This window comes from Tropicibacter naphthalenivorans (genome assembly GCF_900176475.1).
Classification (GTDB): domain Bacteria; phylum Pseudomonadota; class Alphaproteobacteria; order Rhodobacterales; family Rhodobacteraceae; genus Tropicibacter; species Tropicibacter naphthalenivorans.
This window is the reverse complement of record NZ_FWXX01000012.1, coordinates 1-57,671: the sequence shown is the minus strand read 5'-3', so window position 1 is coordinate 57,671 and position 57,671 is coordinate 1. Positions and strand designations below refer to the sequence as shown.

The 57,671-nt window shown below is 64.3% G+C and carries 52 protein-coding genes and 3 pseudogenes (1 of these 55 running past the window's edge); 34 read left to right on the top strand and 21 right to left on the bottom strand.

All coding sequences use genetic code 11. The features are described 5' to 3' along the window. Positions 1-319, bottom strand: partial view of a cyclase family protein gene (locus tag B9A11_RS18635; RefSeq protein ID WP_058249209.1) — the 5' portion only. Its footprint begins 455 nt before the window's first position; the window shows 319 of its 774 coding nt (coding positions 1-319); the start codon lies at positions 317-319; its stop codon lies off the left edge, out of view. Positions 320-577: 258 nt separating this feature from the next. Between B9A11_RS18635 and B9A11_RS18630 the strand changes: the two genes are divergently transcribed. Both B9A11_RS18630 and B9A11_RS18625 read left to right on the top strand, forming a co-directional pair. Next, a complete protein-coding gene (locus B9A11_RS18630; protein WP_058249210.1) occupies positions 578-1,159 on the top strand; it encodes a hypothetical protein in 582 nt (193 codons plus the stop codon). 51 nt (positions 1,160-1,210) lie between these two features. Next, positions 1,211-1,666 carry a hypothetical protein gene (locus B9A11_RS18625; RefSeq protein ID WP_058249211.1) on the top strand — a complete coding sequence of 152 codons (456 nt, stop codon included), beginning with the start codon at positions 1,211-1,213 and terminating at the stop codon, positions 1,664-1,666. Between the two features lie 91 nt (positions 1,667-1,757). Here the strand turns inward: B9A11_RS18625 and B9A11_RS18620 are convergent, their stop codons facing one another. From B9A11_RS18620 to B9A11_RS18595, 6 genes are all read right to left on the bottom strand, one after another. Further along, a complete protein-coding gene (locus B9A11_RS18620) occupies positions 1,758-2,720 on the bottom strand; it encodes a fumarylacetoacetate hydrolase family protein (RefSeq protein ID WP_058249212.1) in 963 nt (320 codons plus the stop codon). Further along, positions 2,717-3,661: an NAD-dependent epimerase/dehydratase family protein gene (locus B9A11_RS18615; protein WP_058249213.1), complete on the bottom strand. Its 945-nt coding sequence runs from the start codon at positions 3,659-3,661 to the stop codon at positions 2,717-2,719. The genes B9A11_RS18620 and B9A11_RS18615 overlap by 4 nt, the downstream gene beginning before the upstream one ends. Before the next feature lie 6 nt (positions 3,662-3,667). Continuing rightward, positions 3,668-4,303 (bottom strand): cupin domain-containing protein, encoded by a 636-nt coding sequence (locus tag B9A11_RS18610; protein ID WP_058249214.1) that lies wholly within the window; start codon positions 4,301-4,303, stop codon positions 3,668-3,670. After that, positions 4,300-5,460, bottom strand: coding sequence for an alpha/beta hydrolase family protein (locus B9A11_RS18605; RefSeq protein WP_058249215.1), 1,161 nt, complete (start codon positions 5,458-5,460; stop codon positions 4,300-4,302). Before B9A11_RS18605 ends, B9A11_RS18610 begins: the two co-directional genes overlap by 4 nt. A 149-nt stretch (positions 5,461-5,609) precedes the next feature. Further along, positions 5,610-6,617: an FAD-dependent oxidoreductase gene (locus B9A11_RS18600; protein ID WP_200807316.1), complete on the bottom strand. Its 1,008-nt coding sequence runs from the start codon at positions 6,615-6,617 to the stop codon at positions 5,610-5,612. Positions 6,618-6,683: 66 nt separating this feature from the next. Beyond that, positions 6,684-7,649: a LysR family transcriptional regulator gene (locus tag B9A11_RS18595; RefSeq protein WP_058249216.1), complete on the bottom strand. Its 966-nt coding sequence runs from the start codon at positions 7,647-7,649 to the stop codon at positions 6,684-6,686. Between the two features lie 236 nt (positions 7,650-7,885). On the opposite strand from B9A11_RS18595, the gene B9A11_RS18590 reads away from it, so the two are divergent. Beyond that, positions 7,886-8,827: a VOC family protein gene (locus B9A11_RS18590; RefSeq protein WP_058249217.1), complete on the top strand. Its 942-nt coding sequence runs from the start codon at positions 7,886-7,888 to the stop codon at positions 8,825-8,827. A gap of 8 nt (positions 8,828-8,835) precedes the next feature. Continuing rightward, positions 8,836-9,213, top strand: coding sequence for a Rieske (2Fe-2S) protein (locus B9A11_RS18585; protein ID WP_058249218.1), 378 nt, complete (start codon positions 8,836-8,838; stop codon positions 9,211-9,213). A gap of 50 nt (positions 9,214-9,263) precedes the next feature. On the opposite strand, the gene B9A11_RS18580 is transcribed toward B9A11_RS18585, so the two are convergent. After that, complete coding sequence (locus B9A11_RS18580; protein ID WP_058249219.1) at positions 9,264-10,133, bottom strand: VOC family protein; 870 nt, start codon at positions 10,131-10,133, stop codon at positions 9,264-9,266. A 672-nt stretch (positions 10,134-10,805) separates the two neighbouring features. Between B9A11_RS18580 and B9A11_RS18575 the strand changes: the two genes are divergently transcribed. From B9A11_RS18575 to B9A11_RS18540, 9 genes and pseudogenes are all read left to right on the top strand, one after another. Beyond that, positions 10,806-11,573, top strand: coding sequence for an MBL fold metallo-hydrolase (locus B9A11_RS18575; RefSeq protein ID WP_143595932.1), 768 nt, complete (start codon positions 10,806-10,808; stop codon positions 11,571-11,573). Positions 11,574-11,712: 139 nt separating this feature from the next. After that, positions 11,713-13,191, top strand: a pseudogene (locus tag B9A11_RS18565) (ABC transporter substrate-binding protein). A 97-nt stretch (positions 13,192-13,288) separates the two neighbouring features. After that, on the top strand, positions 13,289-14,242 hold the full coding sequence (locus B9A11_RS18560; RefSeq protein ID WP_058249223.1) for an ABC transporter permease: 954 nt from the start codon (positions 13,289-13,291) through the stop codon (positions 14,240-14,242). A gap of 9 nt (positions 14,243-14,251) precedes the next feature. Further along, positions 14,252-14,407, top strand: a pseudogene (locus B9A11_RS22630) (hypothetical protein); the annotation flags it as partial. A 427-nt stretch (positions 14,408-14,834) separates the two neighbouring features. Next, positions 14,835-15,152, top strand: a complete 318-nt coding sequence (locus tag B9A11_RS21940; RefSeq protein ID WP_200807318.1) for an ABC transporter permease — start codon at positions 14,835-14,837, stop codon at positions 15,150-15,152. After that, positions 15,149-15,663 (top strand): annotated as a pseudogene (locus B9A11_RS22325) (ATP-binding cassette domain-containing protein); the annotation flags it as partial. The gene B9A11_RS21940 and the pseudogene B9A11_RS22325, both read left to right, overlap by 4 nt. After that, positions 15,664-16,164: an ABC transporter ATP-binding protein gene (locus B9A11_RS22320; RefSeq protein WP_412556304.1), complete on the top strand. Its 501-nt coding sequence runs from the start codon at positions 15,664-15,666 to the stop codon at positions 16,162-16,164. Then, the gene (locus tag B9A11_RS18545; protein ID WP_058249224.1) at positions 16,157-17,137 is read left to right on the top strand and encodes an ABC transporter ATP-binding protein; all 981 of its coding nucleotides are present in this window, start codon (positions 16,157-16,159) and stop codon (positions 17,135-17,137) included. The genes B9A11_RS22320 and B9A11_RS18545 overlap by 8 nt, the downstream gene beginning before the upstream one ends. A gap of 3 nt (positions 17,138-17,140) precedes the next feature. Further along, entirely contained in the window at positions 17,141-18,274 is a 1,134-nt protein-coding gene (locus B9A11_RS18540) for an alpha-hydroxy acid oxidase (protein WP_058249225.1), read from the top strand. On the opposite strand, the gene B9A11_RS18535 is transcribed toward B9A11_RS18540, so the two are convergent. The 9 genes from B9A11_RS18535 to B9A11_RS18495 form a co-directional block, all read right to left on the bottom strand. After that, on the bottom strand, positions 18,271-19,221 hold the full coding sequence (locus B9A11_RS18535; RefSeq protein WP_058249226.1) for an SMP-30/gluconolactonase/LRE family protein: 951 nt from the start codon (positions 19,219-19,221) through the stop codon (positions 18,271-18,273). The genes B9A11_RS18540 and B9A11_RS18535 overlap by 4 nt on opposite strands. Beyond that, positions 19,221-20,510 carry a TRAP transporter large permease gene (locus tag B9A11_RS18530; protein ID WP_058249227.1) on the bottom strand — a complete coding sequence of 430 codons (1,290 nt, stop codon included), beginning with the start codon at positions 20,508-20,510 and terminating at the stop codon, positions 19,221-19,223. The genes B9A11_RS18535 and B9A11_RS18530 overlap by 1 nt, the downstream gene beginning before the upstream one ends. Positions 20,511-20,514: 4 nt before the next feature. Next, entirely contained in the window at positions 20,515-21,027 is a 513-nt protein-coding gene (locus B9A11_RS18525) for a TRAP transporter small permease (protein ID WP_058249228.1), read from the bottom strand. Position 21,028: 1 nt separating this feature from the next. After that, entirely contained in the window at positions 21,029-21,997 is a 969-nt protein-coding gene (dctP, locus tag B9A11_RS18520; protein WP_058249229.1) for a TRAP transporter substrate-binding protein DctP, read from the bottom strand. 66 nt (positions 21,998-22,063) lie between these two features. Further along, positions 22,064-23,560 carry a tripartite tricarboxylate transporter permease gene (locus B9A11_RS18515; RefSeq protein ID WP_058249230.1) on the bottom strand — a complete coding sequence of 499 codons (1,497 nt, stop codon included), beginning with the start codon at positions 23,558-23,560 and terminating at the stop codon, positions 22,064-22,066. Positions 23,561-23,563: 3 nt separating this feature from the next. After that, positions 23,564-24,025 (bottom strand): tripartite tricarboxylate transporter TctB family protein, encoded by a 462-nt coding sequence (locus B9A11_RS18510; RefSeq protein WP_058249231.1) that lies wholly within the window; start codon positions 24,023-24,025, stop codon positions 23,564-23,566. 79 nt (positions 24,026-24,104) lie between these two features. Continuing rightward, positions 24,105-25,061 (bottom strand): Bug family tripartite tricarboxylate transporter substrate binding protein, encoded by a 957-nt coding sequence (locus B9A11_RS18505; RefSeq protein ID WP_058249232.1) that lies wholly within the window; start codon positions 25,059-25,061, stop codon positions 24,105-24,107. A 29-nt stretch (positions 25,062-25,090) separates the two neighbouring features. Then, positions 25,091-25,768 (bottom strand): RraA family protein, encoded by a 678-nt coding sequence (locus tag B9A11_RS18500; RefSeq protein ID WP_058249233.1) that lies wholly within the window; start codon positions 25,766-25,768, stop codon positions 25,091-25,093. A 1-nt stretch (position 25,769) separates the two neighbouring features. Next, a complete protein-coding gene (locus B9A11_RS18495) occupies positions 25,770-26,780 on the bottom strand; it encodes a hydroxyacid dehydrogenase (protein ID WP_058249234.1) in 1,011 nt (336 codons plus the stop codon). Between the two features lie 188 nt (positions 26,781-26,968). Here B9A11_RS18495 and B9A11_RS18490 point away from each other — a divergent pair, with 188 nt between their 5' ends. The 7 genes from B9A11_RS18490 to B9A11_RS18460 all read left to right on the top strand — a co-directional run bounded on the left by B9A11_RS18490 (position 26,969) and on the right by B9A11_RS18460 (position 34,367). Beyond that, the gene (locus B9A11_RS18490) at positions 26,969-27,874 is read left to right on the top strand and encodes a LysR family transcriptional regulator (RefSeq protein ID WP_058249256.1); all 906 of its coding nucleotides are present in this window, start codon (positions 26,969-26,971) and stop codon (positions 27,872-27,874) included. Positions 27,875-28,006: 132 nt separating this feature from the next. Further along, positions 28,007-29,515, top strand: coding sequence for a 5-carboxymethyl-2-hydroxymuconate semialdehyde dehydrogenase (gene hpaE, locus B9A11_RS18485; protein WP_084662828.1), 1,509 nt, complete (start codon positions 28,007-28,009; stop codon positions 29,513-29,515). 26 nt (positions 29,516-29,541) lie between these two features. Then, positions 29,542-30,393, top strand: coding sequence for a 3,4-dihydroxyphenylacetate 2,3-dioxygenase (gene hpaD, locus B9A11_RS18480; protein WP_058249236.1), 852 nt, complete (start codon positions 29,542-29,544; stop codon positions 30,391-30,393). A 30-nt stretch (positions 30,394-30,423) separates the two neighbouring features. Beyond that, positions 30,424-31,908: an NAD-dependent succinate-semialdehyde dehydrogenase gene (locus B9A11_RS18475; protein WP_058249237.1), complete on the top strand. Its 1,485-nt coding sequence runs from the start codon at positions 30,424-30,426 to the stop codon at positions 31,906-31,908. Positions 31,909-31,919: 11 nt separating this feature from the next. Continuing rightward, positions 31,920-32,798, top strand: coding sequence for a fumarylacetoacetate hydrolase family protein (locus B9A11_RS18470; RefSeq protein WP_058249238.1), 879 nt, complete (start codon positions 31,920-31,922; stop codon positions 32,796-32,798). Continuing rightward, a complete protein-coding gene (hpaH, locus tag B9A11_RS18465; protein ID WP_186009229.1) occupies positions 32,795-33,598 on the top strand; it encodes a 2-oxo-hept-4-ene-1,7-dioate hydratase in 804 nt (267 codons plus the stop codon). The genes B9A11_RS18470 and hpaH overlap by 4 nt, the downstream gene beginning before the upstream one ends. A 10-nt stretch (positions 33,599-33,608) precedes the next feature. Next, the gene (locus tag B9A11_RS18460; protein ID WP_058249239.1) at positions 33,609-34,367 is read left to right on the top strand and encodes an aldolase/citrate lyase family protein; all 759 of its coding nucleotides are present in this window, start codon (positions 33,609-33,611) and stop codon (positions 34,365-34,367) included. Positions 34,368-34,386: 19 nt separating this feature from the next. Here the strand turns inward: B9A11_RS18460 and B9A11_RS18455 are convergent, their stop codons facing one another. Further along, positions 34,387-35,286 (bottom strand): helix-turn-helix domain-containing protein, encoded by a 900-nt coding sequence (locus B9A11_RS18455; RefSeq protein ID WP_234988899.1) that lies wholly within the window; start codon positions 35,284-35,286, stop codon positions 34,387-34,389. On the opposite strand from B9A11_RS18455, the gene B9A11_RS18450 reads away from it, so the two are divergent. The 7 genes from B9A11_RS18450 (at position 35,260) to B9A11_RS18420 (ending at position 42,703) form a co-directional block, all read left to right on the top strand. Next, positions 35,260-36,405 carry an aldehyde dehydrogenase family protein gene (locus tag B9A11_RS18450; RefSeq protein WP_234988898.1) on the top strand — a complete coding sequence of 382 codons (1,146 nt, stop codon included), beginning with the start codon at positions 35,260-35,262 and terminating at the stop codon, positions 36,403-36,405. The two genes, B9A11_RS18455 and B9A11_RS18450, sit on opposite strands and share 27 nt — an antisense overlap. A 12-nt stretch (positions 36,406-36,417) precedes the next feature. Further along, a complete protein-coding gene (locus tag B9A11_RS18445) occupies positions 36,418-38,016 on the top strand; it encodes a GMC family oxidoreductase (protein ID WP_083499956.1) in 1,599 nt (532 codons plus the stop codon). A gap of 27 nt (positions 38,017-38,043) precedes the next feature. Then, positions 38,044-39,297 carry an ABC transporter substrate-binding protein gene (locus B9A11_RS18440; RefSeq protein ID WP_058249242.1) on the top strand — a complete coding sequence of 418 codons (1,254 nt, stop codon included), beginning with the start codon at positions 38,044-38,046 and terminating at the stop codon, positions 39,295-39,297. Positions 39,298-39,372: 75 nt separating this feature from the next. Beyond that, complete coding sequence (locus tag B9A11_RS18435; RefSeq protein ID WP_143595928.1) at positions 39,373-40,320, top strand: branched-chain amino acid ABC transporter permease; 948 nt, start codon at positions 39,373-39,375, stop codon at positions 40,318-40,320. A 2-nt stretch (positions 40,321-40,322) separates the two neighbouring features. After that, positions 40,323-41,291 (top strand): branched-chain amino acid ABC transporter permease, encoded by a 969-nt coding sequence (locus B9A11_RS18430; protein ID WP_058249243.1) that lies wholly within the window; start codon positions 40,323-40,325, stop codon positions 41,289-41,291. Beyond that, on the top strand, positions 41,288-42,001 hold the full coding sequence (locus B9A11_RS18425; RefSeq protein WP_058249244.1) for an ABC transporter ATP-binding protein: 714 nt from the start codon (positions 41,288-41,290) through the stop codon (positions 41,999-42,001). Before B9A11_RS18430 ends, B9A11_RS18425 begins: the two co-directional genes overlap by 4 nt. Beyond that, entirely contained in the window at positions 42,002-42,703 is a 702-nt protein-coding gene (locus B9A11_RS18420; protein ID WP_058249245.1) for an ABC transporter ATP-binding protein, read from the top strand. A gap of 39 nt (positions 42,704-42,742) precedes the next feature. Here B9A11_RS18420 and B9A11_RS18415 read toward each other — a convergent pair whose 3' ends face one another. The 3 genes from B9A11_RS18415 to B9A11_RS18405 are packed head-to-tail and all read right to left on the bottom strand — an operon-like array spanning position 42,743 to position 45,914. Continuing rightward, positions 42,743-43,147 carry an acyl-CoA thioesterase gene (locus tag B9A11_RS18415; protein WP_058249246.1) on the bottom strand — a complete coding sequence of 135 codons (405 nt, stop codon included), beginning with the start codon at positions 43,145-43,147 and terminating at the stop codon, positions 42,743-42,745. Positions 43,148-43,207: 60 nt separating this feature from the next. Further along, positions 43,208-44,692 (bottom strand): CRTAC1 family protein, encoded by a 1,485-nt coding sequence (locus B9A11_RS18410; protein WP_058249247.1) that lies wholly within the window; start codon positions 44,690-44,692, stop codon positions 43,208-43,210. Continuing rightward, positions 44,682-45,914: an ROK family transcriptional regulator gene (locus B9A11_RS18405; protein WP_058249248.1), complete on the bottom strand. Its 1,233-nt coding sequence runs from the start codon at positions 45,912-45,914 to the stop codon at positions 44,682-44,684. Before B9A11_RS18405 ends, B9A11_RS18410 begins: the two co-directional genes overlap by 11 nt. A gap of 153 nt (positions 45,915-46,067) precedes the next feature. Between B9A11_RS18405 and xylF the strand changes: the two genes are divergently transcribed. The 7 genes from xylF to B9A11_RS18370 all read left to right on the top strand — a co-directional run. Beyond that, a complete protein-coding gene (gene xylF / locus B9A11_RS18400) occupies positions 46,068-47,081 on the top strand; it encodes a D-xylose ABC transporter substrate-binding protein (protein WP_058249249.1) in 1,014 nt (337 codons plus the stop codon). A gap of 64 nt (positions 47,082-47,145) precedes the next feature. Next, positions 47,146-48,444 (top strand): sugar ABC transporter permease, encoded by a 1,299-nt coding sequence (locus tag B9A11_RS18395; RefSeq protein WP_058249250.1) that lies wholly within the window; start codon positions 47,146-47,148, stop codon positions 48,442-48,444. A gap of 4 nt (positions 48,445-48,448) precedes the next feature. After that, on the top strand, positions 48,449-49,210 hold the full coding sequence (locus B9A11_RS18390; RefSeq protein ID WP_058249251.1) for an ATP-binding cassette domain-containing protein: 762 nt from the start codon (positions 48,449-48,451) through the stop codon (positions 49,208-49,210). Between the two features lie 52 nt (positions 49,211-49,262). After that, a complete protein-coding gene (xylA, locus tag B9A11_RS18385; RefSeq protein WP_058249252.1) occupies positions 49,263-50,570 on the top strand; it encodes a xylose isomerase in 1,308 nt (435 codons plus the stop codon). A gap of 59 nt (positions 50,571-50,629) precedes the next feature. Further along, the gene (locus B9A11_RS18380; RefSeq protein ID WP_058249253.1) at positions 50,630-51,916 is read left to right on the top strand and encodes a cytochrome-c peroxidase; all 1,287 of its coding nucleotides are present in this window, start codon (positions 50,630-50,632) and stop codon (positions 51,914-51,916) included. 92 nt (positions 51,917-52,008) lie between these two features. Then, positions 52,009-52,956 (top strand): aminoglycoside phosphotransferase family protein, encoded by a 948-nt coding sequence (locus B9A11_RS18375; RefSeq protein WP_058249254.1) that lies wholly within the window; start codon positions 52,009-52,011, stop codon positions 52,954-52,956. Positions 52,957-53,316: 360 nt separating this feature from the next. Continuing rightward, positions 53,317-57,671, top strand: a 4,355-nt coding sequence (locus B9A11_RS18370; RefSeq protein WP_084662825.1) for a beta strand repeat-containing protein, incomplete at its 3' end; no start/stop codon positions are given.

Genomic DNA, 57,671 nt, shown 5'->3' with positions numbered 1-57,671 from the left:
AATCCAGCTTGACCCCCGGCCCCATGCACCAGTCCAAGGGCACCTCGTCGATGGTCATCGCCGGTTTGCCGTTCTGCATGGTCGGGTGATAGTGCCACGGCGCATCCATATGCGTGCCGTTGTGGGTGGTGATGTCCAGCTTTTCGATGGCTGCGCCCTTTTGCTCCAGCTGCTTGTCCACGGGCATCCCGAAAATGCGCTCAAAGTCCTGCGCGCCCGCGTCGTGATCGGCATAGGTCAGCTTGGGCCCAAGCCCCGGCGGGTCGCTGGCGATACGGTCGGTCAGGACCACGGACAGGTCGATCAGTTTACGGCTCACGCGAAATCTCCTCCCAGACAAAGGCGTTGGCGGCAGGCTACTGGGGCCACAGGCTTCGGTCTAATGAATGCCAGCAATGGGTGGCCTTCACCGCGTCAATGCTTCTTGCGGGCAAAGGTATTCACCGGATGAATGTTTGGCATGAGGCGAAAGGCTTTCTGTCCACCGGCGGCGCGCCTGTAGGTTTGCCCGACACCTGCGTGACCAACGGGCTGAGGAGACCCGGCGCGCCGGAGAAGGATCAAGAGGAGGACAGTGATGAAACGCATGACTTGGGCGGCTGCAATTGCAGCAACCGCCGCCAGCCCCGCGCTGGCACAAGACGGCCCGCCCCCCGGCACCATGGGCCCGCCGCCGGGCATCTTGGGGATGATGACCGTCGGCAAGGCCGGGCTGCTCACCAGCTTTTACAGCGACGACGCCTTCGGCACCGCGCAGTTCCGCATCGGGCAGGGCCGCACGACCATTGGCGCGGCCGGATCGCCCTTTGCGCCGCAGACCGGCTACAAGGACGACGCCAGCAATGTCATCCCGCCGCTGAACGGCCTCAAGATGCTGGGCGATGGCAAGTCGTTCCTGCGCTTTGGCCTGCAACTGAACCGCGCCAATGGCGCCGAAGAGCAGGTCGAGCTGAACGGCTCGATTGCCCGTCTGGATGCGCAGTACATCACCTTTACCAACCCCGGCACCATGCTGAGCTTTGGCGTCACCTACAACAAAAGCGCCTTTGATATCGTGGGTGCGGGCACCGTCGAGAGCGCCGGTTGGGGCGTGCGCGGCGACCTGCTGCACAAGTTGTCGAACACCTGGGGCATCGCCACCCGCGCGGAATACACCTAGGGGGAAACCGATCTGCAAGTCGCCGCCGGGCCGGGCACCACGCTGCGCCACGTGCAGGGCGACGACCGGTTCTATTTCCAGACAGAGCTGGTGGGCACCTACACCGCCGAGCAGATGCCGGGCCTTGGAGCGTGGGTCTTTCACCCGGTGCTGGGCATGAACTTTCAGCGCAACTTCATCGAGGCGACGGCGGACAGCTTTGGCGTGGTCTCGTCTGGTGTGGTGGGCGACACCGAGGACTACGGCACCATCTGGGCGGTCGCCAACTTTGAAAAAGAGGTGCCGCCGGGCGCGTGGTCGCCGAGCTTCAAGATCGGTCTGGAACATGAGTATGCCAACGATCTGGACGCCTATGTCCAAGAGCAGAACTACGCGATCGTGGGGCTGGGCCTGTCGCGGATGGACCAGCGCGGCAACCGGATTGACCTGTCCTACACCCGTCACCACGGGTTGACCGGCAAGCGCCATAACCAAGCGCTTGTGGCGGCTGTGACCGTCAACTTCTGACGACCCTCAACCGGGCCGGCATCACTCCCAAAAGGCACAAACTCAAGCCGCTGGCGATCCCCTCACCAGCGGCTTTTTCTGTGTCGCGGTGTCAAGCCTTGACGACGATCTGGTCGATGGCCCCGAACAGCGGCGTGTCGTCGGGCAGGCGGGCCTCCATGCGGATGCGGTCGCCAAAGCGCATGAACTCTGTCGTGGGCGCGCCTTCGTCGAGGATTTCAATCCCGCGCCGTTCCGCGATACAGGACGAGCCGACCTCTCGGTAGCTCTCATTCGAGACGGTCCCCGAGCCGATCACCGTCCCCGCCACCAGATCGCGCGAATAGGCGGCATGGGCGATGAGCTGGTCAAAGCCCGCGGACATCTCGACCCCCTGCGCCGCGCCAAAGCGGGCGCCGTTCCAGTCGACCACCAGCGGCAGGTCGATGCGCGCCTCGCGCCACTGCGCGCCCAGCTCATCGGGCGTGACCGCCACGGGGGCCATGGTGCAGGCGGGTTTGCAGTGCAGCCAGCCAAAGCCGGTCTTCATCTCGCGCGGGGCCAGCTTGCGCAGGGACCAGTCGTTGATCTGTACGAGCAGCCGGATATGGCCGCGCGCCGCTGCCGCATCGGTGCCCATGGGCACGCGGTCGGTGATGATCCCGAACTCGCCCTCAAAGTCGATGCCGTCGTCTTCGGACGGCAGGGGCACATCGGCGCGGGCTGCGTGAAAGCGGTCGGAAATGCCCTGATACATCAAGGGCGGCCAAGTCGGCAGCGGCTCTATCCCGAACACCTTTTCCATCAGCGCGCCGTGGCTGTCATAGGCGGACCCGTCCAGCCACTGCCACGCGCGCGGCAACGGGGCCAGCGCCTTGGCCGCGTCAAAGGGCACGCCCGCGCCTGCGTTCACGGCGGCGTATTGTGCCTTGAGCGCGGGGGCGTGCGTGTCCCAATCCTCCAGCAGGGCTTGCAGGGTGGTCACGGCCTCTGCGGGGGCGGCGCGGCTGTGATCGCGCGAGACGAGGTGCAGCCGCCCGTCGGCGCTGCCGTCATCCAGTGATGTCAGTTTCATGGGGTCTCCTCCGGTTGTCGGGTGTCGGCAGTCGCTGGCAAGGCCGCGCGCACCAAGGCAGCCAGATCCGCGTCGCGGGCGAACCCCGCAGCCGTGGCGGCGGTGGTTTCAAGCGCGGGGAATTGGCCAAACAGCTGGGTTGTCTCGAGGTCGGGCGCAAAGCTGACACGCGCCGCCGTGCCGGGGAACGCCGCGTCCAAGGCTGCGACCAGCGCGTCAAAGCGCACCGCCAACGCGGGCAGCGTCAGGCTGCGCAGGGGGCCAAGGTCAGGCATCAGCGCGGCCCGCAGGAAATTCTCTGCGGTGATTGTGGCCGAGGCCATCCACGTGCGTGCCTCTGGCGGCACGGGCAGGGTGATCGGCTTGGCCCGCTGCGCGGCAAAGAACAGGCGCGACATAAAGGCCGATTTCAGCCCCGCATCCAGCCCATCGCGTGCCACGATCCCCGAGGGCCGCAAGGACACTCCGTCGATCCAGCCGCGACGGGTGGCCTGTGCCAAGGCGGTCTCGATCATCGCCTTATGCGCGCCATACAGCATCACCGGATCGCAGGGCGCGGTGTCGGTCACCGGGTCGGGCATCTCGGGGCCAAGCACGGCGATCGAAGAGGCAAAGACAAACCGCTTGGGCCTTGCCGCGCCGCGCATCGCCTCGATCATCCGCAGAGGCACGTCGATGTTGATCTCCCGCGCCAAGGCGGGGTCTTGTTCCGCCGCGCCGCCCAGAACGGCGGCCAGATGGATCACCGCGTCGGCCTCGGTCGCGGCGCTTTGCACCGCCGCATCGCGCAGATCGCCCGTCACGACCCGCAGCTTTGGCCCGCTTAGCGCAGGCGCGGCCCGGTCGATCGCGATCAGCTCTGTGACCTGGGGCGCCGCCAAGGCGCGGCGGGCGACGTCGTGCCCGAGGAACCCTGCCGCGCCAGTTACTGCGAGACGCATCCCGGATCAGTCCGTCTTGGGCGGGATGGCAGACGCCTGCACCGCCGCGTCATGCGCGCTCTGCGCCTGTGCCAATTCCGGCGCAAAGGCCCCGTCGGTCAGGATAAACGCCATCCGGCAGACCTCGTCCGAGCGGTTGGCCCAGGCGTGGATCGTGCCGCGCTGCACCACCACGTCGCCGGGCGACAGCTCGACCGCGTCTTCGTCCAAGAGCAGCGTGATGCGGCCCGACAGGACAATGCCGTAGTCGATGCTTTCGGTGCGGTGCATCAGCGGGTGCCGACCGGGGATCGTGTAGCGGGCGTTCTCGCCCAGCCCGACCGCCCTGAACACCTCTTTGGCGGTGGCGCGGTCAAACTCCGGGCCGTCGCGGCCCTCTGGCGGAATGTCGACAAAGCGGATCACCGTGCCCCCCTTCGGCGGCGCGGTGTCGCGGTGGCGGTCGGTCGGCTCGCTTTCGGTGAAATCCACCGGGGCGGGGGTGGCGGCGGTGTTCCACAGCTCGTGAAAGGCCAGCCCCGGCTGATGGGGCGGGCGCGTCACATGCGGCGGCGCGCCGTCCGACAGGACCACCGCCTTGCCCGAGGCATCATGCCCGGTGACAACGCGGTGCACCTCGGGCAGGGCCTTCTGCGCGCTCATGCCAGCCGCCCGCCAAGGGTTTCGGCAAACCAATCGGCGATGTAGCTGCGCCCGAACGACATATTGTCCGCGCCCACATGTTCCACGCCGCCTTCGCGCTCGGTAAAGATTTTCAGCGCGCGTTTCGGGCTGTTCACCAGCTGGTCATAGGACTGATGGGCATAATCGACGCTGATCTGCCGGTCGTTCGCGCCATGGGTCACAAGGAACGGCACCTTGATCTTGTCCATCACGCCGTTGAGGTGCATCCCTGACGCCTTGTCGAAAAACTCGTCCATGTCCGACGCGCCAAAGACCCACTGAACGTGTTTCCAGTAGTGCGGCACGGGGTTTTCGCCCTCGCGCTTGAGGCGCTTTTGCTGGACCTCGGCCCAGTTGTGGTTCGCGCCCCAGACCGCCCCCGCGGCAAAGCGCGGCTCGAACGCGCAGACGCGCGGGGCGTAAAAGCCCCCGAGCGAGATGCCGGTGATGCCGATGCGGGTCTCGTCCACGTCCGCGCGCGCGGCGAGCCAGTCGAACAACGGCGTGCCCCAGTCCTCGGATTTCCACGTGGCGGGCATCCCCTGCTTGCGCAGGCTCTCGCCGGTGCCGGGTTGGTCGACGGACAGGGTGGAAATGCCGCGCTTGGCCAGTTCCTGCGGCAGGCGCGACCAATACAGCAGCTCTTTGCAGCTATCGAGACCATTGAGGTAAACCACCGCCGGGGCGGGGCCGGTGACGCCTTCGGCGCGGGTATACAGCACCGGGATCGTCTTGTCGCCGTAGGGGATTTCGAACCGCTCGACGTTGTCGCGCGACGCCTGCGTACCCTTGGCAAAGGCATCGAGCCCCTTTTGATAGGTCTCGGCTCGGCCCGGATGGCCGTGGCCCTGCATCCGCTCGGCGGTCAGATAGTACAGCGCGGCACGTTGCAGTTTCGGACCGGCGGACAGCATCCGCCCGGCGGCTTCGTCCTCTGCGGCGAGACCCACCAGCTTGTCCGCCACCTTGAGCCAAGCGGCCATGAAATCCTGCGTGCCTGCGTCTTCGCCGGATTCGGCCTTGGCCAGCAGCGGCTGGCACATATCCATGATCTCGCCCAGCTCTGCGCCGCTTGCCATGGCAATCGAGACGGACAGGTTCCAGACGTAGTTAGGGAAATAATCGAACATCGCCATGGGGTTGGCGTCTCCTTCGGTTGGGAATTGCGCTTAGATCGGCTCGGCCATCAGGCCGATGGTGCGCCGGTTCAGATCGGCCATGTCGACGGGCGGGGTCTGGCCCATTTGGCCCATCCCGACCTTGACCGAGTTTTCGGCGATGAATTTCACCCGCGCAAAACGGCGGGTGCGATAGGCGGTAAAGGCAGCGTCGGGGGTGCCGCACGCGCCAGCTCTTCGGCCAGCACCAGCCCGTCCTCGATCGCCATGCCCGCGCCTTGCGCCAGATGCGGGGTGGAGGCGTGCAAGGCATCGCCCAGCAGCACCACGCGGCCCTTGTGCCACGCGCCCTCGACAAAGACGACCTCGAGCGGGCGGGCGACCACGCCGGCGTCGTCGGTGATCTGATCGGTGACGGCCCTGACCTGCGGCGGGGCCATGGGGCCAATGCGGGCGCGCATGGCCTCGGCGGCGCCCTCTTGCGGCAGCGCCAGACCGGGCGCTTCCTGGCTGAGCAGGAACATGTACATCTGCCCCTGACCCAGCGGCACAAAGCCCGCGTTCTGCGGTCCGACAAAGACTTGGATCCCGTCCATATCGGCGGGCTGCGGCAGGTTGTAGCGCCAGACCCACTGCCCGGTGTAGCAGGGCTGCGGCGCATCGGGCAGGATCTGTGCGCGGGTCTGCGAGAACACGCCATCGGCGCCGATCACGATGTCATGGCGTTCGGTCGTGCCGTCCGAAAGCGTCACCGTGACGCCCGCGCCGTCGTCCTGCATTGCCGTGACCGTGGTGCCCAGACGAATCGTTGCCCCCAGCGCCTGAACCCGGTCGCCCAGCACCTTTTGCAGGTCGGTGCGGCGGATGCCGGCGTTCGACGGATAGGCCGCGCCCGCCAGCCGGGGCGTTTCGAAATTGGCGACCTGCTGGCCTTGGGGGCCGACATGCAGCACCGTGCGGTCAAAGCCAAAGGCCTTTTCAAGGTAGTCGTCCAGCAGATCAAGCGCCCACATGGCGCGGATCACGTTGAATTGCTGGATGATGCCGACGCCATAGACCGACCACTCTGGGTCTTTTTCCACGATGGTCACTGGAAACCCTTTGCGGCGCAAAGCGATGGCTGCGGTCAGACCGCCAATCCCCCCACCGACAACAAGCACAGATTGCAGTTCCATGTCAGGCCTCCCCTCCTGTCTGTTTCCGGCAGGCTATGGGGGCGGCTGACATTTTTAAAATTGAACTTACGGATCGACTGTATTGAGCACATCAATGGGGTTGGCCAGCGGCACAGCGTCCCCGGAGCCTTCCAGCGTCTGCGCGGCGCGCACGATCAGATCGCGCAGCCAGACCAGACCGGGGTCGCCGTCGCGATAGCTGTGCCACTGCATCGCCTGCGTCAGCGGGTCCAGCTTGAACGGCAGAGGGTGGATTTCCAGCGGCAGGGTCTGGGCGGCGATCCGGGCGATGTGGCGGTGGACTGTGGCGATCTTTTCCGTGCCAACGATCAGGTTCGGCAGGGCCGAGAAGGAAAAGGCGCTGACGTCGATCCGCCGCTCGATCCCGAGGCGGGCAAGCATCTCGGCCTCGAGCGATCCGGCAGAGTTGGGCGGCACCATCACCGCGTGCCCCGTTGCGGCATAGACTTCGCGGGTGATCTCCTTGCCCGCAAGGGCGCTGTCGCGGCAAACCACGCAAACATACGGGTCGGTGAACAGCCGCTCATACGGGTGATCGTCCGAGACGTAGAACTCGGGCGAGATCAGCAGATCGGCCTCGCCCTTTTCCAGCAGCTTGTAGGGGTAGGCGGTCTGCGGCAGCAGCCGAAAGCGCACGTTCGCGCCCATCTCTTCGGCCAGCGCCAGCACGCGCGGCATCAGCACCGTCAGAGAATAATCCGACAAAAGGATCGAGAATTCTCGGTCGGTGTTCACCGGGTCAAACTCTGGCGCGGTCTCGATCGTCGCCTCGATCCGCACGAGAATATCGCGCACCGCGGCCTGCATCGAGACCGCGCGCGGGGTCAGTTCCATCCGGCGGCCGACCTGCACCAACAAGGGATCGTTGAAATAGGTCCGCAGCCGGGTCAAGGCGTTGCTCATGGCCGACTGGCTCATGTTCATGCGTGCCGCCGCCGCGCTGACCGATTGCAATGCCAGCAGATTATCCAGCGCCACCAATAGGTTCAGGTCCAGTCTCTTGAACCGCATATGCCTCTCCTCCCCTTCGGACCCCCCTCTGGCCCGGTCTGTACGCGGCGTTTGCGCGCCGCGATGGGGGCCAGTTTTGACCGCCGCGACGCAGCTTGTCGCATTCATTTGGTGAATGCAAACCATCCAGAATTGCAATTTCTGAAATGGTACGGCGCTGCCTATGGTCGCTGGGACGCCGCCCCGCGCTTGTTCCCTGCGCAGGCGGCCCAAAGATCCAGGAGGAGGACCGCAGTATGAGAATTATCGGGCCGGATGAGTTGATTTTCGGGGTCGACAACGTCGACGCCAGCCGCACGTTCCTGACAGATTATGGGCTTGCCGATGTGGGCGATGGCACCTTTGAGGCGCTTGATGGGACCGCGGTCACCATTCGGGCGCGCGACGATGCCAGCCTGCCGCCCGCTCTGGAAACCGGCTCTATGCTGCGCCGCACCGTCTGGGGGGTCGAGGATCAGGCCTCGCTCGATGCCATCGAGGCCGAACTGTCCAAAGACCGCGAGGTTGTCAAAGCGAACGGCCAGCTGCTGTGCAAGGACGACGCGGGCTTTGAGATCGGCTTTCAGCTGACCCGCCGCCGCGCGCTGGACCTGCCCGCCGAGCTGATCAACTCGCCGGGGGCCAAGCCGGGGCGCGCGATGAACGAAGTCGGTGTGGATCAGGACGCCGAGGCCAAGCCGCGCACCCTGTCGCATATCGTCTATTTCGTCCCGGACATGGACGCGATGGCGAACTTTTACATTGACCGGCTCAAGTTCGTGGTCACCGACAAGTTCACCAACACCGGCCCGTTCCTGCGCCCGCAGGCCAACAACGACCACCACGTCTTGTTCATGATCCAGACGTCGCCCTACATGCAGGGTCTGGAACACCTCGCGTTCCACATGCAGGGCCCGACCGAGCTGATGCTGGCCGGCTCGCGCATGGTCCAAAAGGGCTATGAGAGCTTTTGGGGGCCGGGGCGGCACAAGTTCGGCTCGAACTGGTTTTGGTACTTCAACTCGCCGCTGGGCACGCATGTGGAATACGACGCCGACATGGACCACCACGACGGCGATTGGATTCACCGCGAAGGGCCGATGGGCCCGGAACAGGCGCAGGTCTTTTTGTTCGAGCACGTCGAGAAATGGGCCCCCGGTGGGCCTCCTCCGGGCAAGGGGGGCGGCAAGCCCGCGTGAGGAACGCCATGAGCTGGGAACCGCGCGAGCTGACAGAGCCGCTGTGCCGGGTCGAAGACCTGCCCGACGCGCGCTCTGTCGGGTTCGATCCCTTGGGCGAAGGGCGCGACACCATGTTCGTGGTGCGCAAGGGGGCGCAGGTCCATGCGTGGCGGAACCTCTGCCCGCATTACGACCGCGCCCGCATGGCGTGGAAGAAAAACGAATTCCTCAACGGCGATCACAGCCGCATCATGTGCGCCGCGCACGGTGCGCTGTTCCGGATCGAGGACGGCGTCTGCGAAATCGGCCCCTGCATTGGCGCGCGGCTGACCCCGGTGCCGGTCGACATCCGGGGCGGGGCGCTGTGGATCGTCGGCCCTTATGCGCCGGGGTTTCGGCGTTAAAGCGCGCCCCGGTTTTCAAAAGGCCGCCGGGGAGCGCTGGGGCCGCAGGCTTAGACCAGCCGGATTTGCGTGCCCCAATCGTCCTCGAACGCCTGCGCAAGGCCGCCGCTTTGCGCGCGGCGCAGTTCGACGAAACCCAGGCCGGTTTGCTGTTGCGACCTGCGCCCGGCGCCGGGGCTGATCCAGTGGTTCACCGCGAAATGGTGATGATAGCCGCCCGTCGACAAAAAGACCGCGTCGGGCCGGGAGCTGACCGCGTCAAAGCCGATCTCGTCCTGCCACCAGCGCGCGGCGCGCGGGGCATCGCCAACCTTCAGGTGCACATGGCCCACCGTCGTGCCGACCGGCGCGCCTTGCCAGTTCGGCGGCAGCAGGCCCAGCTGCCCCATGATCCCGTCCACGTCGAGCTGAAACGTCCCCATCTGCACTTCGCCATCGACCCAAGCCCAGTCCTCTTGCGGGCGGTCCACATAGATCTCGACACCGTTGCCTTCGGGATCGGTCAGGTAGATCGCCGCGCTCACGCGGTGATCGGCGGTGCGGGTCACGGGCAGTTGCCGGTCGAGGGCCATGGCGATCCAATGCGCCAGATCACGCCGCGTCGGCAACAAAAAGGCGGTGTGAAACAGGCCCGCCTCTTGTGCGGGCGCAAGGCCCAGACCCTCGACCTGTGTCAGCGCCAAGAGCGGGCTCTCGCCAGCGCCCAGCCAGATCGTCGCCCCATCCCGGCGCAACTCGCGCAGGCCCACGGCCTTGGCGTACCAGCGCGCGAGGCTTTCGGCGTCGCGGGTGCGCAGGCCGACGGTCCCCACATGGATCGGGGCCGCCATCGGCAGGCTGTTCGCGGCGCGAGCAGTGTGGGGCAGGGTGGTGCAAAGCGCTGCGGCGCTGGCGGATTTCAGGATGTCTCGACGCTTCACTGTGGGCTCTCTTTGTGGCTTCAGGCGGCGCCATCTGCGTGCAGACCGTGACCGGCTTGGGCGGCGGAATGGTCCACCGTTATGCGCTTGGGCCAAGGGCGGTTTGCCCGAACTTGGGGTTCGGATCATCGGGTTGGTTTGAATATGCAGGGCTTGCCCCGAAATATAAATGGCGCGCGCGCCCGGCGCGGATCAGGCATCGAAAGCGATCCTTCCCGCCTCGGCGTGCCGGTGACCGCATCCGCCCTGTTCTAAGGCGTTTTGACACCTTCGTAACTGCTGTGCGGAACGACCAAGGCCAAAGGTGTAGAAAGTCTTAATGAGAGCATTAAAAATCCGTGATACCATTAGGATAAATTATCCATAGAGTGGATGCAATTCAGGTGGTCCTGCCCGGGGCCCACCTGTGTGGGGGGAGACATTCAAACATGAAACGCAGCGGCGCCCCAAGTGGCTTCGCGCGCTGATCTGACCCGCTCCCTCGCACGTTTTTGAATGCAACGCAGTCCCTTGGGGCTGCTTGGCCTATTGGGCAAAGGCCGTATCGCGGGGCCGCTTGCAGCGCAGGTGGCCGGACAGTTTCAGCAAAGGATGCCGATCCAATATGTCGGGAAAAACCTACCCCAAACCCCAATCCCCGCAAGAATACCTGATCCAAGGGTGTGACCGGCCTTGGGAAGTGGAAATCGCGCCGTTTCGGGTGTCGCCGAATGTCTACTACGTGGGCAACAACTGGGTGGGCGGCACCTGATCCGCACCGACGAAGGCTTGATCCTGATCGACACCACCATGCACGCGCAGATCTATCTGCTGCTCGAAAGCATCCGCCAGCTGGGGTTCGATCCGCGCGACATCAAGAAAATCCTCGTGACCCACGGGCATTATGACCACCACGGCGGCGTGCGGCCCATCGCCGAATACACCGGCGCGCAGGTCTACTTCCCCAAGGAAGACGAATACATGCTCACCGAGCAGCCGGAATTGCAGTTCACGCTGGGCTATGCCTGCGGGGACTTCGACATCGACGAGTACTATGCCGACAACAAGCCGATCACCTTGGGTGATGTGACGGTGCACACGGTGCACTCGCCCGGGCACACCGCCGGGACCACCTCGATGTTCATCGAAGACCGTGACGCGGACGGTAAGACCTATGTGGTCGGGCTGCACGGCGGGGGCGGTCTGGGCAGCGTCACCGACACCTACTTTGAGGAATACAAGCAGCCCAAGTCGTTGCAGGATGATTACCTCGCCTCGCTGCAAAAGCTGCGCAGCCGCAAGGTGGACATCGCCGTCGCGCTGCACCCGGGCCATCTGGGGATGTTCGAAAAGATCGGTGAGGATCGGCTGGACTACACGCCCTTTGTCGATCCGACCGCGTGGGAGGCGTTCATCGATCACCGGATCAAGCTGTTCCAAGACATGAAGGCGGCGTCGTAAAAAGCGCGCCGCCACTTCGCAAAAGACGCCTTGCTGCATTGGCACGTCCCATGCAGCGGGCAAACGACATCAGGGGAGGAGACCCATTATAGCCGTAAAATACCGCAAGCTGTTCGGGGCGCTGTTGACGGCCACCGTCATGGCCTTTGGCGCTGGGGCGCAGGCCGATGGCGGCACCTTGACCGTTGGCTACGACAGCCAGCCCAACTCGCTCGACGCGCAGATGTCCACCACGCTGTATACGCGTGAGCTAAGCCGGACCTTCTACGAGACGCTGGTGACGCTGAACGGCGATTACCAGCCCGTACCCTTCCTGGCCGAAAGCATCGAGACCAGCGACGACCGCAAGACCTTTACCTTTGTGCTGCGCAAGGGCGTGATGTTCCACGACGGCACCGAGATGACCGCCGAGGATGTGGTCGCCTCCATGACCCGCTGAACAGAGGTCAACTCGCGCGGGCGACGGTTCTTTGCGGGCAACACCTTTGAGGCGGTGGACGACTACACCGTCACGCTGACCATGCCAGAGGCCAAGGTCGACACGCTGCACGTGCTGGCGTCCTGGAACACTGCCGTGATCATGCCCAAGTCGGTGGTCGATGCGGCGGACGAAAAGGGCGTCAAGGACTACGTCGGCACCGGCCCCTTCAAGTTCGTCGAGTGGAAGCAGGACCAATACGTCCACATCGCCAAGAACGACGCCTATCAGCCGATGGGCACCCCCGCGTCGGGCTTTGCCGGCCAGAAAGAGGCGCAGGTCGACGAGATCTTCTTTAACTTCATCAAGGACACCTCGACCCGCGCGGCGGGGCTGCAAAGCGGTCAGTATGACATCGCCATGCGCCTGTCGCTGGACGATTTCGACCGGTTCGACAGCGACCCGCGCATGGGCATCGCCAAAAGCTACCTTGGCTTCTTGATGATGAACTACAACAAGCAGACCGGTCCCTTTGCCGACGTCAAAATGCGCCAGGCGGTGAACGCGGGTCTGAACCACGAAGAAATCCTGCTGGGCGCCTATGCGAACCCGGAATTCTTTGAACTGAACTCGTGCTACAACCTGCCTGCGCAGGCGGATTGGTACACCGAGGCCGGATCGCAGTACTACAACCAGAACGATCAGGACAAAGCCAAAGCCATGCTGGCCGAAGCGGGTTATAACGGCGAGGAAATCACCCTGCTCGCGCCCAGCGTGCCGGAATTCCAGAACGCCGCGCTGATCATTCAGGCGCAGCTTCAGCGCTTGGGGATGACTGTCAAGGTCGAGACCTATGACTTTGCCACCTATGCGCAAAAGCGTCTGGAGCCGGGCAACTGGAACATCACCGTGCAGCCGTTCTCGCTGAACCCGATTCCGACGCAATGGATCTTTTTCAACCCCAAATCCTGGGGCTGGACCGACGATGCGGAATTGCTCGGCATGGTTGCGCAGATGCAAAATGGCACCGTCGAAGAAGCCAAGGTGCTGTGGCCCACCGCGCATGAAAAGTCTTGGGAGTACCTGCCGATCACCAAGATTGGCGACACCTACGGCTATTCGGCCTACAACAGCGCCAAGGTTGAGGGATTTTCGACCTTTGACCAAGGCATCTTTTGGAACGTGAGCGTTTCGCAGTAAACGCGCCAGATAATCGGTATGCCGCGAGCGGTATAGACCTGCGGCATACCCGCTTTGGCCGCTTGTCGCCCCCCTCCTGACAGCACGAGACCTTTCCATGAAATCCTATCTGATCAAGCGCCTGCTCTCGGTGGTGCCGGTGCTGTTCATCGTGTCCACCATCGTCTTTCTGATCCTGTACCTGACGCCGGGCGATCCGGCGATCGTGATCCTTGGCGAAGAGGCGTCACAAGAGCAGGTGGACGATCTGCGCGAACAGCTTGGGCTGAACAAGCCAATGGTCGAGCAGTACTTTTACTGGATCGGCAACGCTTTGCGCGGCGATCTGGGCGAGTCTTTTTACATGAACGAAACGGTGATCGAGGCGATCCTGTTCCACCTTGGGCCGACCATCTCGCTGGGGATCCTCGCCGAGCTGATCGCGCTGGTGCTGGCGCTGCCCTTGGGCATCCTTGCGGCGCGGCGCAAGGGCACGGCGACCGACCAATCGGTCATGGCCTTTTCGCTGCTGGGCATGTCGATCCCGAACTTTCTGCTGAGCCTGTTCCTGATCCTGATCTTTTCGGTGACGCTGCGCTGGCTGCCGGTGGCGGGGTATCAACCGCTCAGCGCCGGCCTGTGGGAGCATCTCAAGTTCCTGATCCTGCCCGCCTTTGCGCTGGGAACGGCCCATGCGGCCTTGATCGCGCGGATGACCCGCTCTTCGATGCTGGAGGTGCTGAACGCGGGCTACATCCGCACCGCCCGCGCCAAAGGCGTCAAGGAACGCTGGGTGATCTACAAGCACGCGCTGCGCAACGCCTTTTTGCCGATCCTGACCGTCACGGGGCAAAGCTTTTTGGCGCTGATGGGGGGCACGGCCATCGTCGAGACGATCTTTTCGATCCCCGGCATCGGCCAGCTGATCGTCAACGCCGTGATGCGCCGCGACTATGCCGTCGTCCAAGGCACGGTGCTGTATGTCACCTTTGCCTTCGTCTTTATCAACCTTGCGGTGGACATGCTGTACGGCGTGGTCAATCCGCAGGTCCGTCTGGACCAAAAGAAGTAGGGCGCCCGGATGACCCAGACTGTCTCACAAACCGACCTGCAACAGGTCATAAAAGCGCTCAAGGCTGAACAGAACCGCATTTTCATGCGCCAAGTGCTGGGCAACCGGTCCTTGGTGATTGGCTTTGTGATCATTGCCATTCTGGTGCTGGTGGCGCTGTTTGGCCCGCTGTTCCTGCGCTATGATCCGAGCCAGATGGACGTGATCAACCGGCTCAAGGGGCCGTCGGCGGACCATTGGATGGGCACCGACAACCTTGGCCGCGATGTCCTCAGCCGTGCGATCTATGGCGCGCAGATTTCCATGAGCGTCGGCTTTGCCGTGGCGATCATCGCCAGTGTGCTGGGGCTGATCGTGGGGGTCTATGCCAGCTACTACAAGTGGCTCGACCATGTGCTGATGCGCGTGGCCGATGGCATCATGGCCTTTCCCGGCCTGCTGCTGGCGCAGGCCTTGATGGCGGCGCTGGGGGGGGCGGGTGTCCAACGTGGTGATCGCCGTCAGCATCGTGGCCACGCCCTATATCGCCCGCGTGGTCCGCTCCGAGGCGCTGGCGCTGTAGGAACAGACCTTTGTCGAGGCGACCCGCGCACTGGGGGCGTCGAACACCCGGATCATCTGGGGGCATATCGCGCCCAACACGCTGTCGTCGCTGATCGTGCAGGCCACCTTTATCTTCGCCGAGGCGATCATCATCGAGGCTGCGCTGAGCTTTCTGGGGGCCGGGGTGCCGCCGCCCGCACCCAGCTGGGGCAACATCCTGTCCGACGGCAAGACCTATATCTTCAAGGCGTGGTGGATGACCTTCTTTCCCGGCGTGACCATCGTGCTGGCGATCATCGGTCTGAACCTGTTCGGCGACGGTCTGCGCGACCTGCTCGACCCGCATTCGAGCCGGGGCAAGAAATGAGGGACGAGATTATGGATAGCCAAACCCCGCCCGCCTTGACGGTAATGGACCCCAAGACCCACTTTCGCACCGAACGCGGCCCCGTGACCGCCGTGGACGGCGTGTCGTTTACGCTGGCCAAAGGGGAAATCCTTGGGGTTGTGGGCGAGTCTGGCTGCGGCAAGAGCGCCACGGCCCAGTCGATCCTGCGCCTGTTCGACGAAAGCTACACCACCCACGAAGGGCAGGTCTGGTTCGAGGGCCAGGACCTGTTGTCCCTGCCCGCGGACGAGATGCACAACGTGCGCGGCAACCACATCTCGATGATCTTTCAGGATCCGTTGAGCTCGCTCAACCCGGTGTATACCATCGGCAACCAGATCGCCGAGGCGATCCTGATCCACAAGAATGTCTCGCGGCGCGAGGCCCATGCCCGCGTGCTGGAACTGCTGACCCTGACGGGCATCCCCGCGCCGGAAAAGCGCATCGGCGAGTATCCGCATGAGCTTTCGGGGGGATGCGCCAGCGGGTGATGATCGCCATGGCCTTGGCCTGCGAGTCCAAGGTCTTGATCGCGGACGAGCCGACCACCGCGCTGGACGTGACCATTCAGGCGCAGATCATGGACCTGATGATCGACCTCAACCAAAAGCTGGACATGGGCATTATCCTGATCACCCACGATCTGGGTGTGGTGGCCGAGGTTTGTTCGCGCGTGGTGGTGATGTACCTTGGCAAGATCGTCGAAGAGGCGGCGGTGGCCGACCTGTTTGCCCGGCCCCTGCATCCCTACACCCAAGGGTTGATGCGCTCGATTGCGCTGCTCGATTGTGACCGCACCCAGCCGCTGCATGTGATCGAAGGCACGGTGCCCTCGCTGCACAATGTGCCTGCGGGCTGCCGCTTTGCGCCGCGGTGCCCCATGGCCGACGATCGCTGCCGCGCGCAGATGCCCGCGCTGGAGGAACACGCACCGGGGCAAAAGGCCCGCTGCTGGCACGCCAAGACGTTTATGGGGGGCCAAGATGCCTGACACCGCACAGAACGACCGCCCCTTGCTAGAGGTCAAAGGGCTGAAAAAGTACTTTCCCGTGCGCGGCGCGCTGGGGACCACCGTCCAAGAGGTCAAGGCCGTCAATGATGTCACCTTTACCCTGAAACGGGGCGAAACCTTTGGGATGGTTGGGGAATCCGGCTGCGGGAAAAGCACGCTGGGCCGCACTATCCTGCGCCTGACAGAACCGACAGAGGGGCAGGCGATCTATGACGGCCGGGACGTCTTTGACATGACCGACGCCCAGCTCAAGGCGGCGCGTCAGGACATGCAGATGGTGTTCCAAGACCCGTTTTCCTCGCTCAATCCGCGCAAGCGGATCGGCGCGATCCTCGAAGAGCCGCTGGTCATCCACGGCATCGGAACGGCGCAGGAACGCACGGAAAAGGTGTTGGATATCCTCACGCGCGTGGGGCTTCAGGCGGAGCATTACTACCGCTACCCGCATGAGTTTTCCGGCGGTCAGCGCCAGCGCATCGGCATTGCCCGCGCGTTGATGGTGGACCCGCGCCTGATCGTCTGCGACGAGCCGGTCTCGGCCTTGGATGTGTCGATCCACTCGCAAATCATCAACCTGCTCAAGCAGTTGCAGGCCGAGTTCGGCTTGACCTACCTGTTCATTGCGCATGACATCAGCATCGTGCGCTATATCTCGGACCGGATCGGCGTGATGTATCTGGGGCAGATGGTGGAACAGGCGGCGACCGACGATCTGTTCGCCGCGCCCAAGCATACCCATACCCAAGCGCTGTTGTCGGCGGTGCCCGTGACCCAGCCCGGCGCGCGCAAGGAACGGGTGGTTCTGGGCGGGGAAATCCCGTCGCCGCTGGACCCGCCGTCGGGCTGTGTGTTCCACACGCGCTGTCCCATGGCCACCGAGCTCTGCAAGCAGAAAGCCCCCGCCCGCCGAGAGATCACCGAGGGGCATCACGTGGCCTGTCACCTGTACTGACCCATGCTGCTGACCTTGGACGATTTCGAACCGGCGGCGCGCAAACACCTGCCGCGCCCGCTGTTTGGCTATGTGGCCGGGGCCGCAGAAACCGGCGCGGCGCGGCAGGACAACCGCGATGCGCTGGACGCTTGGCGCCTGATCCCGTCGGTGCTGCGCGGCGTCGAAGGGCGCAGCAGTGCGGCCCGCCTGTTCGGTCAGGACTACGCCGCGCCCTTTGGGATTGCGCCCATGGGGCTGAGCGCGCTTATGGCGCGGGACGGCGATCTGGCCTTGGCGCGGGCGGCGCAGGCGGCGGGGATCCCCTTTGTGCTGAGCGGGTCGTCCCTGACCCCGATGGAGCGCGTGGTCGAGGCCAACCCCGACGCGTGGTTCCAAGCCTACCTGCCCGGCGAGGATGACCGCATTCGCGCGCTGCTGGGCCGGGTGCGCGCCGCCGGGTTCCGCACGCTGGTGCTGACCGCCGATACCGCCGTCTTGGCCAACCGGGAAAACAACCTGCGCGCGGGGTTTTCCACGCCGCTGCGGATCACGCCGCGGCTGCTGTGGGATTTCGCGATCAAGCCGGCTTGGGTCTTTGGCACCTTTGCGCCAACGCTGGCGCGCGGGATGCCGCATTTCGAGAACTCTTTTGCCACGCGCGGTGCGCCGATCATCTCAAAGCAGGCGGCGCGGGATTTCGGGCGCAAGGACCACCTCAACTGGGATCACCTCGCGCTGATGCGCGACCTTTGGCCCGGCAAGCTGGTGCTCAAGGGGGTGATCAACCCGGCGGACGTGGCGCGAGCGCGGGGCTTGGGCTGCGATGGGGTGATCCTGTCGAACCACGGCGGGCGGCAGCTGGATCACGCGATCTCGCCGCTGCGCGTTTTGCCAGAGGCGCGAAAGCAGGCGGCCGAGATGGCCTTGATGATCGACGGGGGCATCCGGCGCGGGACGGATGTGATCAAGGCGCTGGCCTTGGGCGCGGATCTTGTCTGGGTCGGGCGGCCGTTCCTTTATGCCGCGACGCTGGGCGGGCAGGGAATGGTGGAACGCGCCGCCGAGATGCTGCGCAGCGAAGTGCACCGCAATCTCGGCTTGCTGGGGCTGCGGGACCTGTCCGAAGTCGGCCCCGCCATTCTGCACCCGGTTTAAAGCGCGCCCGAGAACATCGGCGCGCCCTTGATGCCCAGATGCTCTGGGAATTCGGCACGCAGGATGCTGCCGCTGTCGCTTTCGGTGATGAACAGCGTGCGCCCGTCCGGCCCGCCAAAGGCGCAGTTGGTTGTCCCAAGGCCGCGCGGGCTGCGCACCGCGGCGATCGGCTGGCCCAGGGCGTTGTGCACCCAGACCAATCCCATGCCCGTCTGACACACCACCACACCCCCGTCCGAGGTCAGCGCCAAGCCATCCGGTCCCGCACGTCCGCCGGTGAACTGGATGAACAGTCCCGCCTTGTTGACGCGCCCCGACGGCGACAGCGGCAAACGCCAGACCGCATTGGCGCGGGTGACCGCTAGGAACAGCACATGTTCCGCCAGATCCAGAACCAAGCCGTTGGGGCTGGGCACCTTGTCGATCAGGCAGGTCAGCGCGCCGGTTTCCATCTGCCATTTCCACACCCGGCCCGACGGATCCTGAAGGCCCGTCTGCCCTTGGTCGGTGAAATACAGCGCGCCGTCGCGGCCAAAATGCAGATCGTTGCAGCCCTTGAAGCTTTCGGTATCCGCATCCCCCAGCGCCTTTTCGACGGTCCCCATGTCCGGGTCCAGCCGCATGATCCCGTTTTGGTAATCGGCCAGATAAATGCGCCCGTCGCGGTGCACCTTCAGCCCGTTGGGCTGGCCGTCATACTCGGCGATCTGGGTGATCTCGCCGCTCGGGTCCACGCGGAAAATCCGGCCAAAGGGGATGTCGACGAAATACAGGTTCCCTTCGAGATCAAAGGACGGCCCTTCGAGGAAACTATCCGCAGGCGCGCCGCGCCGGTTCTTTTCCGCCCAATAGGACGGCTGGCCGGTGCGGCGCAGGGCGCTTGGCAGCTCGGTAAAGACTTCGGCGTCGATGATGACAGGCTCTGGGGCGGGGTAGATGTGGGCCATCAGTAGGTGAACTCCGGCAGGAACAGCGCGATCTGCGGCACCGCGATCAGCAGCAGCATGAAGGATACGATGATGATGAAGAAAGGCAGGGTGCCCATGATCACGTCTTCGATCTTGACCTTATCGGACGAGCTGGCCACCACGAACAGGATCACCCCCAGCGGCGGTGTCAGCTGGCCCAGCTCCACAAGGATGACCACAAAGACGCCGAACCAGATCGGGTCCACGTCCAGCGCCATCAGCGCCGGGAAGATCACCGGGACGATGATCGCGATCATGCCGAGGCCTTCCATAAAGCAGCCAAGAATGGCGAACACGACCATGATGATCAGCAGGAACGTCAAGCGCGAGACATTGGCGTTTTCCAGCAGGCCCACGAGGTCTTCGCCGATGCCGGACAGGGCGGTGGCATAGGCAAAGATCATCGAGGTGAAGACGATGAACAGGATGTTGCCCGACATGGACGCGGTCCGCGACAGCGCGTCTTTCAGCAGCCCAAGCGATAGCTTGCGATAAAGCCCCGCGATCAGGATTGCGCCGACGGTGCCGACCGCGCCCGCCTCTGTGGGGGTCGCAAAGCCGCCGTAGATGCTGCCCAGCACGATCACGATCAGCATCAGGAACGGCACGATGTCCAGCAACGCGCGCCCCAGATCCCCCATCGAGGCGGGGGTTTCGGTCTTGGGGGCGAGGCTGGGGTTCAGCTTTACCCGCACGATGATAAAGCCCATGTAGCACAGCGCCAGCACGATCCCCGGCACCAGACCGGCGGCGAACAGGCGCGCGATCGAGGTCTCGGTGAAGGTGGCGTAGATGATCATGGTGATCGACGGCGGGATCAGGATGCCCAGCGTGCCGCCCGCCGCCAGCGATCCCGCGACCAGACGTTTGTTGTAGCCGCGCGCCGACAGTTCCGGCAGGGCCACGGTGGACATGGCCGCAGCGGTGGGGGCCGAGCCGCCCGAGATCGCCGCAAAGATGCCGCTGCCCGCAATGTTGGTGTGCAACAGGCCGCCCGGCAGCCGCCGCATAAAGGGCGCAACGCCATTGTACAGCCGCGTGGACAAGCCCGAACCCAGCAGGATTTCCGCCATCAAGACGAACAGCGGGATCGCCGCGAGGGTAAAGCTGTTGGCCGCGCCCCAGCTGACAAGGCCAAGCGCCTTGAAGCCGCCAAAGCCCTTGAGCAGCCAGATATAGGTCAGGCCCGCGCCCGCCACGGCAAATTGCACCCACATACCGCCAAGGATCAGCCCGATCAGCAGGCCAAAGGCGAGGATCGCTTCCATCTTATCAGTCCTCGGATTTTCGGAAGGTCAGCAGGATTTGCTCGACCAAAAAGAACGCCAGAACGGTGAACCCGACCGGCAGAATGATTTGCGGAATCCACAAAGGCGTGCGCAGCACCGTCGGCGCGAATTTCCCGCGATTGAAGGACGACAGGGTCAGGTCCTTGGTCTTCCACGCGAGGATCACGCAGATCAGCAGCGCCACCAGCGCAAAGGCGCGGATCAGCCAACGGCGGGTGCCGCCCGGCCAACTGTCCAGCAAGAAGTGGACCTGGAACATCGACGCCGAGCGCAACGCCAGCGCCGCGCCGAAGAACGTCATAAAGACCACGCCGTAGCCGGTCAGCTCTTCGGCAAAGCCCAGCGAGTAGTTGAACGCGCCGCGCAGGAATGCCTCAAGGCAGACCAGCGTGACCAAGGCCACCAGCACCGCGCCGGTGGCAAAGCTGACCGCGCGGGCCACCGCATCAAAGAGGGGGCCGGCAGACACCGGCCCCTTGGTCGCATCAAGCTGCATTTTATTTGCCAATGGCGGCGCGGACAGTGGCCAGCGCGGCTTCGTACTCGGGGCCGTTTTCCTTGGCCCAGGATTCCCAGAACGGTGCCAGCTTGGCCGAGGCATCAGAGGCGTCACCTTCGGCGGCGGAAACCAGCGTCATGCCCGCTTCGGACTGCGCTTTTTTCTGCACCTCTTCGTCTTCAAGGAAGGCGGCGGTGGTTTTCGGGCCTTCTTCGGCGACGATCGCGCGCAGGGTGGCTTTGGTGTCCTCGGACAGCGCGTTGAAGCTGTCGGCGTTGGCGATGATCATCGAGTTGCCGTAGTTCACCGAGAAACGGTAGTTGTAGGGCAGGAACTCGTGCCAGTTCTTGGCGCCGCCTGCCGAGGCCGTCAGCACGCCTTCGATCACGCCGCGTTCCAGCGAGGTCGGCACTTCGGAGCCGGACAGGGTGATCGCCGCGCCGCCGAATTCCTCGATGAAGTGGCCCTGCTCGGGCGAGGTCACGCGGATCTTGTGACCGTCGAGGTCTGCCAGCGAGTTGATTTTAAACGTGGTAAAGATCGTCTGCTCGGGGTAGCGGTAGCCGCCCAGCAGCACCACGCCCTGCTGGGCAAAGGCGTCAACCAGCGTGGGTTCCATGGCGGCATAGGCCTTGGCCCATTCATCGTCGTTCTCGATCAGCATCGGCAGGTTCAGAACCCGCGCCAGCGGCACCGACCCCGAGAAGAAGAAGTCAGCGGCCATGTCGATGATGCCGTCGCCCACGGCCTGCGTGATGTCGGCAGAGGCGATTTGCAGCGTCTTGCCCAGGTGCAGGTCGATTTCTAGATCGCTGTCAGCGGCGACGCGCTCGGCGATGCGGGTCATGCCCTTGACCGCAGAGGTCGTGGACACGGACGAATAGGTGTAGGCGGTCCAGTCATCCGCATGGGCGACAGTGGTGGACGCGGCGATCAGCGCAGCGGCGCCGAGGGTCTTGAGAGTCATGGTTTTCTCCTCCTGAACTCTGGGTAGCTGGCCGGGTTGCCCCCGGCTTATAGATGGGTCTTGCGGTTACTCGGCGGTCTTGCGCCCGTCGAGAAAGCGTTTCTTGAGGCTGGGTCCGACGATAACCGCGATGGTCAGCGCCACGAGGATCAGGCTGGTGGTGTTCTGGAACAGCACGGCGGGATCACCGCGCCCGATGCGCAGGGCAAGGCGCAGGTTTTCCTCGGCAAAGCCGCCCAGGATCAAGCCCAAAACGACGGGCGGCAGCGGGAACTTGAGCTTGTCCATGACCCAGCCGATCGCGCCAAAGCCCAGCATCAGGTAGACGTCGAACATGCGGCCATGGATCGAATAGACACCGATCAGCATGAGCACAATGATGACCGACCCCAGCAGCGGACGTGGCAGGTTCAGCAGGCGCGCAAAAGAGTTGGTCGCCAGCGACCCGCCCAGCAGCACCAGCAGGATCGCGCCGAACAGGAACTGCCACATAAAGCCGAACACCACGTCGGGGTTTTCGCGGAACAGCATCGGGCCCGGCTGCAAGCCGTGCACCAGCAGACCGCCCAGCATCACGGCCGCCACGGCGGTGCCCGGAATACCCAGCGTCAGCGCCGGGATCAGCGCAGAGGCCGTGTCGGCGTTGTTGGCCACCTCGGCGGCGGCGACGCCTTCGGGTTCGCCCTCACCCCAGGTGTCCGGTGTCTTGGAGCTGCGGCGCGCCTCGTTGTAGGACATGAAGGCCGCCATGGACCCGCCCGCGCCGGGCAGGATGCCGATCCAGATGCCAATCAAAGAGCCGCGAATCCACGTCTTCCAGTATTTCATGCGCGGCAGCGCCTTCCAGATGGGTTCGGTCCCGAGGTTCGAGCTGTTGACCCCGGTCTTCAGCGGCGTTTCCAGCAGGTCGATGACAGGCGGCAGCGCATACAGGCCCACCAGCAGGATGACAATGTGAATGCCGTCCAGCATTTCTAGCTGGCCAAAGGTAAAGCGATCGTTGCCATAGATCGGGTCCGAGCCGACAACCGACACAAAGACGCCGAAGCAGGCAGAGATCAGCCCCTTAACGGGGTTGCCGCCCAGCAAGAAGATGATCGAGGCAAGGCCAAACACCGCGACCCAGAACACTTCGGACGGGCCGAACAGCAGCGTGACCTTGGACAGCGGCGGGGCCAGCAGCATCAGGGCAAAGGCAGAGGCAATGCCGCCCAGCGACGACGACACCACGGCAACTTGCAACGCCAGCCCGCCCTTGCCCTTTTGCGCCATCGGGTAGCCGTCAAAAGTGGTGGCCACGGCCGCGGGCGTGCCGGGGATGCGCAGCAAAACGGCCGGGATCGCGCCGCCATACATGGCGCCGTTGTAGATACCGGCCATCAGACCCAGCGCCACCAGCGGCTCGAGGCCAAAGGTGAACGGCACAAGGACCGAAATCGCCATGGTCGCGGACAGGCCCGGCATGGCCCCCACCACGATGCCTGCGATCACGCCAATGATGACGGCGGCAAAGTTGGCAAAGGCAAAGACGTTCGGCAGCGCGTGCAACAGATCAGCGTACATGGATCAGTCCTTCCACAGGCGGCCAGTGGGGAAGTCCTGCGACATCCCGAAATCAAAGATCGCCCAGATCGTACCGACGACGATCACCGTCGCGATCAACAGGCCCAAGGGGTTGCGGTAGCCAAAGGCAAAGGCCACCAGCGGAATGGTCACGGCGGTGCTGACGTAAAACCCGATGAAATCGGTGGCCAGCGCATAGCCAAGGATCAGGCCAAACGCGCCCAGCACGCGCTTTGGCGATTGGGTCATGGGGGCTGCGGCGTCGCCCTTGGCGGCCTTGCGCTGGTCCATCACCAGCAGCGCCACGGACAAAGCGATCAGGCCGATCAGCATGGCCGCAGGCAGCAGGGCCGAGATCGGGGGCAATTCAGAGGTGGGGATCAGAAATCCGGCGGCGACCGCGACAATGCCAAGCGCGGTCAACGTTTCTGGCCTGAGCAGGCGGTTCTTTGGGCGGTCGGTCATGTCGGGGGTCCGTTCGAAACAAGGGTGCGCGAGGGGGCGGGAGTGAGCCCCCCTCGCGCGAGGTCAGTTTAGGTCCGGGTTAGTTCCAGGGCGTGGTGTTCCAGGTCTCTTCGGCGAGGTCGTACAGACCATCGGTCAGAGCGCGGAACTCATCGCCGGTCACAACCGAAACGGGGTTCGCGGTTGCGGCCATCGCTTCGAGGAACTCGGGGTCTTGAGCGGCCTTTTCAAAGGCGTCGCGCAGCTTGGCGGCGACATCTTCGGGCAGGCCAGCGGGGGCCACGACACCGCGCATAGAGCCGTTCACCAGGTCAAAGCCCTGCTCGGCAAAGGTCGGCACCTCGGGCGCGAAATCAGAGCGCTCGGGCTGCGCCACGCCAAGGACGTTCAGCTCGCCCTGGAATTTCGCAATTTCCGACACGTTAAAGATGCCCACGGCCACGTGGCCGCCCATCACCGCGGTGCGCGCCGGGGCAGAGCCCTTGAACGGCACGATGGTGAAATCGGTCTCGGTCATCTTTTGCAGCTTGATCAGCAAGAAGTGGTCATCGCCACCCAGGCTCGACATGCCCACGGTCACCGCAAAGGGTGCCTCTTTGGCGGCGGCCACGAGGTCATCCATGGACTCGATGCCGCTGCCTTTGGCGGACACGATCACGTTTGGGTCGTTCACCACGTTCGCAAGGTAGGTAAAGCTGTCGCGGTCATAGCCCGCTTCGCGGTCCAGCGTGCGCGCCATCATGCCCGGCAGGTTGAAGGTGCCCAGCGTGTAGCCATCGGGATCAGAGCCCGCGACCTCGGTGATGCCGATCTGGCCGGACGCGCCGGGCATGTTCTTGACCACGATGCTTGCGCCATCGCCAAGGTACTTTTCGATGAACGGCATGGTGGTGCGCGCCATCACGTCGGTGCCGCCGCCTGCGGAATAGCCGACGATCACTTCGATCGGCTTTTCGGGGTAGCCTTGGGCCATGGCGGCACCCGCGGCGAGGGTCAGTGCGCCAGCGATGGCGGCTTTCTTGAAGATATTGAGCATGTCACTCCTCCGGTTCATGCGTGGGTTGATTATTCAGGCATCTCGCAGCCGCGTTCGATCAGCGCACGTTCGACCCAGGAACGGTCGTTGGTGCCAGCTTCGATGGCGGCCATCTGCTTGATCTCTTTGTCGGATTTTTCCTGCGTGGATTTCAGGATGGTTTCCGCCTCGTCGATCGGCACGCACAGCACGCCGTCGCTGTCGCCGATCATGATGTCACCGGGGTGGATGACCATGCCGTCGATGGAAATCGGCACGTTCAGCTCGCCGGGGCCGTCCTTGTAGGGGCCGCGATGGGTGACGCCCGCCGCATAGGTCGGCAGGTTCGTCTCGCGGAAGTTGTCCAGATCGCGGATCGCGCCGTTCAGGACAAAGCCCACCACGCCCTTTTTGATGGCATAGGCCAGCATCAGCTCGCCCATCAGCGCGTTGTCCAGCGCGCCGCCCGCGTCCACCACGATCACGTCGCCGGGAACGGCGCGGTCGATGGCGGCGTGCAGCATCAGGTTGTCACCGGGGCGCGCCTTGACAGTCAGGGCGACGCCCGCCATGCCACCCGAGGTGTGCATCGGGCGCAGGGTGGGGCCAGCCGCGGTCATGCGCGACATGCTGTCGGACACGTTGGCCACGGGCAGCTTGGCGAATTCGGCGACAAGCTCGGGCGAGGCGACGCGCTCACGGTTCAGGATGCGGAAACCGATGGTCATGTTAGTCCTCCACGCTGGCAAGCGGCGCTTTGGCGGCGTCCAGCAGTTTACGATTGATGATGCGTTCGGGGGCGATGGCCTCGCCGTTCAGGATCTGGAAAATCCCGCGCACGGCATCGACCCCCACGCGCGCGCCCGCCTGACGGGTCACGCCGCCAATGTGGGGCGTCAGCACGATGGCCGGCTCTGCGAAAAAGGCGTGGTCCGCCGAGGGCGGCTCTACCGCGAAAGTGTCCAGACCCGCGCCCGCCAGATGGCCGCTCTGGATCGCCGCGACCAAGGCCGCCTCGTTGATCAGGCCACCGCGCGCGGTGTTGATCACGTAAGAGCCCTTGGGCATCCGGGCGATGGCCTTTGTGTTCAGGATGCCGCGCGTCGCGTCGGTCAGCGGGCAATGCAAGCTCAGGATGTCCGAACGTTCCAGCAGCTCTTCGAAGGTGGCGCAGCGGGTGACCCCAAGCGCCTCGAACGCGCTGTCCGGCGCATAGGGGTCAAAGCCTGCCAGTTCGATCCCCAGCCCCTTGGCCATGCGGCCCGTGGCCTGCGCAATCGCGCCCATGCCCATCAGACCCATGGTTGACCCCGCGATCTCGCGCCCGGAAAAGCCCGGCTTTTCCCAGCGGCCCGCGCGCAGACCTGCGTCCAGCGGAAGGATGCGTTTGACGGTGGCCAGCATCAGGGCGATGGCGTGCTCACCCACCGAAATGGCATTGGCGCCGGTCGCCACCAGCACCGGGATGCCCCGATCAGCGGCGGCCTGAATGTCGATGTTGTCAACGCCGACGCCGTGTTTAGAGATCACCTTGACCTGCGGCGCGGCATCCATGACCTCGGCGTCGATCCGACCCATGCGGGACACGATCCCGACCGCACCGGTCTTTTGCAGATATTCGGAAATCACCGCGCTGTCGGCGTAGGCGGGGGTGTGCACCGTCTCAAATCCGTGGTCCGCCACCAGTTGCGCCGCCGCCGGATCGAGGTCAGGCCCCGTTACGAGAATTGTCTTGCTCATCGCGCATGTCTCCGTCGCGTCCCAGAGCATGGGGGCGCGTTATTTCGTTGCGATTCTATCGAATGACCCGCGCCGGTCTCCCAAACCGGGCTGCGGGTATGCTCCTTGGGGCGCCACCTTATTGGCAAGAATGGCTTCACAAAAGCGCGGATTTCTGCTTATTAAATTCAGAAAAACTGGATTTGATCATGGACACCCGGCAACTCAAGACACTTTTAGCGATCCGCTCGCATGGCACATTTGCGCAGGCGGCGGATGTGGTGGGGCTGACGCCGTCGGCGGTCAGTCAACAGGTTCACGCCCTGGAGGACGAGCTGCGCGTGACGATTTTCGACCGCAGCACACGGCCCCCGCAAGCCACGCCCGAAGGGCTTCAGGTCATAGAAATGGCGGAAGATATCCTGCGCCGAGAAGAGGACACGCGGGCCAGCCTGCGCGGCGATCAGATCGCCGGGACCTTGATGCTGGGGTCGGTGCGGTCCAGCGCGCTGAACCTGTTGCCCAGTGCCTTGGTCGAGCTGCGCCACCGCTACCCCGGTCTCAAGCCGAGCTTGCGGATTTCGCTGTCGTCGACCTTGATCGCTGACGTGGCGGCGGGGCGTTTGGATGCGGCCATCGTGGCCGAACATGTGGGGTTTCCCAGCGCGCTTAGGTGGAGCCCGTTTGTAAGAGAACCCCTGTGGTTGATCGCGCCGCGCGAAATGGGGGCGCAGGACCCCATCGAGCTGCTCAACACGCGGCCCTACATCCGATTCCACAGCAACGTGCCGCTGGCGAACCTGATCGACACAGAGATTTCCCGCCTTGGCGTGGTGACCAACGATGTGGCCGAGATCGACACGATTGGCTCGATTGTGACCTGTGTGCGCCAAGGCCTGGGGATTTCGGTGGTGCCGCACGCGGCGCTCCAAGACCCCGAGGGCAAAGACATCACGCGCCTGCCGTTTGGCAATCCGCAGGTGACTCGGCAGATCGGGATCGTGGAGCGGACGGTGTCGCCGCGCGGCGAAATTATTGCGCGTTTGCATGGGGTTCTGTCCGAGTTGTGCGGCACCTACGGTCTGGCCCGGACCGCCGTGGCCGACAGCGCGTAACGCGCGAACAGGGCGCGGCGCTCTCACAAATCGAAAATGAATAACAAGTTAAGTATTGACCTGCGGGCCTTTATTTAACAAGTTAATCGAAAAGAGGCCGCCCGATTGTTCGGGGCTAGGAGGATGACTGCCATGACGCTTGATGCCAACATCGCCAAGGCGAAGGGGTATATCGCCCAGTTCGCCGAGACCGGCGTTCTGAACCACATCGACGGGGCGTCCGTGCCCGCCGCCTCGGGCAAGACGTTCGAGACGATCTCGCCGGTCGATCTGACGCCGCTGGCCAAGGTCGCCAAAGGGGGCGCTGAGGACATCGACGCCGCTGTCGTCGCCGCCAAGAAAGCCTTTCCGGCGTGGTCGAAAACCCCCGGGGCCGAGCGCCGCAAGATCCTCATCAAGGTGGCCGAAGCCATCGAGGCGCGCGCCGAGGAACTCGCCTTTACCGAGTGCTTGGACACGGGCCAGGCCTTGCGTTTCATGTCCAAAGCCGCCATCCGCGGCGCCGCGAATTTCCGCTTTTTCGCCGATCAAGCGCCCCACGCCGAGAACGGCGAGGTCACCCGCACGCCGACGCAGATGAACACCACTTCGCGCCGTCCCATCGGCCCGGTGGGTGTGATCACACCGTGGAATACGCCGTTTATGCTGTCGACCTGGAAGATCGCGCCGGCGCTGGCGGCGGGCTGTACCGTCGTCCATAAACCCGCCGAATTCTCGCCCATGACCGCCAAGCTGCTGGTGGAAATCGCCGAAAGCGCGGGCCTGCCTGCGGGCGTTTTGAACGTGGTTAACGGCTTTGGCGAGGACGCGGGCAAGCGCCTGACCGAGCATCCCGACATCAAGGCCATCGCCTTTGTCGGCGAAAGCCGCACCGGGTCGATGATCATGGCGCAAGGCGCTAAGAGCTTGAAACGCGTACACTTTGAGCTGGGTGGCAAGAACCCGGTCATCGTCTTTGACGACGCCGACATCGACCGCGCGGTGGATGCGGCGACCTTTATGATCTACTCGCTGAACGGCGAGCGCTGCACCTCGTCGAGCCGCCTGTTGGTGCAGGACACGATCTACGATGAGGTCTGCGCCCGCGTCGCGGAGGTGGCCAAACGCATCAAGGTCGGCCACCCGTTGGCCCCCGAAACCGTGGTCGGCCCGCTGATCCACCCCGAGCACGAGGCCAAGGTCCTGTCCTATTTCGACAAGGCGCGCGAAGAGGGCGCGACCATCGCGGCGGGGGGCGAAAAAATAGGCGAAAAGGGCTGCTACGTCGCCCCGACCCTGTTCACGCAGGCGACCAACGACATGGCGATCGCGCAAGAGGAAATCTTTGGCCCGGTGCTGACCGCGATCCCGTTCAAGGACGAGGATGAGGCGCTGGCGCTCGCCAATAACGTGCAATACGGGCTGGCCGCCTACCTGTGGACCAACGACCTGAACCGCGCGATGCGGATGACGGACGAGCTGGAGGCGGGGATGATGTGGGTGAACTCGGAAAACATCCGCCACCTGCCCGCGCCGTTCGGCGGCGTCAAAGCGTCCGGCATCGGCCGCGACGGCGGCGACTGGTCGTTCGATTTCTACATGGAAACCGTCAACGTCAGCTTCCCGCGCGCTGCGCATAAAATTCCGAAACTGGGCGGCTAAAGCCACATTCAGGGAGGAGAAAGACCATGGGTGAAATCGTTCTCGCGGCAAAATGCACGCACGTTCCGACCATGCTGATGTCCGAACAAGAGGGTCCGATCAAGGGCACTCGGCAGGCGGCTATCGACGGGCATTATGAAATCGCGCGCCGGGCCAAAGAGCTGGGCGCCGATACCGTGGTGATCTGCGACACGCATTGGGTCATCAACGCGGGCTTTCACATCAACGCGAACCACCGTTTTCACGGGCTGTTCACGTCGAACGAATTTCCGCAGTTTATTCAAGATCTTGAGTACGACTACCAAGGCAACCCCGAGCTGGGCGATGCCATCGCGCAGACCGCGTCCGACCTTGGGGCCTATACGCTGTCGCACCATCTGGACAGCCTCGAGCTGGAGTATGGCAGCCTCGTACCCATGCGCTTTATGAGCCGCGAGCACGACATGAAGGTCGTCTCCATCGCTGCGTGGTGCACGGTCCACGACCATCAGGAATCGCGCATCGTGGGCGAGGCGATCCGCAAAGCGGTCGAGGCGTCGGACAACAAGGTTCTGCTGGTGGCCAGCGGGTCTTTGTCCCACAAGATCTGGGCGAACAAGGATTACGCCGCGAACAACGGCACCTTTACCATCAGCTCGGAATTCAACCGCCAGATGGACCTGCACGTGCTGGAGATGTGGAAGAACGGCGATCACGCGACCTTCCTCAAGATGCTGCCCGAATACGCCAATTTCTGCTGCGGCGAAGGGTCGATGCACGACACGGCGATGCTGTATGGCGCGCTTGGCTGGGACACGTATGACAAGAAATGCGAGGTCGTGACCGAGTATTTCCCCTCGTCCGGGACCGGGCAGACCAACGTCATTTTCCCTGTCTAAGCGGGTTTGCCAGATCAAAAGCGTCGGGGGATGCCCCGGCCCCTATGCTATTCAAGGGTGATAGAAGTGCTCAATGATTCCCAACTGTTGCGCGAAGCGGCGCTGGTCGGAGGCGCTTGGATCGAGGCAGGCGAGGACGGCATCGAGGTGCGCAACCCCGCCAGCGGCGATCTGATCGGGCGGGTGCCGAACCTTGGCGCCGAGGAAACGCAAACCGCGATCAAAGCCGCCGAGGCGGCGCAAATCGACTGGGCCGCGCGCACCGCCAAGGACCGCTCGGCCATTCTGCGCCGTTGGTACGATCTGATGGTGGAAAACGCCGACAATCTGGCGCGCATCCTGACCATGGAACAGGGCAAACCGCTGGCCGAGGCCAAGGGTGAGATCCTCTATGGCGCGTCCTTTATCGAGTGGTTCGCCGAAGAGGCGCGCCGCGTTTACGGCGACGTCATTCCCGGCCACGCGCCGGACAAGCGCATCGTTGTGATCAAGCAGCCCATCGGCGTGGTCGCGGCCATCACGCCTTGGAACTTTCCCAACGCGATGATCACCCGCAAGGCCGGCCCCGCGCTGGCGGCGGGCTGTGCCATGGTGCTGAAACCGGCCAGCCAAACGCCGTTTTCGGCCATCGCCTTGGCGGTCTTGGCCGAGCGTGCGGGCCTGCCCAAGGGGCTGTTCTCGGTGCTGACCGGCTCGGCGCGGGCGATTGGCGGGGCGATGACCGCGTCCGATACCGTGCGCAAGCTGACCTTTACCGGCTCGACCGAAGTGGGGATCGAGCTCATGCGCCAATCCGCCGACACGGTGAAAAAGCTGGCGTTGGAGCTGGGCGGCAACGCGCCCTTTATCGTGTTCGACGACGCCGATCTGGACGAGGCTGTCGAGGGCGCGATCATTTCCAAATTCCGCAATAACGGCCAGACCTGCGTTTGCGCGAACCGCATCTATGTGCAGGCCGGGGTATATGACGCTTTCGCGCAGAAACTCTCGGCCCGGCTGGCATCGCTGAAAGTGGGCGACGGCTTGGACAATGATACCGTATTTGGCCCGCTGATCGACCAGAATGCCGTGGCCAAGGTGGCCGAGCACATCGCCGACGCCACCGGCAAAGGCGCGCAGATTGCCCTCGGCGGGCAGCCGCACAGCCTTGGCGGGACGTTTTTCCAGCCGACCGTCCTGACCGGCGTCACGCAAGAAATGGCCGTCGCGCGCGAGGAAACCTTTGGCCCCGTCGCGCCGCTGTTCAAGTTCGACACCGACGACGAGGTGGTCGCCATGTCGAACGACACCGAGTTCGGCCTTGCCAGCTATTTCTACACCCGCGATCTGGCGCGCGCCTGGCGCGTGGGCGAGCGGCTGGAATACGGCATGGTGGGCATCAACACCGGCCTGATCTCGACCGCCGAAGCGCCCTTTGGCGGGATCAAATCCTCTGGCCTTGGCCGCGAAGGGTCGCGCTATGGCATCGAGGAATTCGTTGAAATCAAATATCTCTGCTTCGGCGGAATTGCCTGAGGACCATCCCAATGACCAAACCCATTCCCGCCCGCGCCGTTGCCTTTCATGCCAATGGGGCCGACCGTTTCGGCGTCTTGACCGATGACGGGATCGTCGATCTGACCCCCGAATACGGCAGCCATTTCAAGGGGCTCAAAGAGGTGATCGAAGCCGGTGCGCTCGAAGAGCTGATCGCCGCCGCCGAGGGCCGCAAGGCGACGTTCAACGAATCCGACGTGCGCTACCTGAGCCCGATTGCCAACCCGGAAAAACTGATCTGCATCGGAGTGAATTTCCCCGACCGCAACGCCGAATACAAGGACGGCACCACCGACGCGAAATCCTATCCGTCGATGTTCATCCGCTTTCCGCGCAGCTTTGTCGGCCACGGCGAAAACATCGTCCGCCCGCCGGAAAGCCCGCAGCTGGACTACGAAGGCGAGGTCACCATCGTCATCGGCAAGGCCGGTCGCCGCATCGCGCGTGAGGACGCCTATGACCACATCGCGGCGATCACCCTGTGCAACGAGGGCACGATCCGCGATTGGGTCCGCCACGCCAAGTTCAACGTCACGCAGGGCAAGAACTGGGACGCGACCGGGGCGATTGGCCCGTGGCTGGTGCCCTTCCGCTCGGCCGATCAGCTGGACGACATCAAGCTGGAAACCCGCGTGAACGGCGAAGTGCGCCAGCAGGACCGCACGGGCCGGATGATGTACGACTTCCGCTACATCGTGAATTACATTTCGACCTTTACGACGCTGGTCCCCGGTGATGTGATCGTCTGCGGCACCCCGACCGGGGCGGGCGCGCGCTTTGATCCGCCGATCTGGCTCGAACCGGGCGACGTGATCGAGGTCGAGGCCGAGGGGATCGGCACCCTGCGCAACGGAGTAGAAGACGAATGACGCTGACACAGGATCAGATCGAACAGGCGGCGGCAGATTTGCTTGCCGCCGAAGAGGCCCGCAGCCAGATTGGCCTGCTGTCGCTGCGCCATCCCGGCATGACCCTGGACGACGCCTATGCGATCCAGTCGGCGCAGATGGCGCAGAAACTGGCCGCCGGGCGCGAGATCATCGGTTGGAAGATCGGCCTGACCTCCAAGGCGATGCAGGACGCTCTGGGGATCGACACGCCGGATTCGGGCGTGATGTACGACGACATGCTGTTCCAGACCGGCGGCACCGTGCCGGCTGGGCGGTTCATCCAGCCGCGCATCGAGGCCGAGATCGCCTTTGTCATGAAAGCGCCCTTGGACGGCGAGGTCACGCGCGAAGACGTGCTGGCCGCGACCGATTATGTCTGCCCGTCCATCGAAATCCTCGACACGCGCATTCTGCGCGCAGATCCGGCGACGGGCAAGGCGCGGGTGATCTTTGACACCGTGTCCGACAATGCCGCCAACGCCGGGATCGTTCTGGGCAAGGAACGTCACGACCCCGCCAGCACCGATCTGCGGTGGGCCGGGGCGATCCTGAAAAAGAACGGTCAGGTGGTGTCGACGGGTCTTGGCGCGGCGGTCTTGGATGATCCGGTGACGGGGCTTGTGTGGCTCGCGCGCCGGATGCACCAATACGGCCAGCGCATCGAGGCGGGGCAGGTTGTGCTGTCCGGCAGCTTTATCGCGCCCATCGAATGCCCGCCCGGCACTGAAATCTTTGCGGATTTCGGCAGCTTTGGCCGCGTCGACATCAACTTTGCCTAAGGAAAGACTCATGCCCGCTCCCACCAACACCTTCAAAGCCCGCCTCAAGGCCAAGGAAACGCAGATCGGCCTGTGGGTCGGTCTGGGCGATCCCAGCGTGGCGGAACTGGCCGCCGGGACCGGCTTTGACTGGCTGGTGATCGACGCCGAACACGGGCCGAACGGCCTGCGCGACGTGCTGGGGCAGCTGCGCGCAGTGGGCAGCCAAAGCCACCCGGTGGTGCGCCCGCGCGACGACAACCGCGCCGAGATCAAGCAGATGCTGGACATTGGCGCGCAGACCCTGCTGGTGCCGATGATCGAAAGCGGCGATCAGGCGCGCGAGGTTGTGCGCTCTGTCAGCTATCCCCCCGTCGGCGTGCGCGGGGTGGGGGCGGCGCTGGCGCGCGCGTCCTCTTACAACGGCATCGCGGACTACCTGCAAACCGCCAATGAACAGGTCTGCCTGCTGCTGCAAGTGGAAAGCCGCGCGGGGCTGGAGGCCTTGGACGACATCCTGAATGTCGAAGGTGTCGATGGCGTCTTTATCGGCCCGGCAGATTTGGCGGCGGACATGGGGTTCCTCGGCCAGCCGGGAGCGCCCGAAGTCCAAGCGGCGGTGAACGACGCCCTGACCCGCATCCGTGCGGCAGGCAAAGCGGCGGGCATCCTGACGTCCGACCGCGCACTGGCCAAGGGCTACGCCGAGATGGGCGTGGAATTCCTTGCGGTTGGGTCCGACGTGGGCGTGTTGCGCGCCGGTCTGACCGCCTTGCGCGCCGCGTTTTAAACCTTAAGGCCCGCGGGGATCACTCTGCGGGCCGACCAAACTGCCCCGGCGCGCAGCCGAACAGCTTGCGGAACTGCCGGTTGAAATAGCTTACATCGTTGAACCCGCAGGCGTAGGCGATGGTCGAGACCAGCATCGGCTCGCGCTCTTTCATGCGATCGGTCAGCATCTGGCACGCCCGCTCCAACCGCTTTTTCAGCAGGTAATCGGTGGGCGTCATCCCCGCCAGCGCAAAGGCCCGCTGAAGCTGCCGCGTGGACAGCCCCAGCTTTTCGGAAATGGTCTGCGTTGTCACGCTGCTGTCGACGAAAAACCGATCCACAAAGGCCATCCCGCGTTCCAGGATCTGCGCGCGCGACACATCGGTCTCGATCTTCTTGGCCTCTCCGCCCGCGCTCTTTTCCCACAACATCGCGCCAACCATGCCGTAGATCGCCTCTTTGAGGAAACTGGTCTGCGTCTCGTTGGTGTTCTTGTCAAAGGCCTTGGCGAGGATCGCGGAAATCGCCACCGCGTGATGTTCCGAGCGATGCGCATACTGCCCACCCACGGCGGCCTTGCCGAACCGTTCGACCATCTCGACACGCGGCAGGTGCAGCGACAACTGGCGGCTGAAATTGCCGAAAAAGGTGAACTCGGACGTATGCGCGCTGTCGATCAGGATCAGATCGCCGGGTTTCATCATGCGCGTGGTGCTGTGCTGCTTCATAAAGGCGCTGCCCTCTTCCTGCACGATCAGGAAAAAGTTGTCGCTGGGCGTGGTGCGGATGTCCTTTTCGGTGCGGCGCATGGTCTGCACGCCCTTGGCGATATGCGCCATTTCAAGGCCGGCGCGCGTCTCGCGGTTGACGTGGCCCAGCACGCCGCCGCGCAGCGCGCGTTCGAGACGTGGTTGCAGAAATCCGACGCCAAGCTGCACGCCGCCTGCGAGGCCGTCACCGCCAAGATCGGTGAGCACGCAGAGGAACTGGCGCAGCTGCTGACCGCAGAGCAGGGCAAACCGCTGGTCGGCATGGGCTCTCGTTTTGAGTTGGGCGGCGCGCAGGCTTGGGCCGGGTATACCGCCGGGCTGTCCCTGCCGATGAAGGTTCTGCAAGACAACAACGAAGGCCGCATCGAACTGCACCGCAAGCCGGTGGGCGTCGTGGGCTCGATCACGCCGTGGAACTGGCCGGTGATGATTGCCGTCTGGCACATCCTGCCCGCGGGCGTGGTCAACATCGTCACCTCGGACGATGGCGCGGTGAACATCGGCGGCGCCATGTCGACCCATCCGGGCATCCGCAAGATGGTCTTTACCGGCTCGACCGCCACCGGCAAGAAAGTCATGTCCGGCGCGGCAGAGACCATGAAACGCCTGACGCTGGAACTGGGCGGCAATGACGCGGGCATCGTGCTGCCCGACGTGGACGCCGCCGAAATCGCCGAAGGGCTGTTCTGGGGCGGGTTCATCAACAACGGCCAGACCTGCGCCGCGATGAAGCGTCTATACGTGCACGCCGATGTCTACGAAGACGTCTGCGCCGCGCTGACCGACTACGCCAAAAACGTGCCCGTCGGCCTTGGCAGCGACGAAAATGCCATCCTCGGCCCGGTCGCCAACCAGATGCAGTTCGACAAGGTTAAATCCTTGGTGGACGCCGCGAAAACCAAAAGCCGCGTGCTGCTGGGCGGCGAGGCGGGCGAGGGCTTGTTCTTTCCGCCGACGCTGATCGCGGACCTGTCGGCGGACGATCCGCTGGTCGCCGAGGAACAGTTTGGCCCGGCGCTGCCGATCATCAAATACACCGACGTCGAGGACGCCATCGCGCAGGCCAATGCCAGCGAAAACGGCCTTGGCGGCTCGGTCTGGTCGAAAGACATCGAGAAGGCAAAGGGCATCGCCCGCCGCCTTGAATGCGGCTCGGTCTGGATCAACCGCCACGGCACGATCCAACCGAATGCGCCGTTTGGCGGGGTGAAGTCTTCGGGCTTTGGGGTCGAATTCGGTGAGGAAGGGCTTGCCGAATACACCGACATCCAGGTCATGCACATCTAAGGGACTGAAACTTTGGAACAATACGATTACATCATCTTCGGTGGTGGGTCTTCGGGCTGTGTCATGGCCTCGCGCCTCAGCGAAGATCCCGGCGTCAAGGTTCTGCTGATCGAAAGCGGTCGGCGCGACAGCAGCCAGTGGATTCACATCCCGGCGACCTTCTTCAAGGTCGTGGAAAAGGGCGTCGATGTGGTGCCCTATGTGGGCGAGAAATCCGATCTGGTGAATGGCCGCGAAAGCGTGGTTTTGCAGGGGCATGTGATCGGCGGCGGCTGTTCGGTCAACGCCATGCTCTACGTGCGCGGGCAGGCCGAGGACTACGACGGCTGGGCGCAGGACGGCAACCGCGGCTGGAGCTTTGGCGACGTGCTGCCCGCCTTCCGCGATCTGGAAAACAACATGGAAATCGCCGATGAGTTTCATGGCTCGGACGGTGAGCTGCATGTGTCCGAAACGGGTTTCCACCACCCGCTGAGCCGCGCCTTTATCCGCGCCGCCCAGCAGACCGGCATTCCGTACAACGCCGACTTCAACGGCGCGAACCAAGAGGGCGTGGGCTTTTACCAGACCACCACCCACGACGGGCGGCGCTGGTCCTCGGCGGCGGCGTTCCTGCGCAAGGCCGAAGGCCGCAAGAACCTGCGGATCATGACCGAAACCCGCGTGGCGCGCATCACCTTTGACGGCACCCGCGCCACCGGGGTCGAGCTGGAAAACGGCACCAAGATCGGCGCCGCCGGCGAGGTTGTCCTGTGTGCCGGCGCGATTGAAACGCCGCGCCTGATGCAGCTGTCCGGCATCGGCAACGCCGAGGAACTGGGCGCGCATGGCATTTGCACCGTGGCGAACCTGCCCGGCGTGGGCGAGAACTTTCAGCACCACCTCGAGGCCAACGTTCAGGCCTACACCAAGGATCCGATCTCTTTCTACAAGCAGGACAAAGGCATTCGCGCCGCGTGGCATATGGCGCAGTACCAGCTGTTCAAGACGGGTCTGCTGACCTCGAACGTGGTGGAGAGCGGCGGCTTTGTGGATGTGTCCGGCGCGGGGATTCCCGACGTGCAATTCCACGTCATCCCTTTCCTCGTCGGCTGGGTCGACAGCCCGCCCATCGAGGCGCACGGCATGTCGATCAACCCCTGCTTCCTGCGTACGCGCTCGCGCGGGTCGGTCAAGCTGCGCTCGGCCAACGCCAAGGACAAGGCGCTGTTCGACGCGGGCAGCTTCAAGGACCCCGAAGACCTCGAAGTGCTGCTGCGCGGCACCAAGAAGGCGATCGAGATCTACCGCGCCCCCGAGATGCAAAAGCTGGTCAAAGGCTTTGCCAAGCCCGGCCCGGAAAAGGTGGACGACGACGACGCGCTGCGCGACTGGATCCGCTCGACCTGCAAGACGGTGTTCCACCCCTGCGGCACCGCCAAGATGGGGCCGGACAGCGACAAGATGTCGGTCGTGGGCACCGAATTGCGCGTCAAGGGCGTGCAGGGTCTGCGCGTGGCCGACGCCTCGATCATGCCGCGCCTTGTGTCGGGCAACACCAACGCGCCGACGATGATGATCGCCGAACGTGCGGCTCGGTTCATCACCGGCAAAGAAACTCTTTCGGCATAACCTACTGTTCATAAGGGAGGAATATCTATGAACACCAAGCTTTCCGCAGGCCTTCTGGCCGCGGGCGTCCTGCTGGCGCCCGGCATTGCAGCAGCTAGCACCCCGTCCTGCGGGGCCAACACCGGCGAGGCGGCCACCGGCGCACCGATCCTGATCGGCGGCATCCACGGCAACGCGGCCCCCGGCGACTTTTCGTCGGCCACCGACGCGGCGGCGGCCTATTTTTCCTGCGTCAACGCCAATGGCGGTGTGCATGGTCGCCCGATCGAGTACATGGTCGAGAACGACCAGTGGAACCCGGAACTGGCCGCCCGAGCCGCAGCCAAGCTGGTGACCGACGCGGGCGTCGTGGCCATGGTCGGCAACTCGTCCTTCGTCGAGATGAGCGTCAACGCGCCGCTTTACGCGTCGAGCAACACCATGGCGATGGCCGCAGGCTGCGCCGCGTCCGAGTGCTTTGAAAGCTCCAACATTGTCTCCACCAACCAAGGCCCTCTGCCCTCGTCCGTGGGCGCGGCGATGTATGCCGTCGAAGAGCTGGGCGCGACCAGCGTCGCCTGCATCGGCCTTGCAATCCCGTCGGTGGGCAACTGGTCCTGCGGCGCGGTCGAAGAGTACATGGCCTCCAAGGGTCTGTCCGGTGCGTCCGTCCTGATGAACCCCGCTGCGCCCGACGTGAACTCTGCCCTGCTCGAAGCCATCGCCTCTGGCGCGGATTCCATGCTGGTGAACCTGCCGGTGGGTCTGGGCATCGCCTATTTCGGCGTGGCGCAGGAACAGGACCTTGGCGACGTTTACAGCTGGACCTCGTCCACGCCGATCTATGACGCCTCGGTGCCCGGCGCTCTGGGCGACTACTGGCACGGCAAGGTCTATGTCTCGGCAGAGCTGACACAGATCGACGGCGACGGCCCCGACAACCTCAACTGGCAAGCGGTGATGGATGCCTACGCCTCCGAAGACGATCCGCGCGACATCTTTAGCCAGTCGGGCTATCTGGCGGCCAAGTTCTTTGTGGAAACGCTGATGGACATGGACCCCGCCCAGCTGGACGACCGCGCGGCGGTGACCGACGCGATCAAGGCGATCAACGGCAAGACCTCTGATCTGGTGTGCGGCCCCTACTATGTGGGCGAAGCCGACCGCCACATGCCCAACCACGCGGGCATCATCGTCGTCGTCAAGGACGGCGGCTTTGAAAAGGTGCGCGACTGCTTTGAGTACGAAGGCGCCTGTTTCGACGGCCTGATCGAAGCCGAAAAGGCTCTGGGCCTGCGCTAAGCGGACCTGAACGCATACACGGTCCGGTTCCCAATATGGGGCCGGGCCGTCCATTTTTCGCGAGGGGGCTTTGATATGCAACGCTTACTTCCCTACCTCGGCTACCTTGGCATCATGGTGCTGGCCTACGCGCTGTTCGCGTCCGGCAAACCGATGAAGGTCGCGGGGCTGTTCCTAGTGTCTGGTCTGGCGGTCGGGTCGCTTTATGCGCTTGGCGGGATCGGCATGGTCGTGCTGTACCGCGCCTCCGGCGTGCTTAACCTTGCCTCGGGGGCGATCGGGGCGCTGGGGGTCATGGTGGCCTGGCAATTGCAGCAATGGGGCTGGGCGCAGCCGATCACCTGGGGCGTGGCGATTGCCTTGGCCGCGGCGCTGTCGCTGGTCTACGGGCGTCTGATCGCGCCGGGGCTGGCGTGGCGCGCCCCTGTGGTCAAGGCCGTGGCGACGCTGGGCTTTGCTTTGGTCGTGCTGGGCCTCACCGCCTTTGCTTGGGAAGACGACGTGCGCAAGTTCACCTTGCCCACCGACAAGGCCGCCGTGATGATCCTTGGCCTGCGGGTGACCGTGACACGCCTGATCGTGGTGGGCGCGGCCTTTGCGCTGGTCGCGGGCATCTGGCTGTATCTGACCAAGACCCGGACGGGGCTGCAAATGCGCGCGCTGGCCAACGACCGAGACCTCTCGGCCATGATCGGCGTGAACATCCTGCGGGTGGAAAGCATCGCTTGGGGCATCGCGGGCGTGATCGCGGGCTTTACCGGGCTGATGTTCGGCGATCTGGTGCGGCTGGAACCGGTGGTCATCACCTTCATGGTGATCCCGGCGGTGACAGCGGCCATCTGCGGGCGGCTCGACAACCTTGGCCTCGTGCTGATGGGCGGGCTGACCATGGGTGTCGTTGAATCGCTGCTGACCCTGTCGCCGGCGCTGAAATCGGCGCGCCCGGTTGCGCCTTTCCTGATCGCCGCCGTGGTGCTGATCGTCATGCAACGCGGTCAGCGGCTGCTTTTTGCGAGGGACTGACAATGACCAAGATCACCCCCTCCGGCTGGGCCGGAACGATATTCTTTGTGGTGATGATCCTCGCGTTGCCGTCGCTGTCCGGCGGCCAGTGGATCAAGATTTTCACCTCGACCAGTTGCTTTATCATTGCCGCCTCTGGCGTCGCCTTCATGTATGCGCGCCTTGGCATGGTGTCGCTGGGGCAGGTGGCGCTGATGGGCGTGGGCGGCTGGATCATGCTGCGCATGAACCACGCGTTTAACCTGCCGTTCGAGATCAACCTCGCGGTGGCGGGCGGCATCACCATGGTCTTTGGCTGGGTGCTGGCGATCCCGGCGCTGCGGATGCGCGGGCTGTACCTTGCGCTGATCACGCTGATGGCCGCAGGCGGGCTGGAGGTCATCTTTTCGACCTACCGCTTTCCCAACGGCGGGACCGGCTTCTGGGGCGTGATGCCTTCGGTCGCAGCCCCGTTCCGCCGTCCGGCGATTGCCACCTCTGACGCGGCCTACCTGCGCTACGTGATGCTGGCGACCTTCCTCGGGTTCGCGCTGATCGAAGCGCACCGCCGTCTGGCACCGGGCCGCGCCTGGGCGATGATCCGGCGGTCCGAAGCGGCGGCGCTCGCTTCTGGCGTCAACGTCATCTACTACAAAGCGTGGGCGTTTGGCCTGTCCGGGTTCCTTGCGGGGATCGCGGGCGGCTTGCTGGCCGGTGGGCTGGGCCTGCTCGATGCGGCGACCTTCCGCGCGTCGGAATCCATCATGCTCTTTGCCCTCGCCGTGGTCGGCGGCGCGCGTTTCTGGCTGGGTGCCGTCATCGCGGGGGTTCTGTACCGCGTGCTGCCAGCGCTGTTCAACGACTGGTCGCTGGACGCGGACCTGACCCTGGTGATCTTTGGCGCGGCGCTGTTGCACGCGATCATCACCGCGCCGGACGGACTGTCGGGGCAGATCATCGGCCTGTTTAGCAAACGAAAGGGGCAGTCATGATCGAGCTTTCTGGCCTGACCGTCAAATTCGGCGGGGTCAACGCGCTGGACGCGATCAACGCGACCTTCAACGCGCCGGTCAACGGCATCATCGGGCCGAATGGCGCGGGCAAGACCACGACGATGAACGTCATCTCGGGGTTCCTGAAATGCACCGGGCGGATCGCGTGGAACGGGCAGGACATCGGCCAGATGCCTGCGCATAAACACACCCGCTGGGGCCTGCGCCGGTCCTTCCAAAAGGAGCAGATCGCCGACGATCTGACCATCGCCGAGAACCTCCAAGTGATCCTTGACGCCACCCCCGGCAGCCGCGCCGACAAGCGCGCCGACATGGAGCGGGCCTTGGAACTCACCGGGCTGACCGCGCAGGCCAGCACCCCGGCGGGCGGGCTGAACACCTTTCAGCGCCGTCTGACCGATGTGGCGCGCTGTCTGGTTGGCAATCCCAAGATCGTGAAGTTCGATGAACCCGGCGACGGCCTGTCGCGCGAAGAGGCGAACCGCCTCGGCGATCTGATCCTGCAAGTGCCCGAAGTCACCGGCGCGACGGTGCTGGTCATCGACCACGACGTCGACCTGATCGAACGCATTTGCGTCGAAACGCTGGTTCTGGATTTCGGCAAGCGCATCGCCTTTGGCCCCACCCGCGCCGTGCTGGACGACCCGCACGTCAAGGCGGCCTACCTTGGCATCGAGGATGTAGAGTAAATGACCCTGACGATTGAAAACCTCACGGTGCAGCAGGGCGGGCGCGCGGTCGTCTCGGAGGCGTCGCTGGCCGTTGCGCCGGGCAAGGTAACGGCGGTTCTGGGCGCCAATGGCGCGGGCAAGTCAGAGCTGGCCCTGGCCATTGGCGGGATGCTGCCCGTGGCGAGCGGTGCGGTGCGTGCGGATGGCCGCGACCTTGCGGGGCTGGCCCCCAACGCGGTGCGCGCGGCGGGCGTTGCCGTGGTCCCCGAAGGCCACCGCGTTCTGACCCTGCTGTCGGTGGATGACAACCTGCGCGCGGCGGCGTCGCTACTGTCGACCTCCGAGGTCGAGGAAACCCTGGAGCGCACCTACACGCTCTTCCCCGAACTGGCCGAGCGGAAAAAGCAGATCGCGGGCACCATGTCGGGCGGTCAGCAGCAGATGCTGGCGATTGGTCACGCGCTGATGTGCCGCCCGCAGTACCTTGTGATCGACGAGATGTCGCTGGGCCTCGCGCCCTTGATCGTCAAGCGTCTGGTGTCGGCCATCGGCCAGCTGGTCGCGGATGGTGCGGGCATCATCATCGTTGAGCAGTTCACCGAGGTCGCCCTGTCCATGGTCGACGACGCCATCGTCATGCGCGGCGGGGCGGTGCGCTATTCGGGCAGCGCGCAGGCGCTCAAGGATGATCCGTCCCTGCTGGACCAAGCCTATTTCTAAATCATGGGGCAGGCTGTCATGGCCTGCCCTTTTCGGCTTTTACAGCCCCAAAAGCGCCCGCAGCGGTGCAGTTTCGCCAGCGCGCAGACGGCCATCCTTTTCGATGAAAATCCCGCGCCGCTCCATCCCTTCCAGCACCAGCCGGTCGCCGTCATGGGCGGTGTAGGTGATGTCAAAGGACTTGTTCGCCCAGGTGATGCCCTCAATCGCGTAGCGCAGCACGGTGCCATCGACAGCTGGGGACCGGAACGCCAGCTTTGATTCCATCAAACCCAAGCCCCGCGCGCCAAGCTGCGCGCACACACCGCTGTGCCCGCTGGACACGGCGCGCAGATACTCGTGAAAGGTGCCGTCCATCCAACGGTAATAGTTGGGATAATAGACGATCCCCGCCGGGTCGCAGTCGCCAAAGGTGACGCTTTGGTCACGGGTGAAAATGCTCATCTGTGGGCCTCAAAACTGGTTTGAGCGCCTTGTGGCATTGCGGGCGCGCCGGGCGCAAGCCTAAGGGCGCGGCACCGTGACGATCTGATCGGCGGTGACGCTTTGCCAGTCAGTGGCCGTGCCATCGGGCCAGATCACCCGCATCTGTGCGGTCTCAGCCTGCCCAAGTCCGAAATGCTGCAAGCCAAGGTGCCCGCTGGCATGGCCTCCGCCGATGGTGATTTCACGCGTGTGCGTCGTCTCGCCGACCTTTAGCTCGATGAACGCGCCCACCTCGGTCAGATCAACCAGCAGCCAATGGCCGCCTTGCGTAATATTCTGGAACACCTCCATGGGCGCGCGCCGGTTCACCACCGCCACGTCCAGCCGCCCGTCGTTGTTCAGATCGACCACAGCCGCCCCGCGTCCCCGCGCCATCGAGGCAAGGCCCGCCTGCGCTGCGGCCTCGGTGAACGTCCCATCGGGGTTTTGCATGAGCAACGTGTTGGGGTCGTCCATGGCGGCATCGGGCATCTGCTCGACATTGCCCTTGGCGACGAAAATGTCGTCGCGCCCGTCGTTGTCCACATCGCCAAAGGCGGCGTGCCAGCCGGTGGAAGGCCGCCCGTCGCCCCCCGTATGGGGCCGGTGCGCGGTGGTGCCTCGGGCAAAGGTCGCGTCCTGATAGCTCGGCCCGCCGGTGGTCGGATCAAAGGTCTGGAACTTCTGATCGCCCATGGAGGTCAGGTAGACATCGGCAAAGCCATCCCCCGTCACATCGCGCGAGGCGATCCCCATCCCCCACAGCGCATAGGGCCGCCAGCCCTCTTCGGCGGTGTACAGGCGCGGGGGCTCTTCCATCGCCCACATCTGTTCCTGCCCGCCGCGCACATAGTAATGGCGGTCGTTGGACACCCGCAGATCGGCGCGGCCCACCCGCTGCCAATCGGTGAACAGCATCGACAGCGCGCAAAAGCCGGGGATCAGGCGCCGGGGCGCGGGGTAATGGTCACCCTCGGGCCGGTACAGCAGCGTGTCGTCACAGGTCTCGAAGGGCCCGTCCGGATCGCTGCGGTCGACATAGGTGCCAAAGGCCAGCGTCGGCAGGCTCTGTCCCGCTTCCCAAGTGGCGGAAAAGGCGGTGGTCCAGTGATCGCCCGACGCAAAGCCAAGCCCTTCGAAAGGCGCAAACTGACAGCCAGGCAGGCCGCGCAGCAGAACATCGGGGCCGACCCTCAAGACCGCCAGATCGGTGATCCCATCCCGGTCAATGTCCAAGGGATACGCCCCGGTGACCCCGGTCAAAGCCAACGCCTCGGGCGTGTCCGCCGCAAACGCCAACTCCGCGCCGGATCGGTTCCGCAGCAAAACCGCCGGGTTGCTGCCGCCTGCCGCGTAAAGCTCGGGCAAGGCGTCACCGTCGCAATCGAAACTCGCCACGCCCCCGCCGACGAAATGCTCCCACCCGCCGTCATAGACGTGCTCGGGCACCGAGACGGGCCGGAAGTCCGGCCCGGCGAGGGCGACCGCCGGAAAGGCGCAAATTATCAAAGCTCTAGACAGCATCCGCCACCCCCAGCCCGCGCACTTTCAGGATCGACACCCGCTCGATCGCGTGCGCCGCCGCGCCCTTGGCCCACATCATCTCGTCAAGGTTGCGCACGGTGATCCCCGGCAAGGGCGCGTCCACCTCGACCGTGTTGCGCCGCAGCGTCGCCATCATGGTATCCACGTAGCGCTGGTCGAACTTGGGGCGCGAACGGGCGACCACGATATGCTCGGGATCAAACAGATTGACCAAATTCGCCAAGGCCACCCCCAGCACGCGCGAGGCACGGTCCAGCACCTCTTGCGCCAAAGTATCGCCCGACCGCGCCGCAGCGATGATGTCGGCGATGGTCTCGATCTCGGACTGGCCGCGTACGGTGCCGCTGTCGCGGATCAGGGCGTAGTCCCCCACATAGGCCTCTAGACAGCCGCGCTGGCCGCATTGGCACAAAGCGCCTTCGAACTGGATCTTCATATGGCCGAACTCTGCGCCGCAGCCGCGCTCGCCTCGGTAGAGCTGATCGTTGAGGATGATTCCCATGCCCACGCCATGCTCCAGCGTCACCACGAGAAAGTTGTGAAACCCGCGCCCCGCGCCGAACAGGTGCTCGGCCTTGGCCACCAGATTGGCGTCGTTGTCGATAAAGGTGGGGCAGGGGATATGCGCGGCGATCAGCGGCCCCAGATCGACGTTGCCTTGGGTCACCGAGGACGACCAATGCAGGAAATTCTCATCGGCATTCAGGAACCCCGGCAGGCCGATGGTCAGGCCCGCGATCCGCTCGATCGGCAGGTCCAAGGCGGCGCAGGCGGCATCCAGCGCGCGGCGCACCTCGATGACCAGCGCCTCGGGGTCCATGCGCGATTCCAGCAGGGGCCAGACGTGGGTGCCGATCTCCTGGCCTTGGAAACCCACCACCATCAGGCGGATCGCATCCCGCGCGATCTTGACCCCGGCCACGGCAAAGACCGCACCGTTCACCGTCAGCATCACCCGAGGCCGCCCGCGCTGCACGCCCTCTGACGGGGGCGCGGCGGTTTCCGCGATCAACCCGGCGTCCAACAGTGCCCCGCAGGCCGAAGTGACCGTGGCGGGGCTGGAAATTAACGCTTTGGCAATATCTGTGCGCGAGATTTCACCAGCCGCGCGGATGCACTGTAGCACCCGCAGCCGGGTATGATCGCGTGCGTCCAGATCCCCGATCAAAACCGGGTCTTGAGACAAGACGTCTTTTGTCATGGCGCGAATTTTCCTCCCGTGCGCCAAGCTGTCCTAAATTTTTTAGCGAGTAAAGAAAATATATTTTACCGACTGAAATAATTGTGCGACAAAAGAGCATGGCGCCGATTCGACGACTCGTCGGGGGCACATATTCGAATTTGGGAGGAAATCATGAAACTTTTCGCAATGACGGCAGCCGCCGTCCTGATGGGCTCGTCCGCATTCGCTCAGACCGTTGGTGTGAGCTGGTCCAACTTCCAGGAAGAGCGCTGGAAAACCGACGAGGCGGCCATCGTCGCCGCCCTCGAAGCCGCTGGCGCCAAGTATGTCGCCGCTGACGCGCAGTCCTCGTCGTCCAAGCAGCTGTCCGACATCGAAAGCCTGATCGCACAGGGCGTCGACGCGCTGATCGTTCTGGCGCAGGACAGCCAGTCGATTGGCCCGGCAGTTCAGGCCGCCGCCGACGAAGGCATCCCGGTCATCGCCTATGACCGCCTGATCGAAGACGCGTCGACCTTTTACCTGACCTTCGACAACGTCGAAGTGGGCCGGATGCAGGCGCGTGCCGTGCTGGCCGCCCAGCCCAAGGGCAACTACGTCATGATCAAGGGCTCGCCGACCGACCCGAACGCAGACTTCCTGCGCGGCGGTCAGCAAGAGGTGTTGCAAGCGGCGATCGACGCCGGTGACATCACCATCGTGGACGAAGCCTACACCGATGGCTGGCTGCCCGCCAACGCGCAGCGCAACATGGAACAGATCCTGACCGCCAACGACAACAACGTCGACGCGGTTGTGGCCTCGAACGACGGCACCGCGGGCGGTGTTGTGGCGGCGCTGACCGCGCAGGGCATGGAAGGTCTGCCGGTCTCCGGTCAGGACGGCGACCACGCCGCGCTGAACCGCGTTGCCAAAGGCACCCAGACCGTGTCCGTGTGGAAAGACGCGCGTGACCTCGGCACGGCCGCCGGCGAGATCGCCGTGGCTCTGGCAGGCGGTGCGGACATGAGCGCCATCGCCGGTGCGCAGGAATGGACCTCGCCGGCTGGCACCACGCTGACCGCGCGCTTCCTCGAGCCGATCCCGGTGACCAAGGACAACCTGTCGCTGGTCGTCGACGCGGGCTGGATCACCCAAGAGGCGCTCTGCCAGGGCGTCGAAGCAGGCCCGGCCCCCTGTAACTAAACCCCACAACAGGCGCGGTTCCTGACTGGAATCGCGCCCTTTTTTTATCCTGAGGGAGGGAGCAATGGCGACTTCACCGTCACAAACGCTGCCCGCGCAAGCGCCCAAGAGCCTGTTCCAAAAGCTGGAACTGGACATGCGCCTGCTGGGTATGATCGGCGCGTTCATCGTGCTGTGCATCGGGTTCGACATCATCACCGAAGGGCGTTTCCTGACGCCGCGCAACGTCTTTAACCTGTCGATCCAGACGGTGTCCGTGGCCATCATGGCCTGCGGCATGGTGTTCGTGATCGTCACGCGCCACATTGACCTGTCGGTCGGCGCTTTGCTCGCGACCTGTTCGGCGATCATGGCGATGACGCAGACGCAGATCCTGCCGTACACGCTGGATATGGGCCTGAACCACCCGGCGACGTGGATCATCACCATCGTGGTGGGCCTGATCGCGGGCACGCTGATCGGCGCGTTCCATGGCTTTCTCGTGGGCTACCTGACCATTCCGGCGTTTATCGTGACGCTGGGCGGTTTCCTGATCTGGCGCAACGTGGCGTGGTACCTGACCGGCGGTCAGACCATCGGCCCGCTGGACGCGAACTTCATCAAGCTGGGCGGCACCAACGGCACCTTGGGCGAAAGCACCAGCTGGGCGCTGGGGATCGTGCTGACGGCGGCGGCGCTCTGGGCGCTTTGGTCGGCGCGGCAAGCGCGTGCGCGCCACGGCTTCTCGGTGAAACCGATGTGGGCGCAGGCGGTTCTGTCCGGCATCACCGCGGTGGCGATCCTTGGGTTCGTGGCGGTTCTGAACGCCTATGAAATCCCGCAGCGCCGCCTTGAGCGCATGTTCGAAGCGCGCGGCGAGGTCATGCCCGAAGGTCTGACCGGCGTTGGCTACGGCCTGCCGTTCTCGGTGCTGATCCTGATCGTGGTGGCCATCGTGCTGACCGTTGTGGCGCGCCGCACCCGTCTGGGCCGCTACATCTTTGCCACCGGGGGCAACCCCGACGCGGCAGAGCTGTCGGGCATCAACACCCGCCTGCTGACGGTCAAGGTCTTTGCCCTCATGGGCTTCCTCTGTGCGCTGTCCGCCGTGGTGGCCTCGGCCCGCCTGTCGAACCACTCGAACGACATCGGCACGCTGGATGAGCTGCGCGTGATCGCGGCGGCTGTGATCGGCGGCACCGCGCTGTCCGGCGGGATCGGCACGATCTACGGCGCGATCCTTGGGGCGCTGATCATGCAGGCGCTGCAATCGGGCATGGCGATGGTCGGCGTGGACGCGCCCTTCCAGAACATCGTTGTCGGCCTCGTGCTGGTGCTGGCCGTGTTCATCGACATCCTTTACCGCAAGAAACTGGGGGCTTGATCCAATGGTAGACAGAAGCGGAACGCCTCTGGTCGAGATGCAGAACATCTCGATCTCTTTCGGCGGCATCAAGGCGGTCGACGACGTGAGCGTCGATCTCTACCCCGGCGAAGTGCACGGCCTGCTTGGCCACAACGGCGCGGGCAAATCGACCCTGATCAAGGTGCTGTCGGGTGCCTATCACAAGAACGGCGGGCAGATCCGGATCGACGGCAAGCCGGTCGAGATCAATAACCCCCGCGATGCGCGTGCCAACAACATCGAGACGATCTACCAGACGCTGGCGCTGGCCGATAACCTCGATGCCACGTCGAACCTGTTCCTCGGGCGCGAGATGGTCACGCCCATGGGGTTGGTCAACGACGCCGCCATGGAGGCCGAGTGCCGCAAGATCATGGGCCAGCTCAACCCGAACTTTCAAAAGTTCCACGAGCCGGTGTCCGCCCTGTCGGGGGGGCAGCGCCAGTCGGTCGCCATCGCCCGCGCGGTGTACTTTAACGCGCGCATCCTGATCATGGACGAACCCACCGCCGCGCTGGGTCCGCATGAGACGCAGATGGTCGCCGATCTGATCCAAAAGCTCAAGGCGCAGGGCATCGGCATCTTCCTCATCGACCACGACGTGCACGCGGTGATGGAGCTGTGCGACCGCGCCAGCGTGATGAAAAACGGCCAGCTGGTCGGCACAGTGGACATCCCCGATGTGACCGACGACGACCTGCTGTCGATGATCATCCTCGGCAAGAAACCCGCTTCGGCGGCATGAGGTATGGGGCGTCCGTTCGCGCGGGCGCCCTTTTGAAGCAAAGGACATTCCCATGAGCACCGGTTTTTTCGACGGCCTGTCCAAGGTCACCTATGAAGGCGCAGACAGCGACAACCCGCTGGCCTTCCGCCACTACAACCCGGACGAGGTCGTCATGGGCAAGCGCATGGAAGAGCACCTGCGCTTTGCAGTGGCCTATTGGCATTCCTTTGCGTGGGAAGGCGGCGATCCCTTTGGTGGGCTGACCTTTGAACGTCCGTGGCATCCGCAGGACTCGATGCAGAATGCGAAACTCAAGGCCGACGTGGCGTTTGAGATGTTCGATTTGCTGAACGCGCCGTATTTCTGCTGGCACGATGCTGACATTCGCCCCGAAGGCGCGGATTTCGCGGAAAACCTGTCTACGCTCGAAGAGATCACCGATTACATCGGCGAAAAGATGCAGTCCTCGTCGACCAAGCTGCTGTGGGGCACCGCCAATATGTTCAGCCACCGCCGCTGGATGGCGGGCGCGTCGACCAACCCCGACCCGGATGTCTTCGCCTTTGCCGCCGCGACGGTCAAAGGCTGCATGGACGCAACCCACAAGCTGGGTGGCGAGAACTATGTTCTGTGGGGTGGCCGCGAAGGCTATGAAACGCTGCTGAACACCGACATGGGGCAGGAGCTGGACCACATGGGCCGCTTCCTGAGCATGGTTGTGGATTACAAGCACAAGATCGGCTTCAAGGGGCAGATTTTGGTCGAGCCCAAGCCGCAAGAGCCGTCCAAGCACCAGTACGACTTTGACGCCGCGACCTGCATCGGGTTCCTGCGCAAGTACGGTCTGGAAAACGAGGTCAAGCTGAACCTCGAACAGGGCCACGCGATCCTTGCTGGGCATTCGTTCGAGCACGAGCTGGCCGTGGCCGCCGCCGAAGGGATGCTGGGCAGCATCGACATGAACCGCAACGACTATCAGTCCGGCTGGGACACCGACCAGTTCCCGAACAACGTGCCGGAAGTGGCGCTGGCCTATTACCACGTGCTGAAAGCGGGTGGGTTCACCACCGGCGGGACGAACTTTGACGCCAAGCTGCGCCGCCAGTCCATCGACCCCGAGGACCTGATTGCAGGTCACGTGGGCGGTATGGACGTCTGCGCGCGCGGTCTGAAAGCCGCTGCCGCGATGATCGAGGACGGCGGTCTGGAGGACGCCTTGAAAGAGCGTTACGCCGGATGGGAAAAGCCCGAGGCGCAGGCGATGCTGACCTCTGATCTGGACAGCATTCAGGCCCGCGTGCTGAGCGAAGGCATCAATCCGAAGCCCCGTTCGGGCCGTCAGGAGCGGCTGGAAAACTACGTCAACCGCTTCGTTTGACTTCAAAGGTCCGCCTGTCACAGGGCGGGCCTTTTTCGCAGTGCAGGGGAGGGCGCGGCATGAGATGGATGGTTTTGGCGCTGGTGGCAGGCGCGGCGCAGGCGCAACCCGATCTGGGCGCGCGCCCGGTGTTCCCCGCGCCGGACCCGGCCCGTGTCACCCTTGGCCAGCAGCTGTTCTACGATCCGATCCTGTCGGGCAACCGCACCGTGAGTTGCGCCACCTGCCACCACCCCGACTTGGGCACCGCTGATGCTTTGTCCTTGGGGCTTGGGGACGGCGGCATCGGCCTTGGGCGCGACCGACGCGCCGATCCTGAAAACATGCCCGAAGCCCGCATCCCGCGCAACGCCCCCGGCCTGTGGAACCTTGGCGCGTCGGAGTTCACACGGTTTTTCCACGACGGGCGGCTGGAACTGGACCCCAGCCAGCCGAACGGCATCCGCACGCCCTTGGGGGCGGATATGACGCAAGGCTTTGACTCGCCCTTGGCGGCGCAGGCGATGTTCCCGGTGCTGTCCCCCGACGAGATGGCCGGGCATTATTCGGAAAACGACATCAGCCGCGCGGTCCGTCTGGGGCTGCTGTCGCAACCGGGGGGCGCGTGGGATTTGATCGCGGCGCGGGTTGCGGCGATCCCCGAGTATCGCGACGGTTTCGAGGCGGCGCTGCCGGGGCAGGACATCACCTTTGCCGCTATCGCCAATGTCATCGCCGATTTCATCGCCGTGGAATGGCGCGCCGATGATGCGCTGTTTGACCGCTACATGGCCGGTGAGGCTGACCTGAACCCCGAGCAGACCCAAGGGATGGAGCTATTCTACGGCGAGGCGGGCTGTGCCACCTGCCATTCCGGCTGGCTGCAAACCGACCACGATTTTCACGCCATCGGCGTTCCGCAATTCGGCCCCGGCAAGGCGGCTCGGTTCGAAAGCCACCAGCGCGACACGGGCCGGATGCGCGTGACGGGTGACCCAGCCGACGCCTACGCCTTTCGCACGCCATCCTTGCGCAATGTGACGCTGACTGCGCCCTATGGCCACAACGGCGCCTTTGCCACGCTGGAGGCGATGATCCGGCATCACCTGGACCCGCAGACCTCGCTGGAGGCTTGGCGGATCACCGAGGCCATGCTGCCCGACCTTGCGGGCGTGAATGATCTGTCGATGACCTCGGACCCCGACCAAAAAGTCGCCATCGGGCAATCCAATGTCCTACAGAGCATTCACCTGAGCGATGCGGATGTGTCTGCGATCTTGGCCTTTTTGGCGACCTTGGAAAGCGCGCCTGTCCGTTTGGGCGTGCCAAAGTCCGTCCCCAGCGGATTGCCGGTGGTTGGCCGCTAAAGGGGGCACGCTGGCCCGGTTTGCATCGGTGACCCATACCCGCGACCCCTAAGGGCTTGCCCCGCTGGACACGCTGACGCACGATGCCAGCCATGACCGCCTCAACCCACGTGACAGAGCTTTGCCAAAAGGTCTTCGGCACCGTGCCGGACGCGGTCTTGCGCCCCGGCGGCGTGTCTCGGCAAACCATCCTCTTGCAGGTCGGGGCGGCGCGCTATGCGCTGGCCAAACGGTCCAGCCCGGCCCGCGCGGCGCTAGAGGCAGGCGCGCTGCGGTACCTGTCGGGCACCGGGCACACGCCGTCCTTGGTCCATCACGAGGGGTGTTTCGTCATCCAGACCTATGTCGAGGGCAAGCGGCTGAGCGCCGTTCTGGACCGGGCCGCGCCGGACGAGGTTGACCACTGGATCACATCGGCGGCGCAGTCCCTTGCGACCCTGCAAGAGGCCGCCGCGCAATCGCCCCTGCGGGCGCAGCTGCCGCACATCGGCGCGCGCGACGGCTGGGCCGCCGATCTGGCGCAGGTGCCCGCGCGCTTGGCCCAGCGGCTTGGGATCGATCTGGACTTTGACGTCGCGCAGGCGACGCGGCGGTTGGCCGTGCCGCGCCCGCAGCCGGTCAAGTGGGACGCCCGCCCCGGCAATGCCATCGTCACCCCGGACGGGCGCGTCGTGTGGTTCGACTGGGAACACTGCGGTTTGCGCCGCGCCACCGACGATCTGGCGTGGTTCTTGGCCGATGAGTGGTGCCCGCATCGCCCGGATTTGGAGCCTGCTTTGATCGCGCGGTTTGCAGCTGCCGACCCAGAGGCCTTTACCACCATGGCGCTGCTGCACGCCTTTGTCCGGGTGGACCTGATCCTGTCGCGGCGTGCTGGCGGGCCGTGGTGGGACCGCGAGACCTGTCTGGCGCAGGACAAGATCGGCGTCACCGCAAACGAACTGGCCCGGCAACTGGCCAAAATCAAGGCGTGGGGCGCGCGCAGTAAATCCGCTTATGGGTTGAACCAGTTTTGCGACGCGATCGCAGAGCGGATTTGACGGCAGAGTCGGCCATGTCTGGCCTGCGCAATAATGTCGTGAACGTTAACGTCACCGCACACGTAACGCGGGATTTTTAACCGCAAGAACCCTAAGTTGCAGAAACGGAAACAAAAATTTTTGCCGCGTCCGCCTGTGAGATAGGTCACTGATAACAAGATATTTACCACGATACTGAGGACGACGATCCGCGAGAGGAGCGCGGAACAGGGTTAAGAACTTGTTGACTTGCCCCTACGTCACTCGGCCAATTGTACTGTGTTTAAATCAAATTTTCAGCTTCCGCTCGGGGGACAGGGCGGCGGCGCTGTCTGGCAAACGCGCACCGCGCCTCTTGCCGCTCATTGAAAGGAAGCCGCCATGTCGCGCTCGAAAAAGACCAATTCCAAGGGCACCAACGGCAACGATCTGCTGGACGGGACGGACCGCCGTGATCACCTGAAAGGCCGCGATGGCGATGATACGCTGAATGGCATGGGCGGCGCGGACAAGCTGTACGGGCAGGACGGCAATGACCTGCTCGACGGCGGCACCGGAAATGACAAACTGGATGGCGGCGACGGGGCGGACACGCTGATCGGCGGCGAAGGGCGCGACACCTTCAAAGGCGGCAAGGGCGACGATCTGATCACCGACAGCGATGGCGACAGCCGGGTCGACGCCGGGTCGGGCAACGACACGGTGCTGCTGTCGGGTGGGGACAACGACGTCAAGGCCAAGGACGGCGACGACGTGGTCGAAACCGGCGCAGGCCGCGATGACATCGACGCAGGCGACGGCAACGATCTGGTGACCGCAGGCGCGGGCGACGACGAGGTCAAGGGCGGCGCGGGCGATGACACCCTGTTTGGCGGCGCGGGGCGCGACATCCTGCTGGGCGATGGTTCTGGCTATGGGTCGGGCAGCGGGCGCGGCTCTCATGGTTCTCACGGCTCTCATGCGCCGGGCAGCTTTGACGACTACCTCGACGGCGGGGCCGGGGATGACTGGATGGTCGGCGGTGCCGGGGCTGATACCTTGATCGGCGGGACGGGCGATGACGTTCTGTTCGGCGACGAAGGTGGCAACGGCAAGAGCTGGTATCGCGCGGGCTCGACCGACGCGTTCTTTAACGGCCATGGCTCTGGCTCGGGGCGCGGGCATGGATCCGGCTCGGGCCACGGTTCGGGCCACGGTTCGGGCAGCGGTCGCGGCTCTGGCTCTGGGCGCGGCAGCCACGCCTCGGACGGCGGCTTTGCCGATTACCTCGATGGCGGCGCGGGCAGTGATTTCGTCTTTGCAGGCGGCGGCGACGACACCGTGGTCCATGGCGGCACAGAGAACGTCGGCGCAACCGACACCTATGACGGCGGCGCCGGGATCGACACGCTTGACCTGTACCTAACGCAAGAGGAATACGCGGCGGCGGCCCCTGAAATCGCCGCCTACCAAGCCTTTGTCGCCGCCAACACGGATCCCGCCACGGGCGAGGCGAACAACGCGGCCTTCACCTTTGCCAGCCTCGGGCTGACCGTACGCGCGTTCGAAAACGTCAGCTTTTACACCGCCAATGACGACGCGGTGGAGGTCTCTGAGGACGCAGGGAACACCGTATTCGCCAGCGTGCTGGACAACGATCTGGGCGCAAGCGACGTGGTCGACGTGACGCTGCTGAGCAGCCCTGCGTCGGGCGTTCTGTCCTTCAACGATCCGGCCACGGGGCAGTTCAGCTACGATCCGGCAGGCGCGTTCGAAAGCCTCGCCGTGGGCGAGACCGCCGACGTGTCTTTTGACTACCAGATCACCTTTTCCAATGGGCGCACCGACACCGCCACCGTGACCATCACCGTCACCGGCCAGAATGACGCGCCCACGATCAGCGTGACCGGCGCAACCCCGATGACCGAAGCGGGCGACGCCTCGGCGCAGGTGCTGGCGGACAGCGGCGTGGTCAACTTTGACGACATCGATGCCAGCGACATGATCGCCATCAGCTTTGCCTCGAATGGCGATATGGCGTGGTCCGGAGGGGCCTTGGACGCGGGGATTGCGGCGGCTCTGGAGACCGGGTTCAGCACCGGCGTCACCGGGGCCGATGCGCCGGGCAGCACAGCGTGGAGCTATGCGGCGACGGTTGATCTGGACTTCTTGTCCGATGGCGACACGCTGACGTGGTCCTACACGGTGACGGCGGATGACGGTAACGGCGGGACAGCCAGCGATGTGGTCAGCTTTAGCGTGACCGGCACCAATGACGCGCCCGTGGCCCAATCGCTCAGCGGCGCGGTCCTAGAGGACGCCGTGCCCACGCAGGTCTCTGCCGCGATTGAGACCGATTTTATCGCGCCGAACTACGGACGCTTTTGGGTGTTCGACTACGACACCGGGACGGCGATCAGCGTCCCGCGCGACGGCGGCGCGAACAACACCTACGACCAGATGGCCGCGCAGCATCTAAGCGCGGGCAATGGCGTGGTCATGCAGGTCAACCCGAACAATTCGGGATGGGGGGTGGCGGCCTTCCTTTATGATGGCGGCGTATCATCGCCCGTGCCGGGGACGGCCTATGGCGTGACCGATACCGATGGCGGGTCCGTCTACCCCACCTACAGTTCAAGCTATCCCGAGGTGCTCTACTTCGGCGATGACAACAAGCTGGTGGACGCCATCGACCTGTCGCTAAGCGGGATCACCCTGTCGGATGGGCGCTCGGTCGATTTGACCATGCAGATCGACGGGCTGGATTACGAAGTCTTTACCACCGATGACGTCTCGGTCGACGCGGTGCGCTTTGACGCGACGCTCACCGACCCGAGCGTGACCCAAGTCACCGTCACAGCGGCCTACAGCGATGTGGATACCAGCGATACGCACACGCTCAGCATCGACGTGACGGGCACCTTGGGGGCGGTGAGCGACAACGGCGACGGCACCTTTACCTATGACGCGAACGGGGCGTTTGATCATCTGGCTGAGGGCGAGACGACGCAGGATACCTTTGCCTACACCGTGGATGACGGCAACGGCGGCACCGATACGCAGACGGTGACGATCACCGTGACGGGCACCAACGACGCGCCGACCCTTTCAGCGGGCACGCTGGACGCGGTCGAGGATGGCGCGGCGGCGGTGCTGGACCTCTCGGCGCTTGGCGCGGACGTGGACAGTGACGATGACGGCGCGAGCCTGACCTACACGGTCACGGGGCAGCCGGGAGAAGGCGAAGCGACGATCACTGGCACGAGCCTCAGCTTCGCCCCCGGCGCGGACTTCCAAGACCTTGCCGATGGCGAGACCCGCGATGTCACGATCCAAGTCACCGCTACCGATGCGCACGGTGCGACGGCTGTGAATGAGGTCACAGTCACGGTGACCGGGACCAACGATGCGCCCACGCTTCAGGCCACCGCGACGAATGCTGTCGAAGATGGCCCGAGCGTCACCGTCGATCTGGCAGCGCTTGGCGCGGATGTGGACAGCGACGACGACGGCGCGAGCCTGACCTATACGGTCAGCGGCCAACCGGGCGAAGGCGCGGCGACCATCACCGGCACCACGCTGACCTTCACCCCCGGTGCGGATTTCCAAGACCTCGCGATAGGCGAAACCCGCGACGTGACGGTCCAAGTCACCGCCACGGATGCCCACGGGGCGACGGCTGCGGGCGACGTCACCGTCACCATCACGGGCACCAACGATGCGCCGACCATCGTTGCAGGCGGGGCCAGCAGCAGCGGGACCACCATCGACTTTGACAGCGGCAATAACAGCCTCGGGATGAACACCGGCGATTACCGCGAGGGCACCTATACCCAAGACGGCTTTACCGTCGCGTGGAACGTCGAAAACTATGGCTACAATTACCCGCCCGATGGCAGCGAAGTGCGCGTCAACGACGTGGCCGAGATGCCCGTGCAGGACGTGGACGGCGATGGCGACAACGAATTCGGTGTCTTCGACGAGGTGCAGGACCAAGAGTTCGAGTATAACTTCGGTTACTTCTACCTCAGCAGCGATGACGGCAGCAAAGTCTCGCTTCAGGGGTTTGACGTCTTGAACGACGACGGGCTGAACGGCGAACAGAGCCAGGTCCGCCTGTACGGCTTTTCCGGCGATCTGTTCGTCTATGCCGAAACCGAAGATGACGGCAGCGACGACTGGTACATCGAGATTTACGACAACGCCAATTCGGTCAATATTTTCACGACCTATGGCGGCACGCGTGCCGATATTTACGCTTATTTCCAAGGGATGGACGGGATCAGTGCCTATACCCAGAGCTTTGGCCCTGCCTCGGCAGGTTATGGCAACGGTATCGGCATCGACAACCTCGTGGTGACGCGCGGCGGCACCGGGCCGGTCATGGACGTGGCCGAACCGCTGGTGGAAACCGACAGCGGACTGACCGCCTCGGGCAGCTTTGACGTGCAGGACGTGGATGTCTCGGACGTGGTCTCGATCGCTTCGGTCGAGGTGGCGGTGTCCGGGGACAATCCCGGCGTGGCCCCCGATGCGGCGGCCTTGCTGGCGATGTTCACCCCGCAAGGCGGCGTTGCGGTGGACGGCAGCGCGGACACGGGCACGGTGGCTTGGGCCTTTGACTCTGGCTCCGAGCCGTTCGACGCGCTGGCCGTGGGTGAAACCGTGGTTCTGACCTATACGCTGGAGTTGGCCGACGACGCCGCCCCGGCGCTGAGCGTGACCCAAGACGTCACGATCACCATCACCGGCACCAA

Coding starts and splice junctions, on each gene's coding strand:
- B9A11_RS18545 (WP_058249224.1), top strand. CDS start 16,157: ATGCCTGACACCGCACAGAACGACCGCCCCTTGCTAGAGGTCAAAGGG.
- B9A11_RS18425 (WP_058249244.1), top strand. CDS start 41,288: ATGATCGAGCTTTCTGGCCTGACCGTCAAATTCGGCGGGGTCAACGCG.
- B9A11_RS18560 (WP_058249223.1), top strand. CDS start 13,289: ATGAAATCCTATCTGATCAAGCGCCTGCTCTCGGTGGTGCCGGTGCTG.
- B9A11_RS18500 (WP_058249233.1), bottom strand. CDS start 25,768: ATGACCATCGGTTTCCGCATCCTGAACCGTGAGCGCGTCGCCTCGCCC.
- B9A11_RS18535 (WP_058249226.1), bottom strand. CDS start 19,221: ATGGCCCACATCTACCCCGCCCCAGAGCCTGTCATCATCGACGCCGAA.
- B9A11_RS18390 (WP_058249251.1), top strand. CDS start 48,449: ATGGTAGACAGAAGCGGAACGCCTCTGGTCGAGATGCAGAACATCTCG.
- B9A11_RS18440 (WP_058249242.1), top strand. CDS start 38,044: ATGAACACCAAGCTTTCCGCAGGCCTTCTGGCCGCGGGCGTCCTGCTG.
- B9A11_RS18505 (WP_058249232.1), bottom strand. CDS start 25,061: ATGCTCAATATCTTCAAGAAAGCCGCCATCGCTGGCGCACTGACCCTC.
- B9A11_RS18430 (WP_058249243.1), top strand. CDS start 40,323: ATGACCAAGATCACCCCCTCCGGCTGGGCCGGAACGATATTCTTTGTG.
- xylF (WP_058249249.1), top strand. CDS start 46,068: ATGAAACTTTTCGCAATGACGGCAGCCGCCGTCCTGATGGGCTCGTCC.
- B9A11_RS18530 (WP_058249227.1), bottom strand. CDS start 20,510: ATGGAAGCGATCCTCGCCTTTGGCCTGCTGATCGGGCTGATCCTTGGC.
- B9A11_RS22320 (WP_412556304.1), top strand. CDS start 15,664: ATGATCGCCATGGCCTTGGCCTGCGAGTCCAAGGTCTTGATCGCGGAC.
- B9A11_RS18595 (WP_058249216.1), bottom strand. CDS start 7,649: ATGCGGTTCAAGAGACTGGACCTGAACCTATTGGTGGCGCTGGATAAT.
- B9A11_RS18610 (WP_058249214.1), bottom strand. CDS start 4,303: ATGAGCGCGCAGAAGGCCCTGCCCGAGGTGCACCGCGTTGTCACCGGG.
- B9A11_RS18395 (WP_058249250.1), top strand. CDS start 47,146: ATGGCGACTTCACCGTCACAAACGCTGCCCGCGCAAGCGCCCAAGAGC.
- B9A11_RS18605 (WP_058249215.1), bottom strand. CDS start 5,460: ATGGCGATGTTCGATTATTTCCCTAACTACGTCTGGAACCTGTCCGTC.
- B9A11_RS18585 (WP_058249218.1), top strand. CDS start 8,836: ATGAGCTGGGAACCGCGCGAGCTGACAGAGCCGCTGTGCCGGGTCGAA.
- B9A11_RS18420 (WP_058249245.1), top strand. CDS start 42,002: ATGACCCTGACGATTGAAAACCTCACGGTGCAGCAGGGCGGGCGCGCG.
- B9A11_RS18615 (WP_058249213.1), bottom strand. CDS start 3,661: ATGCGTCTCGCAGTAACTGGCGCGGCAGGGTTCCTCGGGCACGACGTC.
- B9A11_RS18405 (WP_058249248.1), bottom strand. CDS start 45,914: ATGACAAAAGACGTCTTGTCTCAAGACCCGGTTTTGATCGGGGATCTG.
- B9A11_RS18540 (WP_058249225.1), top strand. CDS start 17,141: ATGCTGCTGACCTTGGACGATTTCGAACCGGCGGCGCGCAAACACCTG.
- B9A11_RS18515 (WP_058249230.1), bottom strand. CDS start 23,560: ATGTACGCTGATCTGTTGCACGCGCTGCCGAACGTCTTTGCCTTTGCC.
- B9A11_RS18495 (WP_058249234.1), bottom strand. CDS start 26,780: ATGAGCAAGACAATTCTCGTAACGGGGCCTGACCTCGATCCGGCGGCG.
- B9A11_RS18415 (WP_058249246.1), bottom strand. CDS start 43,147: ATGAGCATTTTCACCCGTGACCAAAGCGTCACCTTTGGCGACTGCGAC.
- B9A11_RS18460 (WP_058249239.1), top strand. CDS start 33,609: ATGCCCGCTCCCACCAACACCTTCAAAGCCCGCCTCAAGGCCAAGGAA.
- B9A11_RS18380 (WP_058249253.1), top strand. CDS start 50,630: ATGAGATGGATGGTTTTGGCGCTGGTGGCAGGCGCGGCGCAGGCGCAA.
- hpaH (WP_186009229.1), top strand. CDS start 32,795: ATGACGCTGACACAGGATCAGATCGAACAGGCGGCGGCAGATTTGCTT.
- B9A11_RS18490 (WP_058249256.1), top strand. CDS start 26,969: ATGGACACCCGGCAACTCAAGACACTTTTAGCGATCCGCTCGCATGGC.
- B9A11_RS18590 (WP_058249217.1), top strand. CDS start 7,886: ATGAGAATTATCGGGCCGGATGAGTTGATTTTCGGGGTCGACAACGTC.
- hpaE (WP_084662828.1), top strand. CDS start 28,007: ATGACGCTTGATGCCAACATCGCCAAGGCGAAGGGGTATATCGCCCAG.
- dctP (WP_058249229.1), bottom strand. CDS start 21,997: ATGACTCTCAAGACCCTCGGCGCCGCTGCGCTGATCGCCGCGTCCACC.
- B9A11_RS18620 (WP_058249212.1), bottom strand. CDS start 2,720: ATGAAACTGACATCACTGGATGACGGCAGCGCCGACGGGCGGCTGCAC.
- B9A11_RS18470 (WP_058249238.1), top strand. CDS start 31,920: ATGACCAAACCCATTCCCGCCCGCGCCGTTGCCTTTCATGCCAATGGG.
- B9A11_RS18435 (WP_143595928.1), top strand. CDS start 39,373: ATGCAACGCTTACTTCCCTACCTCGGCTACCTTGGCATCATGGTGCTG.
- B9A11_RS18410 (WP_058249247.1), bottom strand. CDS start 44,692: ATGCTGTCTAGAGCTTTGATAATTTGCGCCTTTCCGGCGGTCGCCCTC.
- B9A11_RS18375 (WP_058249254.1), top strand. CDS start 52,009: ATGACCGCCTCAACCCACGTGACAGAGCTTTGCCAAAAGGTCTTCGGC.
- hpaD (WP_058249236.1), top strand. CDS start 29,542: ATGGGTGAAATCGTTCTCGCGGCAAAATGCACGCACGTTCCGACCATG.
- xylA (WP_058249252.1), top strand. CDS start 49,263: ATGAGCACCGGTTTTTTCGACGGCCTGTCCAAGGTCACCTATGAAGGC.
- B9A11_RS18510 (WP_058249231.1), bottom strand. CDS start 24,025: ATGACCGACCGCCCAAAGAACCGCCTGCTCAGGCCAGAAACGTTGACC.
- B9A11_RS18630 (WP_058249210.1), top strand. CDS start 578: ATGAAACGCATGACTTGGGCGGCTGCAATTGCAGCAACCGCCGCCAGC.
- B9A11_RS18525 (WP_058249228.1), bottom strand. CDS start 21,027: ATGCAGCTTGATGCGACCAAGGGGCCGGTGTCTGCCGGCCCCCTCTTT.
- B9A11_RS18600 (WP_200807316.1), bottom strand. CDS start 6,617: ATGGAACTGCAATCTGTGCTTGTTGTCGGTGGGGGGATTGGCGGTCTG.
- B9A11_RS18475 (WP_058249237.1), top strand. CDS start 30,424: ATGCCCCGGCCCCTATGCTATTCAAGGGTGATAGAAGTGCTCAATGAT.